Below are 57,671 nucleotides of genomic sequence, written 5' to 3'. Positions count from 1 at the left end.
CAGAATCCACGCTATCTTGGTGGCAGAGAAGTAGGGATCAATCAATAATCCGGTGCGGTCAACCACCAGGGATTCATGGCCATCCTGGCGCAACTTGGTACACCAGGACGCGGTACGGCGATCCTGCCAGACAATGGCGTGATGAATCGGCTGCCCCGTCGCCCTGTCCCAGATCACAGTGGTTTCCCGCTGGTTGGTAATGCCGATGCCTGCGAGGTCAGATGCCTTAATCTTGCCGTTGTTCAGGGCTGAACGACAGACCGCCAGCGTACTGTCCCATATTTCCATGGCATCGTGCTCGACCCAGCCATCTTTGGGGAAGTACTGGTGAAACTCCTGCTGGGCAACGGCCACCTGAGCGCCTTTGTCATCAAACACGATGGCGCGGGAACTGGTGGTACCCTGGTCTATGGCAAGCAGATATCGGGACATCAAAACCTCCTGTTGTTTTCAGGAGATTTTAACAGGACGGGGATCGAGCGGTGTGACGCGGCGCGGAAATAAAAAAAGGGCCGGAAAAACCGGCCCTCAAATGACGAATGAAACAAGGAAAGTTCGTAAGAACTACAACCTCAAAAGTCATCCCTTACGCTTTGAAGTATTACCCAGGGCTGCGGAGGGTTCAGTTGTGGTTGTGTAGAGCTTTGTTACATCAGGTGAGGTACAGAGCACTGGTTCACAAATCCGGGTCTGCGGGCTTCAGGCGCGGCCAGACCAGGCTGAACCGGGCTCCGCCCAAGACATCACTGCGGCCCACAAACGCCTGCCCACCGTGCCAGTACAGAATCCTGCGAACAATGGACAGGCCCAATCCGTAGCCGCCTGAGGTGCGGGTACGACTGTCATCAAGCCGGGCAAAGGCGGTGAACACCTTCTCCCAATCCTGTTCCGGAATGCCCGGACCATCGTCTTCCACATCAATCCGGCAATTATCTTCATCCAGATGGCAACTCACCCGCACACGGCCTGCGGCATAGCGCGCGGCATTGCCGACCAGGTTCTGAACCGCCCGGTGAATGTAACGAGGCTCCATATCGGCCTGTGCCCAGCGCTCCGAGGCTTCGTCAATCTGACACTCAATGTCGACTCCCTCCCGGATCAGCCGCTGTTCGGAGACAACCTGCCTGACTATATCCGTGACCGAGCCCTCCCGGAGACTGAACACCGGCCCGCCCTGCTCCAGCCGGGCATAGGTCAGGATCTCGTCAATCAGTTCGTCGAGCTCCTGGATGTCGCCATCAATGCCCTCGAGCTGCTTTTCGAGCACTTCCTGGGTACTACCAGATTCAATCATCTGGACGCCGAACCGGATACGGGCCACCGGCGTTCTCAGTTCGTGGGAAACCGCGTGAATCATTTCCCGCTGCACCTGCACCAGGCGCTGGATATGTTCCGCCATTCCATTGAACGAAGCCCCCAGCCGGGACACGAGCGTGCCCTGCTCGGATTCCACCCGGGCTCCCATCTCACCCCGGGCAATACGAATCGCTACCGACTCAACCTTGCGCAGATGACTCTCTACAAAACGCAACGCAAGAAACAGGGCCACTGCCAGCACGCCACCGACAACAGCGGTCAGCAGCAAGATAATCGGCCAGCCCCAGGGATTGAAGGGGGGAGGCAATGTCACCACAACCAACGCGCCTTCCGACAAACGAACCAGCGCCCTGGCACGGTTATCACCGTGTTCAAAAATCGCCAGCCCGGTGTCGCCAAGCCGCTCAAGCGCCTGCTGATCCGGCAGATCCTCGGCCTTCTGAACCAGACGGATATCGAGATTCAGAGACTCTGCCAATTGCTGCGCCACATCCGCACGCTGAGCCGCAGGGCTGGTATCCAGATGCCAACGCACCATCAACGAGATTGCCCGGGCCAGATCCCGGTAGGGTTGCTCCAGATGTATGCCGATCACCTCGCCCCCGAGACCAAGGACATAATAGCCATACCCGCTATCGGTTGACTGCGCCACCACCTGGCCATAGCCCAGGCGCTCAAGCGCAACCTGGGAAAGCCCGAAGTCGGCCGCAACGCCACTGTGCAGACCAAACATCGGGGCCATCCAGTGATACTGACTGAGCGGATCCGGGGCCGCTGCCAGCCAACGCATAACCGGTGTCATGGCCTGCTCATGCCAGTATTGTTCGCGAACGGAGTTGATGCCGTTAAACAGCAGGACGCACACCAGCACGACCGCCGCCGCAATGACAGCAATACGAGCGTAGGCTTTCAGGAAAAATTTCAGGGACATCGGGCCAACCCTGGTAACCGGCGTTGCCACCTTCGGGGCGGCAACGCCTCAGGCGCGATCAGGCTTCCTTGACGAACAGGTAACCCTTGCTGCGAACGGTTTTGATACGGCGCGGGTGGATGGGATCGTCACCGATTTTCGGGCGGATCCTGGACACGCGAACGTCAATGGAACGATCCTGCCCATCGTACTCGATGCCCCGGAGTGCGGTGAAAATCTCTTCCCTGCTTAGCACCCGCCCGGCATTACTGGCCAGCAGCCAGAGCAGGTCGAACTCAGCACTGGTGAGGTCGATACTTTCGTCACTTAACCAGGCTTCACGCATGGAACGATCGACCACGAGGTCGTTGAACTGCAAACGCACCGGCTCCTCCCCGGACGTCTCCTGCCCGCTAACGGGCGAGGTTTCTACCCGGCGCAGCATGGCACGGATGCGGGCGAGCAGAACGCGCGGTTGGACCGGTTTGCCAATGTAGTCATCCGCGCCCATTTCCAGGCCCAGGACCTGGTCCAGGTCGTCTGTCCGGGCGGTGAGCATAATAATGGGGCCATTGAAGAACGGCCGTACCCGCCGGCAGATGGACAAACCATCTTCGCCAGGCAGCATCAGATCCAGAACCACAAGATCAGGCTGCTCGTTGCGGATCCGCTCAACAGCGGCTCCCCCGTGGGTTTCCAACGACACTGTCAGGCCATTGTTCTCAAGGTACTCGCGGGTCAGATCCGCAAGCCGCTCATCGTCCTCTACGATCAGGATTCGCCAACTCTCGTTTGTTTGTTCCACGCCATCCATCTCTGATTATTTTATTCCGGTTTCAGGGTTGTACACCCGACGATACAGGCAACGTTCAGTTACAGCAATTATACATGCTATTCAGAAATATACATGGAACCGCCAAAGGGTTACAGCCTGTGACACATATCCGTTTTCCTGAAAACGGTCTCGCACTGTCACAGAGACGTCACCCCGGCGTCACCCATCTGTCATACCCGCTTCATAGCCTTGACCTGAAACAGAAACACAGAGGCCAAGCCATGACTGCAACCACCGCGAGCCTTCAACCCCGCCGGGGCCGTAACCTGAGCACCGAACTGACCCGTGACCCGGAGCTCATAGAAGCGGCGCAGCGCCTGCGTTACCGGGTATTCTCCGAGGAGTATGGCAGCGATCTCGGCGCCACAATCCCGGGCATTGATGCCGATGCCTACGATGCGGCATGCGATCACCTGATCGTCACCGACGCAGACACCGGTGAACTGGTGGCCACCACCCGCATACTTCACCAGAACGATACGGCTTCTGTTGGCGGCTTCTACTCCCGAGGCGAGTTTGATCTCGCGGCTCTGGAAGCCCTGCCCGGAACACTGGCTGAACTCGGCCGAACCTGCGTGCACCCGGACTACCGCAATGGCGGCACCATCACGCTGCTGTGGTCAGCGGTGGCGGAGTACCTGGTGCAGCGTAACGTTACCCATCTGATCGGCTGCGCCAGTATCAGCATGGCCGACGGCGGGGCGAAAGCCTGGCATGTGGCCCGGCTTCTGCAACAACAGCATCTGTCTGAGCCGCATTGCCGGGTAACGCCAAAGCGCCAACTGCCACATCTTGCCCATCCGGAATCAGAACGCTCTGTGGACATACCGCCCCTGATCAAGGCGTACATGCGCCTGGGCGCAAGGGTCTGTGGCGAGCCTTGCTGGGATCCTGAATTCCGATGTGCCGACATGCTGGTGCTGCTGGAGGTCAGTAACCTGGCCGGCCGCTACAGCCGGCACTTCCTGCGTCGCCCCGCCTGATTCGGAGGATTGCCGATGAGCTGGCTTCGACTGAGCTTTCGCTTAGCAATGTTTGCAGGCTTCCTTGTCGGAGCCTGCGCGCTGGCGGCTTTGCTCCGGATCTCCGATCTGGCCAGGACCAGACCGGTGGGCAGGAATCCCTGGGCCACAATCTGTTTTCGGAAGGCATGTCAGTGCCTGGGCTGGCAGGTTCAGGTTTATGGCCAGCCCTGCCCGGAAAACGCCCTTTTTGTCGCCAACCACATCAGCTGGTCAGACATCCCGGTTCTTGGCAGCATCACGCCCATGCGGTTTCTGTCAAAAGCGGAAGTAGGTCAATGGCCGGTGATCGGCTGGCTGGCCCGGCAGGCCGGCACGCTGTTCATCAAACGCGGCGGCGGTCAGGCCAGAGCTATCAAAGCCAGTATCGCGCAATGCCTGCAGGCTGGAGAATCGGTGATGGTCTATCCCGAGGGAACCACCAGCACCGGGCTAGCCGTGTTGCCCATGCACGGACTGTTGCTGAGCGCCGCCCGGGACAGCAACACGGCCATACAGCCAGTGTCCATCGGTTATCGGCGAGAACGGCGCCCTGACTCACTGGCGCCCTTTGTGGGCGATGACAGTTTCCACTGTCATCTGTTCAGGCTGCTGCGACAGCCACCGGGGCAGATCATCGTAATATTCCATCCGCCCCTTGGACCGGATCCGGATCTATCCCTGAATGAGCTGACCGGGTGCATACACCAGCAGATCAGCCAGGGCCTCGCCCGCATTCACTCGGGCGAGTTCGACCAGGTACCCGAACGCCCTCTCAGAACAGCGGGCGACCCTGAGCTACCTCGTCTTCAGTAGCCTCGCGACGACCCACGATTTCCAGATCAAAATAGAGGGTGAAGCCGGCCAAAGGGTGATTGGCATCCACTTTGACCAGGTTGCCGTCGATCGCCACCACCTGTACCACCTGGGCCTGATCACCGGAGTTAGTCTGGAATTTCATGCCCACATCCAGGTTTTCAACGCCCTCAAAGAGGGAACGGGGCACCTTGCGCACCAGGTCCTCGCGGTATTCGCCGTAGGCCATCTCCGGTGGCACGGTCACTTCCAGGCAATCACCTACGTTTCGGTCTTTCACCGCCTCCTGAATGCCGGCAATGATCTCGGGGCTGCCGTAGATAAAGTGCAGAGGCTCGCTGCCTTCAGACGTATCCACCAGCTCACCGATGCGGTTCTTGAGCACGTAATGGACGGTAAAAACATCCGGCCGGGTGTTCGGGTTATCGGCTTGCATCAGCTGTTTTCGCTTCCTGTCTTTGTCGCGGGTTCAAGTTGCTGCAGGCCATGTATCACCAGTTTGCGATCCAGCTTCTCCCGAATGCCTGAGGGGTTGTTCAACCCCATGCGTTCGAGCAGCACCGCGTACTGGCCAGTATCGTCTTCAGCCCGGATGGCCTGCCAAAGGGTCGCCAGTTTACCACGGGGAGTGGCGGTTGCGGCTTTCAGTCCTTTAAGGGCTTTCCCCAGGGTCAGCTCCTCATCGGTGAAATCCCGGCCGAACGGGAACGCCGGGAACCAGTCGCCCTTACCGGGTGCAGCCAAAGCCTGGCGAACCGACGCCGGCGTATTGTTCTGCCAGTCCGCAGGCAAGCGGAAATCGTCACGGACCTTGCCCGCCTTCTGGGCCTGTTTCAGCAAATCCGCCTGGAAACGGGAATCGGCAATACGGATCAGCGCCAGGAACACATCTTCGTCGGACCGCCCCCGCAAATCGGCAATGCCGTACTCCGTGATCACAATGTCCCTGAGATGTCTTGGAATGGTGCAATGGGCATAGTTGAATACAATGTTGGACACTACCTGCCCACCCGACATGCGGGTGGCTCTGAGAGCCAGGATGGAGCGCGCCCCGGGCAACTCATGGGCCATCGAAACAAAGTTGTACTGCCCCCCCACACCACTGACCACGCGACCATCATCCAGCCCATCTGACACTGCCGCTCCATTGAGGGTGTACATCATCGCAGAGTTGATAAACCGACCGTGCAAACGCTGGGCGGCTTTGAGCTTCTGATCTCCGAAACGGTGATCGTAAAGGTGGTTGATGAAATTGACACTGGTCATGCAGATCTTGTCACGCTGCTCTGGCGACAGATCTCTCAAAGCCTGGTAGAAGGCCTCCGGCCCCACGTAGAAGCCACCGTGCATGGCAATACCACCGGTGAGCCTTGAACCAAGACCCAGGGCAGCCAGCGCCTCACGGGTCTGATCCTGGCTGAGGTCTGCTTCTACAGCGTGATCTTCACTCAGGCGCAGGCGTCCGCCACGGAATTCCACTGTGTCCCGCAGAATGCCGTACTGAATCAGCCAGTTGACATCCCGCGCCCGCAATGGCGAGTCGATCAGCCCTTCCCGGACCAGCACATCCAGCATGTCGAGCGACGGCGTCAGGGTAATCTCGCCCCGGTTGATCAGAGTCTGCAAACCGGCATGATCAAATACTTCCCGCTTCAGGATGCCCTCCTGCATCAGATACAGGAAGCCATCCACCATCATTTCACTACAGCCATACAGGCCGGTCTCGAACGTACCGGTACCGCCGCAGCTGTCAACCACAGGGAACCTGGATCCCACATCCAGGTGGTCATAAACTGCGCGCCAGGCATCATTGTGCTTGTGGCGCAGAATGGCGTTGTGAACCAGCGAGGCTCCCAGTGAACCGATGCCAACCTGAAGGGTTCCGCCATCCTTCAACAGGCAGCTGGCGTAGAATCCGATGAGGTGATCAGACGGACTGATGGCCATCTGAGGAGCCGAGAATAACGGATAGTCTGTCGATGGATGACTGAAGAGAAGATCAAACTGCTGTTCCTCGACGGCTGCATGATGGCCAAACCAGGGCAGGTACTGATTGATTTCAGCCACCATGGCCACCGGTACGCCCTGCTGTTCACGCTCCCGCAGCAGCGGCAGGATATCGAGTGACAGGTCCGGGTTACAGCTAAAGCTCACCTGGCCCGGAAAGCCATTGGGCTCGCCTGGGGAAACCATCTGCCCCACCACATTCACACCCTGCGCCATCAGATCGCGAACGGCATGGGTGTAGTTGGTGCATACATAGTTTCGCTGCTGGTTGCGATTGTTCAGGTAGCTGCCAGCTTTGAAGAAAAATTCAGACACCTGGACATTGCTTGGCAAGCGGTTATTGGCGACATCACGGGCATAGGCCAGTTCCGGAATATCGCCAAACAGGCGCTTGGCGAAGGGCCCCATGAAACGTTTTTCCAGTGAAGAACTGCCCTCAGGCGCTAACAGGGAGAGCGCGGTCACAATATGCAGCTCAATGTCCGGATCATCCTTGGCACGCTGATAGAGCGCATTCACAAACCTCACCGGCTTGCCAAGACCAAGCGGCAAGCCCAGGGTAATGCGCTTGCCAACCCGTTCAATCACCCGATCAACACACCGTTCTGCGTCGTCGCAATAGACTCCGTTCTCTGCTGCCATTACCGGCTCCTCGTCGCTTGAGAATCTCAATTAAGGTGGATGATCACACGGCAGATTCAAGCTGACAATGCGTCAGGTCATGACATTTTGACAAAGCGGAAGGTCGGGAGAAAGATGGCGGGCACGCCAAGGAACAGCGGTCAGAACTTCCAGCGCAGGTTCAGGCAGGCACCTTCGTTCAACAGGGCGATGCCGTGGTCAGGCTGAGCCGGATCGGAAGCATAGGTCTTTTCAGCAGTGCGGGAGCGGCTGAGGCTCAGGCTGAGCAGACGGGAGCCGATAGCGGTAAGTGCATCGCTGCGGTCGTCTTCATAATCGCCGGACATCCATTCCTGAAGTTCGTAAACATCCTCCGCCGTCGTCATTTCGTCGCGCTCGGCCATCATGCGCTCGGAAAGCATCGGTTCCGACAACATGGGCTGCGCAGCGTCAGCCCGCATCGCAAAGGCGACGCTATTCAGGGCTAGAAGGACGACGAACAGGCGAAGAATCATGGCAACAGGAAATCCGGTATCGACATTGGCTTTATTTAATTCACAGTACCAAAGTCTAATGATTGCGACGAAGATTGGTGTGATTTTGCACACAATTTCGCCAGCGTTCCGTCGCCTGGCACCAGCTTTTTTGTCAATAAATGATCACTTATATTGCAGTATGTAACGATCCTGCCGCTGGTCGGAGCGGCAGGATCGCACCTGGCTACTGCAAGCCCTTATGCATACAGTCTTCAAGGGCAGGGATAGGTGAACTCGGCATGGATCGCCTCGATGGCGGACACGAGGTCGGGGCTCAGAGTCACACTGGCTGCCCCGATGTTCTCCCTGAGCTGCTCCATGGTGGTTGCGCCAATGATGTTACTGGTTACGAACTCCCGACTGTTCACCCAGGCCAGTGCCAGTTGGGCCGGCGTGAGACCATGCTGGTGAGCCAGCTCAACATAGGCCCTCGTGGCGTCCGCCGCACGGTCATTGGTATAGCGACTGAACCGCTCGTACAGAGTCAGCCGGGCCTTTTCCGGCCATTTTCCCCCCAGGTATTTGCCGGTCAGCATGCCAAAGGCCAGTGGTGAATAGGCCAGCAGGCCGGTGCCTTCACGATGGGCGAACTCCGCCAGGCCTGCTTCAAAGGAACGGTTCAACAGGTTGTAGGGGTTCTGGATAGAGACCACCCGGGGCCAGCCACGCTGCTCCGCCAGGCGCAGGTACTGCATCGTGCCCCACGGTGTCTCGTTGGAAAGCCCGATGTGTCTGACCTTTCCTTCACGCACCAGTTCATCCAGCGCTTCCAGTGTTTCCTCAATGGGCGTCATCTGCTCATCGGGATTGCGGTCATAACCAAGCTTGCCAAAAAAATTTGCGCTCCGGTCCGGCCAGTGCACCTGATAAAGATCGATGTAATCCGTCTGCAGGCGCTTAAGGCTGCCCTCACAGGCAGAGCGGATATGCTCCCGGGTCAGCCTCGGGCCACCGCGCAAATACCCGAGGCCATTACCCGGCCCGGCCACCTTGCTGGCGATCACCAGGTCATCACGCTGGCCACGGCGGGCCAACCAGTTGCCCAGATACTGCTCGGTCAGGCCCTGGGTTTCTGCCCTGGGTGGCACTGGATACATTTCAGCGGCGTCGATGAAATTGATGCCCTGCTCCATGGCATAGTCGAGCTGCTGAAAGGCTTCCTGCTCGCTGTTCTGCTCGCCCCAGGTCATGGTTCCCAGGCAGATCAGGCTGACCTCGATATCTGTAAAGCCAAGTTTTCGCGTTTGCATGGAATCTCCTTGCAATAGGTCGATAAGAGACGGGGTATAAACACGTAAACGGAATGTCACGGAGTTGTCGCATTTCTGTCATGGCGTCTTTCCATAGTAAAGGCATGACAGCAGAACCTTCAGGAACCCCCGTGACCGAAGCCCAGTTGACCGAACGGCGACCGCAACACATTACCATTGTTTCCGAGACGTTTCCGCCGGAAATCAATGGTGTTGCCAACACCATGCGGCACCTGTGTCAGGGGCTGATGCAACGGGGCCACCATGTAACCGTGGTGCGCCCCCGGCAGCCCCACGAACAGAAAGGACTGTTTGAGAGTACCGGGAGCGGGTTGTTTTCCACCGAACTGGTGGTTAATGGCTTGCCTCTTCCCGGCTACGCAGATCTGCGCTTCGGTACCGCCCGCCCCTCGAGCCTGAAAAAGCTCTGGCAGAAACAGCGGCCCGACGGCATCTATGTGGCAACCCAGGGGCCACTCGGCGTGGCGGCCGTGAACGCGGCTCGCAGCCTCGCCCTGCCTGTCAGTTCCGGGTTCCATACCAACTTCCATCAGTACTCTCGCTATTACGGAGCGGGCCTGCTCGAACGGTTACTGTGTGCCTACGGTCGCTGGTTCCATAACAGAACAGCCATCACCCTGGTGCCTACCGGTCGCATGCAGCGGGTGACCCGGGACATGGGGATCACCTGCACCGGCCTCTGGAGCCGGGGCGTGGATTGCCAGCGCTTCACCCCCCACAAACGCGACCAATCCCTGCGTCGGCAATGGGGGCTGCACGACAACGAACGTGCCGTACTCTATGTCGGGCGCCTGGCTGCGGAAAAAAACCTGCGCATGGCTGTTGCCTGCTTCGAGCGTATCCGCGGCCTGCATCCTAATGCCCGCTTCGTGCTGGTAGGGGATGGCCCCATGCGCCGCTCCCTGGAAGACCGGCACCCGGACTACATATTCTGTGGCACACGACGGGGCGAAGATCTGGCCCGGCACTATGCCTCCGGTGACCTGTTCCTGTTTCCCAGTAAAACCGACACCTTCGGCAACGTGGTGCTGGAAGCCATGGCCAGCGGACTGGGCATCGTCGCCTTCGACGATGCTGCAGCCGCAGAACATATCCGACATGACGAAAACGGCATGAAGGCTGAACTGACAGACGACGAAGCCTTCGTCAATCACGCCCTGAGACTGGCCGACCAGCCCTCACTGTTGAACCGAGTCCGCGCCCAGGCTCGCCTGGACGCTCTTGAATTGAATTGGAGCAGCCAGATCGACCAGTTTGAACAGCTGGTTTTAAACCAAACTGCACAGGCCCGATACCATGGCATTAACAAGCAAGGCATCTCGCTTCTTTGAGTTGGCAGACCAGCGAGAATTCGCGGTCTGCCAGGCCATTAATCGCAGCGTACGGTTCCGGCCGATTCTGGGGTATTTCCGAGTCGTCAGCCGACTTGGCGACGGTTGGTTCTGGTACGCACTGATTCTCTCACTGCCTTTCTACGCCGGGGACTCTGGCCCGGCCCTGGCACTTCAAATGGCGCTTACCGGGCTCACCTGCACGCTAACCTACAAGGCCCTCAAACGCTGGCTGATTCGCGAGCGGCCTTTTATTTCGTTTCCGGTTATCAACTGTGCAACGCCGCCACTGGACCGGTACAGCTTTCCGTCCGGCCACACCCTGCACGCGGTGTGTTTTCAGGCCATGCTGTTCGTTGCGCTCCCGGCCCTGGCCTGGTGTGTGCTTCCGTTCACCTTGTCAGTGGCGGCATCCCGGGTCATTCTCGGGCTCCACTACCCCAGCGATGTCCTGGCCGGCGCCTTGATTGGTGGCACCATGGGATGGGCCTCTATGCAGTGGCTGGCCGGCTGAGCCCAACCCAGGCAGTTGCCGCATTCTGGTCTACACTGATTCCGGAGAATCCTGCCGGAGTGAGTCATGAACACAAAGATCCTGCTGGTCACCGGGGCCGCAATTATTCTGGCGCTGGCGCTCCTGTGGCCGACCAATACCCCGCCACCCGAGTTACCGCCAGCCGGAAACGCTCCGGATACCGCTTCAGATCCGGCCGAGGCACCCCCGCCCTCTTCCGATACCCTGACACCTGAACAACAGGCACTGCTGGACAACCCCAAGGTCAAGGCTTACGCCCAGCGGCTTGAATTTGAAGATGACCTGCACGATTTCTTTGCCAACGCCCCATCTCTCCCCGAACAGAAGCGCCGGGCCCAGGCCGATGCCCTGCAAGAGCGTATGAACGAATACGAAGGATCTGCGCAGGTGAGCGCTCCGGAAGCCGCGTTGATTCAACTGGCGATGATCCAGATTCTGGAGCCGGATGAGGAGGCAGCAAAAGCCGCCGCACAGCAACTCATGGACAGGTACCGGGCTGAATCCGGAGCCAGACTGCAGGCCTGGCTGGATGAACCCAGGCCGGACTTCGAACGCTACAAGGCCCGGGAAAAGGCAATTGTGGGAGAAGTGATGGCCATGGATGATATTCCCGGCGGACTGACCCGGGACCAATACCTGCGTGAGCGCCTTCAGGAAGCTCGGGTAGAGGCCATGGGCCGGTCCGCCGGCAATAATCAGAGCAACTGATCCAGCGACCAGTACAACAGGTTGAACGGTTTGTTGTAATCGGCCACCGTATCGGTCTCCGAGGCCTGCATCACCGCACCGCTGCCATTCATCACGTTATTGACGAAATCCCCCAGTTCCAGGCCCAACTCCTGAATATCCGAATTGGCGAACTCGATAATGGACGTGCAGTGACTTTCATTCACGTCCCGAAACATGGGCAGGTAATAGCCGAAGTTATCCAGCCCGGCCAGCGTCTGCGTCAACCGTTCGGTATCCACGGCCCACTTCTGATGCAGCAAAGCCTCCTTGGTGGCCTGATCCGGCGCATTCTCGATCTCCGGGAAGAAGCGCTCATAGGAATAGGAGGAGTAGTTCAGGTCCCGCCAGAAATGCGTATGCCCCATACGGTCCTGTGGCAGCGCCGTCGCCAGCGCAGGATACAGGCTGCCGAGGTCATTCAGGTTCAGTGCCGGTAAACCGGACTTCAGGTAAGCCAGCGGGCCGCCCGGCTGGTCCAGCCCCCAGGATTGCCTGATGAAGCTCTGTAGCAGCACCGAAGGATACTGCTGAGGGTCGGCGCCAACCGGCGCACTGAAGGCAGGGCCTGAATCGTTGATCAGGAAACTTCGAGTCGGCGCCATGTCCCGCCGGGTTGGGTGATAGTTGGTCAAGCCACCAATGCCACCAGCACTGCAACCGGTCGCCAGCATCTGCCCGGGGCGTTGCAGGTTGTCCTTGAGCCAGCTGATCACCGCCCGGGTATTCCTCAGGCCGTTGTGATGCCAGACCAGAGGTTCCGCCTCGCCTTCAGGATCTTCATACACCGCCACCCGGTCACCGGAATAGATATCCCCCGTACAGTAGGGTACGTAGACCATGTTCCAGTTCTGGGTTTTTACCCGGGTCCAGGGATGCAGACGAACCACAAACGGGCTCACCAGGCTGGCTCCGGGATTCAACAGAGACATGTAATCATCCGGGATACCATCGGGATTACGAGCTCCCCGGATCCCGGTCTGGCCACTGCAACTCTCGTAATCCCAGCAGGCACCGCCACCTTCGAAATAAACCACGGTATTGGAAGTGTTCGGCACCCGGTTCACGAAGAACTTGTACTCCGAACCGTTACCGCATACAGCGCCGGTTTCCGGCGCCAGTGCGATGGTCTGCCACTGGTAGTAGGCCCCCGCCGAGAAATTCTCGTAGCCATCGGGATTGGCCAACAAAGGGTAGGCACCCTGGCGCTGATCCGATGTCACCGGATTATCGGCACCGGGCGGCGACGCCAGGTTACCCAGGGTTCGCCAGAATCCATAATCCCCCAGCTCCGCCGATGCCGGAGCCGACAGCAACAATAACAACAAGCCCGCCAGCGCACCGGAGCGCCAGGGGCCACAACAGCCAGCTTTGTTCATTCTTGTTCTCCTGCGATTGTCGTTTCGGGGCGGGCGTGGCCCGCAACGCTTACAGCAGGATAGCGTCACCTAAAAGCTAGAGGTGACACACTGTCACGTCAAAGCGGCAGCCATACCGTTTTAACCTAAAAAAATGGCGGATATGCCCGCGGGGACCGAAGTCAGTCAAACAGGCGCAACTGGGTGACCGGAGCATCGTCATTGCGGAACCGGACACCCACTCCCAGCAGGCGAACCGGGCGGTCTTTGGGCATCAGCTCTTCGAGCAGTGGTTGGAAATCCACCAGAGCCGGCTCGGTAACGGACTCCCGAACCCGCTCCAGCGTGTGGGTGGAAAAATCGCTGTAGCGGATTTTCACGAACAGCTTGTGTATCGGCTTGTGCTGCCCCTTGCGCGAGAGGCGAAGATTGAGGTCGGCCACCAGGGCCGGCATCACGGTATCGCAGGCGCTCCGGTCCGGGAGGTCCTGGGGAAAGGTGCGCTCGACGCTCACCGACTTGGCCACCCGCGACACCACAACGGCGCGATTGTCCCGGCCATGGGCCATTTCAAACAAACGATAGCCCTGTTTGCCAAACTTCTCGATCAACACGTCGGCACCCAGCGCCTGCATATCGCCACAGGTTTTCACACCCAGGGCGTGCAGCCGGGCCGCGGTCACCTGCCCTACACCGAAGAGCTTTTCCACCGGCAGCTCGCTTACAAAGTCGGCTACCTCCGGCGGCGTAATCACAAACAGACCATCGGGCTTGCGCCAGTCACTGGCAATTTTGGCAAGGAACTTGTTGGGGGCCACGCCGGCGGAAATGGTAATGCCGACTTCCCTGCTCACCCGCTCCCGCAGGTGCCGGGCCATCAGGGTGGCACTGCCCTTGAACGCGTCAACATCGGTCACATCCAGAAACGCTTCATCCAGGGACAAGGGCTCAACCAGATCGGTCATCTCCCGCAGTATCGCCATCACCTGCTGGGAAACTGCCCGGTAACGGCCCATGTCCGGCGGTACCGTAACCAGGCCGGGGCACAACCGCCGGGCTTCGCTGCCGGGCATGGCCGAACGCACACCAAAAGCCCGGGCCCGGTAGTTGCAGGTGGTCACCACGCCACGGCCGCCCTGGCCACCCACTGCCAGCGGAACATCCCGCAAGCTTGGGTCGTCACGCATCTCGACGGCGGCATAGAAGCAGTCGCAGTCCACATGAATGATCTTGCGCTGGGCCATAGGGGCGGGCTCACGTTAACAATCTGTACGTTTATACAGCCTTGTATCTTACGGTAACATGCCGAGAATGTCAGGAAATCCCGATAGTCCCGGCAAGCAACAGCGAGGCCCCATGAGCAACCCGATTCCCGAGTCTGAACGCACCGAAATCGAAGCCGCCGCCTTCCGGCGCCTGGTGCAGCACCTGCGTGAAAACAACGACGTCCAGAACATCGACCTGATGAATCTGGCGGGTTTCTGTCGCAACTGCCTGTCCAAATGGTATCGGGCCGAAGCGGGAGAGCGGGGGTTCGACATTTCAGATCCGGACGCCCGGGAAGAAATCTACGGCATGCCGTACGAAGAATGGAAAGCCAACTACCAGACCGGCCCCAAGCAGGATCACAAATAATGAATGTTAATGAAGCGGTTCGTATCCACCTGGCCTCAGTGCAGGCCGGTCATGCCGATTTCGACGACACCCTGAAACTGATCAATCAGTATTTCGAATTTCGGCCCACCGGTTTCAGCAACGGCCCGCTTCGCAACGAGACTGGCGAAAACGCTGGCTCCTGCCGGGTCTTCGGCCTGGGTCAGTACTGTAATCTGAGCGAGACCGACACCCTTCGCCTGTTCGCCCAACACTACGAGCAGGTGCTCGGCGACCCGGCCGGGGACAGCCATGGTAACATTCGCCAGTTTATCAGCACGGGCTGGTCCGGCATCCGTTTCGATGCCCCTCCGCTGCGCGCCCTCGGAGATGCCCATGCCTCAGACACCGGAGAACAGGTCCATCCATGAGCGATTCCGCAGCCACCGACACAAAACAGAGCTTTCAACTGAAGAGTGCCAGTGTTTCCCTGACCGCCCTTGAGCTTTACTACTTCGACAACGACGAATTTGAAGCCAATCTTCGGGACAAGATCAGCCAGGCGCCGGGCTTCTTCAAAGACATCCCGCTGATTATCAGCCTGGAGAAATATGAAGGCCTGGACAGCGAACTCGATTTTTTCAAGATGATCGGAACCTGCCGCCGTCACAACATTCACGTGATTGGCGTTCGTGCCGCCAACGACGATCAACGCCGGCTTGCCCGGGGAGCCTCCCTGGCACTGCTGCCCGGCGGCAGCCTGAAAGAAAGGCCGGCGCCGGAAGCCCCGGCAGAAGCAGAACCGGAAGCGGCCGCTGCACAGGAGCCTGCAAACGAACCGGCACCGGCAAAAATCATCAATCAACCGGTTCGATCGGGCCAGCAGGTATACGCGCCGGAAGGCGATCTGATCATCCTTGCGCCGGTGCAGGCCGGAGCCGAAGTTCTGGCTGCCGGCAATATTCATGTTTACGGCCCGTTACGCGGACGGGCGCTGGCCGGCATTCACGGTGCCGAGTCTGCCCGGGTGTTCTGCCAGTCACTTGAGGCGGAGCTTGTGTCCATCGCCGGACACTATAAAATCTCCGAAGATCTTCAGGACATTGGCTGGAAAAGCGCTGTGCAGATCCAGCTCAGGGACGATGTGCTGGTGGTGACGCCACTGGACAAGGCCTGATGTTGTGACAACCGATAACAACAGTTGAAACCATGACGAATCCACCGAGAAACAGGAACTGAACCTTGGCTAGAATCATTGTCGTTACCTCAGGAAAAGGCGGCGTGGGCAAAACCACCACTAGCGCCTCCATCAGCACTGGTCTGGCAAAGCGTGGCCACAAGACCGTCGTGATTGATTTCGACGTGGGTCTGCGCAACCTGGACCTGATCATGAACTGCGAACGCCGGGTGGTGTACGACTTCGTTAACGTCATTCAGGGCGAAGCGACTCTCAACCAGGCCCTGATCAAGGACAAGCGGGTAGAAACGCTCTACATCCTGCCTGCCTCCCAGACCCGCGAGAAGGAAGCTCTCACCAAAGATGGTGTGGAGAAGGTCATCAACGAACTGTCCGAAACCTTCGACTACATCGTGTGCGACTCCCCGGCCGGCATCGAACATGGCGCCCTGATGGCGCTCTACTATGCCGACGAGGCGATTGTCGTAACCAACCCGGAAGTCTCATCGGTACGGGATTCAGACCGCATCCTGGGCATACTGCAGAGCAAATCCCGGCGAGCGGAAATGGGGCAGGACCCAGTCAAGGAACACCTGCTACTGACCCGCTACAACCCGGACCGGGTAGAAAAAGGCGAGATGCTGTCGGTACAGGATGTTGAGGAAATCCTGGCCATTCCCCTGCTGGGCGTGATTCCCGAGAGCCAGATCGTACTGAATGCCTCCAACCAGGGCCTGCCGGTCATTCTGGAGGAGCAAAGCGATGCCGGCCAGGCCTATGAAGATGCCGTTGCGAGGCTGCTGGGCGAGGAACGGGAACACCGTTTCATGACGTCCCAGAAAAAAGGCTTCTTCTCACGGATGTTCAAAGGGGGCTAAGGGATGAGTTTTTTCGATTACTTCAGAAGCAAGAAAAACAGTACGGCCAGTGTCGCCAAGGAGCGACTGCAGATTATCGTGGCCCATGAGCGGGGCCAGCGTGAACAGCCGGACTACCTGCCCCAGCTGCAGCAGGAGCTGTTGCAGGTGATCCGCAAGTACGTTCAGATCAGCGACGACATGGTACAGGTGGAGGTGGATCGCAATGACCACTGCTCCGTGCTGGAATTGAACGTCACCCTGCCCGAAAAGTGATGGCTATGCCCGGTTTACCACCGGGCAAAGTGATCTTCCATCAATCCCCGTAACCCGTTTACGGGGATTATTCTGCCGCTTTCATCCGCAACCGTACCCTGGAAAGTGCCCACAAACTGACGGAAATTGGAGGCAATAACCCAGGCGTTGAGCTTTTCCCGGCGCGCGCCAGCGGGCACGAAACGGAGGTCAACGCGGCCATCGTCGGTGGTGACCCGCCAGTCTGCCCCGGGCTGATAGCGATTAAACTCGAATCGGGCCGGCCCCAGCAGAATGCGACGTCCGTTGAGCCACAGCGCGTTCTCGGTCATCCCGGTCTCGTTCACACCAGCGGCCAGGTTCAGCCCCACTGAAACACCATTGTCGGCAACCCCAGCCAGACTGGCCCAGTTCCAGGCAGTCTCCCGGCGCATGAAGCCGCAGCTCCAGTCGATGGACGCACGGGTAGACTCATCGCAACGCCAGACCACATCGCCCAGGCGCACTTCACCGTCCACCGTCAGCCCGGCCGATTTCCGGGTGAACACCCAGCCGTTGTATCCGGCCGGCGACACCAGCCGCAAGGGTTGTTCGGTGTCCCGCAACTCAAGATCCACCCGGATATTACCGGGCCCGCTCACTCTCACATTCCGACCGCCGGTGGCCGGTTCAATGGCCATGCTCAAGTCGCCTTTGCGGAACCGGGCGTGACCGCGTTCAGGATAGGGCTCTATGTTCGTGTTCCTGGCCAGAGGCTGCAAAAACGAATGCTCGAACATCTGTCCGCTCTCGAAATCAAACAGATAGAAAAAGCCATTACCCACCAGGTTCAGATCCACAATAGCCAGGCCAAACACCCAGCCCGGTGCCATCGCACTGACAAACTGGAACTGATTGAAACGCCAGTGTCTGGCCAGGCGGGTCCGAGGCTTGTCCATCACCGTGCGCAGGTCGTAGTCGAGATAGTTGATGGTGTCGACAGGATGCTCCATCAGCCCTGGCGTTATTCGTCCGCGGGCATCTACCAGTTTCTGTGTTGTCATAATGTTCGTCAGATCAGGCCAATCGTGGTGTGCGTTGTGTAACTAAGCTACTTGGTTCACAAACCCCCGCATTCACAGGCGGGGGCCATTGCGCCCCGTGGTAGACTCGGCTCACTCTTACAACGGAAGTTTAGCCTATGAACACAACCAGAGCCCACGGCGTTAGCCGCCTGATTTCCGGCATTATGGGCCTGTTGATGACCTTGTCTGTGTCCGCCAGTGAAACCGGGCCGTTGCCATCGGAAGATGCCGAGGCCTGGTCACTGCGCAAGGAAGTGGACAATGTGCGGATATACACCATGGCGCGGGAAGGCTCGGGGTTCGAGGCTTTCAAGGCAGTAGCGGAACTGGACGTTCCTATCGAGAACCTGATGGCCGTCATGGTCAATCCGGAATCCTGTGAGGAATGGGTACACAACTGCACCGAATCCCATGCCTTTGGCCAGGGGGACTTCCACGATCGCTATGCCTATTCGGTCAACGATATGCCGTGGCCGGTAGCCGACCGGGATTATGTACTGCGCATCCGTACCCGCGGCGACGCGTCCACCGGCGAGATTATCATGGACCTCAACGCCACTCCCAACATGCGGGCCGAGTTCAACAGTCGCGTGCGGGTGGACCGCTCCGACACACTCTACCGGTTTATCCCGGAGGGCGACCGAACCCGAATGGTCTGGGTGCAGCACACCGAACCCAACGGCGCATTGCCCGGCTGGCTGGTCAATAGCCTGATTGTCGATATACCGGTCAAATCCATCCTCGCACTGGAAGCCGTCGCCAAACAGGATCGCTATCAGGGTTACCAGTTGCAATGGGGCGAAGACGGCACATTGCAGGGCGTAAGCCCGGAAGCCCGTTAACCCGACCCACAATGCAGGGGTGACGGCAGGCCACGGAACGGCTAAGCTTCATCAAAAGCACAGCAAACGGAAGATGCCCGCACATGAGTGTTCTCGCCCATGAGATCATGACCCCGACCATCAAGGCTGTCCCCCACAACTGGACTATGGATCGCCTCGCCAGGTTCCTCACCGACAACGAAATCACCGGCAGCCCGGTTACCGACGACAACGGCGACATCATCGGCATAGCCACCCTCAAGGACATTACCGAATTCCGTTGGAATGCCTCCCGTTCCGGCGATCAGCCCAGGCTGACCGAAGAGGAGCAGGAAGAGGCCCGGCGTCTGCGTATGGTCATCTTCGAAGAGATGGGCAAGGTTCCGGTTGAGGTCCGGGACATCATGACGCCCATTGTTTTGTCGGTTGACGAAGACACGCCAGTGCGAGACATTGCCAATATCATGATGCGAGAGCACCTGCACCGGATCTTTGTCACCCGGGATTCAAAAATCACCGGTATCATAACCACTTATGACATGCTGAAACTGATCTCCGACAGAGACCTGACGCAACGCTGCGCCGAGACCGACTGAGCCACCAGAGAGGTAGCGCCCCCTATGCCAAGAGCACCGCAAGCTCGCCGGAAAATGTATGTCCTCGACACCAACGTCCTGATTCACGACCCGAATGCCCTCCTGAACTTTGAAGAACATGATGTCATCATTCCGATGACCGTCCTCGAAGAACTCGACAGCCTGAAATCCGGCAAACAGACGGTGGCCGCCGACTGCCGCCAGGCCATTCGCAACATCGACAAACTGCTGGGTGATGCCAGCCCCAAGGACATCGAGAAAGGCGTGCCGATTCTGCGCGGCAAGAAAGCGGACCCGCTGGGCGCTCTCTCCATCATCATGAGCACCGAAGGTGCCGGCAATCACTCACTGCCCGAACACCTGAACGACAACAAGATCATCAACACCCTCGCCGCCCTGCAGGCACGCCACAAGTCCCGGGATATCATCCTGGTCAGCAAAGACATCAACATGCGGTTGAAGGCCCGCGGGTTCGGTGTCGAGGCCCAGGACTATCACAACGACCAGTTGCTGGACGACATTGACCTGCTGCCCAAAGGCTACAAGGAGTTCCCCAACTCATTCTGGGACGGTATCGCCAAGGTGGAAACCATCCAGCGGGAGGGGGTGACCGAGCACCTGCTCAAACGCGAAGGGGAACTGGCGAAACTGAACATCAACGAGTTCGTGATTGACGAGCAGGGATTCGTTGGCAAGGTGGTCGATATCTCAGAGGATCAGTTGGTACTCAAGGACCTGCACCAGCATGACCTGATGAATGAAGAAGTCTGGGGCCTGGTACCCAGGGATATCTATCAGGCCATGGCCCTGAACCTGTTACTGGACCCCGACATCCACCTGGTGAACCTGACCGGCTCGGCCGGTTCCGGTAAAACCATTCTGGCCCTGGCCGCCTGTATTGAAATGACCGTGGCCAGCAAACTCTACAAACGCATCATCGCGACCCGCTCCACCCAGGGCCTGGATGAGGATATCGGTTTCCTGCCCGGTACCGAAGCCGAGAAAATGGAACCCTGGCTGGGTGCGATCGTGGACAACCTGGAAGCTTTGCACGAAGACGATGAGAACATGACCGCCAGTGTCGACTACATCCTCAGCAAAGTGCCCCTGCACTTCAAATCCATGAACTACATCCGGGGCCGCAGCTTCCAGCACAGCCTCATCATCATTGATGAATCACAGAACCTGACCCCGCACCAGATCAAGACCATCATCACCCGGGCCGGTAACGGCTCCAAGGTGATCTGCCTCGGCAACCTGGCACAGATAGACACCCCCTATCTGAGCCCACTGAGCTCCGGCCTGACCTACATGACTGAGCGCTTCAAGGGCTTCCGCCATGGCGGTCACATCCATCTGCAAGGCGTACCCCGTTCGGTACTGGCCGAGTTTGCCGAAGCCAATCTGTAGGCTTCAGTGCGCCCCCTGTTTGCGCCAGCGAGCCGGGGGCATGCCCGTCCAGCGATGGAATGCCCGGTAAAAGGTACTGGCCTCTGCAAATCCGAGCGATAAAGCGATCTCTGCCAGGGACAATCCCGATTCCCGCACCGCTGCCAGGGCGAGCTCCCGGCGCACCTCGTCCAACAAGCTGTTGAACGTATAGCCCTGCGCCTCCAGCCGACGGGCCAACGTGCGTTCGCTGAGGCCCAACATCCTGGCCGCTTCTGCCCGTCGTGGAAGGTTTGGCCCCATCCGGGCGACCAGCCATTGTCGCAGATCCTCTGCCGACACAGCGCCCTTTTCCAGCGCCGCCAGCCGCCCTGCATTGTACTGTTCATGTACACGGGCAAGGGCCGGATCTGCCTGTGGTAAAGGCCTGTCCAGCACCTCATTACCCACCAGCAAACCACTGAACGCCTGCTCGAACTCCACCGGGCAACCAAACAACTCCCGGTACCCTGACAGTGGCCCCAGACGGGCCTGACTGAATTGCACTCGCACAGGCCCAACCGCAGAACCGGCAATCCAGTCGGTCAGGCTGACCACGGCCGACAGCACGGCTTCAATCTGATGCGGACTGAACGCCAGACGCCCCTGCCGGGGGTGGTAGACAATCCAGGTGCCCCTGCTACCCGGTATCATCTGGAAGCGACCGCCATCAGAGATCAGCCGCTGGTATTTCTGGACCAGGGTGATGGCTTCGCGCAGCGTGGCGGCGCTCTGCATGGCGAAACTGACCGCATCAATACTGGCCGGCCGCACCCCGGCGCCAACTTTCAGACCAAACCCGGGATCCCGCGTGCACTGCTCAGCGGCGTGCCAGAGACGGGTAATGAAGTCGATGGGCCATCGTTCGAGAGACAGGGCCCCGGCCGGCAGACCAGCGGTTTCCAGCAACAGGTTCTCAGGAACGCCCAGATTCTTCGCGGCATCGATCACGGTATTGACCCAGCCCATGGATACGGTGGCTTCTAACGTCAATTATTATGGCCTCTGAAGTCAATTCAGAACCGATCATAGCGTTATATGGTCTGTAACAACAAAATCAAAAATACAATCCGGAAACGCACCATGGTGAAACCTGTTAGCTCAGACCTTTTGATTGCCGGCGGCGGACTGGCGGGCATTGTCACCGCCCTGGAAGCGCTGCGGGCTGGCAAGTCCGTAACCATTGTTGATCGTGACAGCCCCGAACGCTTCGGAGGTCTGGCGCTGTGGGCCTTTGGCGGCATGATGCTGATTGACACGCCGCTGCAGCGGCGCATGAGAATCGCCGATTCGCCGGAACTGGCGCTGAACGACTGGCTGCGTTTCGGCGAACTGGACCCAAACGATGAGTGGCCTGTGCAGTGGGCCCGCTATTACGTTGAGCATTCCCGTACCGAGGTGCACGACTGGCTCGCTGACGAGGGCATCAAATTCATGCCGGCGGTGAACTGGGTGGAGCGAGGCCGGTTTGGCGATGGCAACAGCGTGCCCCGGTACCACATCACCTGGGGCACCTCCCGGGAACTGGTGCGCTGCATGGTCAATGCCCTGCACGAAGCCAACACCAGTGGCAGACTGGCCATTCATCACCGGCACCGAATGACCGCACTCGACCATCAGGCCGGTGAGGTCTGCGGCGCCGTTGCCATCAACGAGGAAACCGGCGAAGAAGTGCGGTTTGAGGCTCCGAACGTGGTGCTGGCTATGGGCGGTATCAACGGCAGCCACGCCGAGTGCCGTACCAACTGGCCCAGACATCGTCCGCAACCGGACACCATGCTCAACGGTGCCCACCCGTTTGCCGATGGCAAACTGCACCACTGGGCCAAAGACCACCTGGGCGCGCGCATCACCCACGCAGGCGAAATGTGGAACTATGCCGCCGGCTTTCCCCATCCCTATCCGCATTTCCCGGGCCACGGTCTGTCTACCATACCGTGTAAATCCGCACTCTGGTTGAACCACCGGGGCGAGCGTATAGGGCCGGAGCCCCTGGTGACCGGCTTTGATACTCACTGGCTGTGCCAACGGGTAGCCGAACAGGAAAAACCCTGGACCTGGCACCTGCTGAACCGGCGCATCGCACTGAAAGAATTTGCCATCTCCGGCGCTGAACACAATGCCCGCATCCGGGACAAACAATTCCCGCTGTTCCTGAAAGAACTGCTGCTGGGCAACAAACCGTTGGTGAATCAGATGCAGAACGAAAGCCGTCACTTCCTGGTGGATGACACCCTGGAAGGGCTGGCGAAGAAAATGAACGCCCTGACCTGCTCTCTGGACATTGACGCCGCCACCCTGCAGGCCACTGCCGATGCTTTCGATGCCAATTTCAGCAAGGGCGATCAACTGAACAACGATGCCCAAATCCGCATGATCCGCCACGCCCGCCAGTGGGGCCCGGACCGGCTGCGCACCTGCAAACCGGCACCTCTTCAAAAACCAGGCGCCGGGCCGTTTATCGCCATTCACATGCAACTGACTACCCGCAAGAGCCTGGGTGGCCTACGCACCGACCTGCAAAGCCGGGTAATGGATGCCAGCGGGCAACCCATCCGCGGCCTGTACTGTGTCGGCGAAGCGGCCGGTTTTGGCGGCGGTGGAAGCAATGGCAAACGGTCACTCGAAGGCACCTTCCTGCCCGGTTGCATTCTGACGGCGCGGGCTGCCGCCCGCTCCATCACCAAGGGAAACTGAGACCATGCCCCTGAGTTATCCGGCCACCGCCGCCGATTACCAGCAACTCGCCCGCCGTAAACTGCCCCGGTTTCTGGCAGATTACCTGGACGGCGGCGCTACCGAAGAACACACCCTGCGGGCCAATGTCCGCGGCTGGCAGGATATCGCCCTGCGCCAGCGTGTGTTGATTGATGTCGATAACGTGGACACCCGCACCGAGCTGGCCGGGCAATCCTGCAGCATGCCTGTCGCCCTGGCGCCTCTGGGGCTGGCCGGCATGATGGCACAACGGGGAGAAGCCCAGGCTGTGAAGGCAGCCAACTCCGCCGAGGTGCCTTTCACCCTCTCCACCGTTGGCATATGCCCGTTGGCAGAAGTGAAAGCAGCCGCCACGGCGCCCTTCTGGTTCCAGTTGTACATGATTCGTGACCGGGACTACGTAGACACCCTGCTGAAAAAAGCCTGGGATGCCGGCTGCCAGACGCTGATATTTACCATCGACCTGCCCCTGCCCGGCCCCCGGCATCGGGATACCCGCAACGGCCTGAACAGCGCCGGCGCCCGTTCCGTTGCGCTCAAAGCGCAGCAGCTTCTATCGAGGCCCGGGTGGCTATGGCAGGTAGCGATAAAAGGTAAACCCCTCACCTTCGGCAATCTGAGCGACGCGGTGCCAGAGGCCAGTAACCTGGATTCCTTCAAGCAATGGGTCGATACCCAGTTCGACGCTTCCGTCACCTGGCAGGCCATCGAATGGCTGCGGGAACGCTGGCCAGGGAAACTGATCCTGAAAGGCATACTGGAAGTGGATGATGCCAAAGCAGCCGTCAACGTAGGCGCCGATGGCATCGTGGTCTCCAACCACGGCGGTCGTCAGTTGGATGGTGTGGCCGCCACCGCCCGCAAACTCCCGGATATCGTGGCCGCCGTCGGCAACGACACCGAGATCCTGGTGGATGGCGGCATCCGCAACGGCGTAGACGTTTTCCGCGCCCTCGCCCTGGGGGCCAACGGCGTGATGATTGGTCGCCCCTGGGCGTGGGCCCTGGCGGCAGAAGGTCAGGCCGGATTAACCCGACTCCTGAACACCTGGCAGCAGGAACTGAAACTGGCCATGACCCTGACCGGCGTCACCAGAATTGCCGATATCAACGAGACCCATCTCGACCGGACCAATACAAACGAATTGACCCAAGCTGGAGAACAACAATGACCAACGGCGCTCAGGCACTCATGAAAACCCTGGTGGATTCGGGTGTTGAAGTCTGTTTTACCAACCCGGGCACCAGCGAAATGCATTTTGTCGCCGCCCTGGACAGCGAACCCGGAATGCGGGCGGTACTGGCCCTGTTTGAAGGCGTCGCCACCGGTGCCGCCGACGGCTACGCCCGGATGGCGGACAAACCCGCTGCTACCCTGCTGCACCTGGGCTGTGGCCTGGGCAATGGCCTGGCCAACCTGCACAATGCACGCAAGGGTAAGGTACCGGTGGTCAACATTGTTGGCGACCATGCCACCTACCATGTGAAATACGACGCCCAGTTGCAGTCTGACATCGAAACGGTCGCTCGCAACATCTCCCCCAATTTTGTGCGCACGTCACAAAGCACAGAAGCCCTTTGCCAGGATGCCGCCGAAGCCATCATCGCCGCCCGGGGCCTGCCAGGGCAGGTAGCCACTCTGATTCTGCCAGCGGATGTGTCCTGGGGCGAAGGCGGCAAGCCTTGTGCCGCACCCACTCAACCGCAAGCGCCAGCAGCTGAAGATAGCGCTGTTAAAGCGGCCGCAGAAGCCATTAAGAGCGGTAAGAAAACCGCCCTGCTGCTGGGTGGCCGCGCCCTGCGTGAGCCCGCTCTGCTGGAGGCGGCACGCATTGCCGCCCACAACGGTGTCACCCTGTTTGCCGAAACCTTCCCAACCCGCATTGAACGGGGCGCCGGCCTGCCGCCGGTGGAGCGGATCGCTTACCTGGCGGAACTGGCCACTCTGCAGCTCTCCGAGTTTGACCACCTGATTCTGGTGGATGCCAAGGCCCCGGTATCCTTCTTCGCCTATCCGGGCAAACAAAGCTACCTGGTGCCAGACAACTGCACTGCTCACACCCTGAGCACGCCGGAGCAGGATGCCACCGCCAGCCTGAAAAAGCTGGCCGAAACTCTCGGTGCCAGCAATGCCCAACCCAAGCTGCAGGCGCCCGGCCGCCCCGGCCTGCCCAAAGGTAAACTCACCGCCGAAAAGGTTTGCCGGGCGGTGGGCGAACTGATGCCCGAGAACAGCATTATCGTGGATGAAGCCATCACCTCCGGCCTGATGCTGAACGCCATGACCGCAGGCTCGCCACGGCACGATCTGATCACCCTCACCGGCGGGGCCATCGGGCAAGGCATGCCCAACGCCGTCGGTGCAGCCATCGCCTGTCCGGATCGCCAGGTTTACGCACTGATCGGTGACGGCACCGCCATGTATACCAACCAGGCCCTGTGGACCATGGCGAGGGAAAATCTGAACGTGACCACCATCATCTTCAACAACGCTTCCTACTCGATCCTGAACGTAGAACTGGAACGGGTTGGCGCAGAAGAAGCCGGTGCCAAGGCGAAATCCCAACTCGACATCAGTGGCCCGGTCACCAACTACGCGTTGCTGGCCCAGAGCATGGGCGTGCACGGCACCCGGGTAACCACGGCGGAAGAGCTGATCAAAGCCATGGAATACGCCAAACACAACCCCGGCCCGCACCTGATTGAAGCGGTGGTGCCGGAATCCTTGAATGGCGTAAAAAGAAAGGTTCTGCCCTGGCTGCTGAAGTCGCTGCCGAGCCTGCCAAGGCCGCTGACCAAAGCCCTGAAAAAGAAAATCGCGCCCTGATCCGGGCAAAAAAGGCGCAGATCACTTTCGTGACTGCGCCTTTTCCTTCGACTGGATAGGTAACTCTGCTCAGACCCGGTAGCGGCTGACCTCGTCGGTCAACTCACCGGCCAGTGCCTTGAGGCGCTGGGTCGCTTCGCCGGCGCGACGGGTTCCCTGGGCAGTCTGTTCCGAGATTGCCACGATTTCGTGGACATTCTGGTTGATGGTTTCCGACACGCTGGTCTGCTCTTCCGCAGCACTGGCAATCTGGGTGTTCATATCGGTAATCGTGTTCACGGCCTGGGAAATACGCTGCAGCGCTTCGTTCACCTGGCGGGTTTCCTCCACGGTTTCCTCGCTGCGCTGGCTGATGGCGCCGATCAGCGTTACCGCCTGCTGGGCACCTTTCTGCAGCCGCTCGATGGTCGCCTGGATCTCCTGAGTGCTCTTCTGGGTCCTGCTTGCCAGCGTACGTACCTCGTCGGCAACCACGGCAAAGCCACGGCCGGCTTCTCCGGCGCGAGCCGCCTCGATGGCAGCATTCAGGGCCAACAGATTGGTCTGGTCGGCAATCTCCCGAATAACCTCCAGCACGCTGTCGATCTGGCGGGAGTCGGTGCCCAATTTTTCTATGACCTGAACACCCTCTTCCACCTGTTTGGAGAGCCCGCCAATCACCTCGATGGCCTGGTAGACCAGCCCCTGGGCATCGGTTACCTGAGCGGTAGCGTGGCCAGCCGAATCCGACGCTTCACTGGCATTACCGGCCACTTCCTGGGCTGCGGCAGTCATCTCGTTCATGGCGGTGGCTACCTGATCACTTTCCGATTTCTGGCGCTCAACGCCCTGCTCGGCTTCCACCATGACCTCGTTCAACTCGCCGGTGGTAACATTCAATGTCTCGGCCGACTGGCGGACCTGGCGGACCAGCCCATGCACCTGATCCGCAAAGCTGTTGAACGCCGTGGCCAACTGGGACAGCTCATCCCTGCCCGAGACGTCAAGCCGACGGGTAAGATCCCCGTCGCCACTGGCAATGCCATTCATCGCCGTCACCGCCGACTTCAATGGGCGGATAATGCCGCGAACCACGACAAGGGCCAGAAAGACGATAATCGCCAGGGCGATCAGGGAGGTGGTCACCGAACCAATGATCGCCTCACCCAGGGAATCGCCCACCCGCTGTTCCATGGAAGCAACCTGAGATTCCAGGCCGTCAATCCAGAATCCGGTGCCGATCATCACGCCCCATTTCGGCAGCATTTCGGCATAGCCTAACTTGGGGGCTACGTTACCGGTTTCCGGGTGTTTCCAGCCATAGGGTACATAGCCGCCACCATTGCGCGCAGCCTCGATCAGTTCGCGAATCAGGTAGGTGCCGTTCGGGTCCTGAAAGCCCCAGAGGTTACGGCCTTCCAAGGCGGAATTGACACCATGCATCACGGAAACACCTTCCGTGGTATAGGCGAACAGATAGCCCTCACTGCCGGAGTCGTCAAAACGCAGTTGCCGCAAGATGTCCCAGGCCTGCTGCTGGACCTCAGGATCATTGGCCGAGCCCGGCTGCTCATAAAGATGCTGGATGGACGTTTTTGCCAGCTCCAGATAGTTGCGCAGCTCCTGGCGCTTGCTGGCCTCCATGTCTTCCGAGAAGCTTGCAACCGCCTGCTCTCCGATCGAGCGGGCCTGATTCAGGTTGTAAGTGGTCAGCAATGCAGTCAGAACAATAACCGGCACCAGTGCCAGCAACAGCACCCTCGCCTGGATGGTCAGATTCTTCATGTGGCGTGTTTTCCGTGGTTGGAATGACTGTCGGAGAAGTCCGCTAAAAAAAGATTAGCAATCCTACAGAAAAACACACGACAGATTTATCGAGGAAACCTCGTAGTTTGTAAAACCAGTGCAACCAGGGCGTTATCTTTTGTAACGGTCAGTCCTTGAACTCGGCTTTGTCCAGCCCGTGTTTCTTCATTTTGTCATACAGCGTCTTGCGGGCAATCCCGAGCTGAACCATGGTGTCCTTGATGCTACCGTGGCAGGCGTTCAGAGCACTGACAATAGCCGAGCGTTCAAAGCCATCCATCATTTCCGACAACGTCTGCCGGCTGGCAATGTTCGGTCCGCTGGCGGAATCCCCTTCGGCCAGGGCTGCCGGGCCCAGCAAGACATATCGCTCAGCCAGGTTACGCAGTTCCCGAACGTTGCCGGGCCAGGAATGCTGCATCAGCCGGGCAGCCTGACGTGCGTCCAAAGGCACACTCTCGCGGTCATAGCGAGCGGCAGCAATCAGCACAAAGTGATGGAACAGTTTGGGGATGTCTTCCTTTCGCTCCCGCAACGGCGGAATATCCACTTTCACCACATTCAGTCGGTAATAAAGGTCGGACCGGAATTCTCCCTTGTCACTCAGTTCCTTCAGATCGGATTTGGTGGCGGCGATAATACGTACGTCCACGTCAACGACCTGGTTGCTGCCAAGCCGCTCAACCCGTTGCTCCTCAAGAACCCGGAGCAGTTTTATCTGCAACGGCATGGGCATACTTTCCAGCTCATCCAGGAACAGGGTTCCCCGATGAGCGTGTTCTATCTTGCCAACACGTCGTTTGTCAGCACCTGTGAAGGCACCGGCCTCGTGCCCGAACAGCTCGCTTTCGATCAGATTCTCGGGTACAGCGCCGCAATTGATCGCAACAAAATTGTGGCTGCTGCGTGGACTGTTTTCATGGATATATCTGGCCAGCGCGTCCTTACCGGACCCCGTCTCACCATGAAGGAGCACGTTTGCGGAGATATCCAATACCGGATCAATGGTCGCCATCACCCGTTGCATAGCCGGCGAATCGCCCAGCATCCGGGGGCCGGGGCGGGCAAGGTGTCGGAGCTGAGCTTTCAGCCGCCGGTTCTCAAGCGCCAGATGCCGTTTCTCAAGGGCATGCCGCAGAAGTTCAATCAACTCCTCGTGATCAAACGGTTTCTCGATGAAATCGTAGGCACCCTGCTGCATGGCCGATACCGCCGTGCTGATATCGCCCTGACCAGTCAGCAGAATGACCGGAATATCTTCATCAATCTGCCGGATGCGCTGCAACACATCCAGGCCGTCCATGCCCGGCATGTTGTAATCACACAGGACGATGCCCTCGAAATCCGGATGAACCTCCTGCAAGGCTGACGCACCATCCGCAAAACAGGCCACCGGGATATCCTCCAGCTCCAGGGTCTGTTCCATCAGTGGCCGGATATCCGGGTCGTCATCGACAAAAATGACTGAAGCGGTTGTCATTCCTCTGCCCTACGCTGTTTCAATTTGAGAACGAACTCGGCACCCGGACCATCGTCACGATTGTGGCCGACCAGGTTTCCGCCCAGAGCTTCAACGATCTGACGGGAAATGGAAAGCCCCAGGCCCAACCCCTGTTTGACGGAGCGGGTGGTAAAAAACGGTTCGAACACCTTCTCTGTGTTACCGGGAAGGCCATGCCCATTGTCTCGAACCCGGCAACGCCAGTTCCCCTCTTCTTCATCAATCATGATCTCGATCAACGGCTCGTCACGGCCTTCAACCGCCTGAACCGCGTTCGCCACCAGATTGACCATCACCTGCTCGATCCGGATCAGATCGCCGTGGCACATGACCGGCTGCTCCGGGCGATGCCAATCGATGCCAATGCCGCTACTGCTGTGCTGGGCACGAATGATCTTGAGGGCTCCATCCACCGCCAATCTGAGATCAACCACCGACGGAGGGCCCTCGGATTTTCTCGCGAACACCTTAAACTGTCGGATGAGCTCCGCCATCTTGTCGCACAGGGCAACAATTTCCCCCAGGTTGGCATCCACCATATCGGTGGCCCCTCGCTCCAGAAACTTCCGACTGTTGCGGGCATAACCCTGGATAGCGGTCAGGGGCTGATTGATCTCGTGGTTCAGACCCGCCGACATTTGCCCGAGCACCGCTAGCTTGGCAGCCTGGATGAGCTCTTGCTGGGTTTCACGCAACTCGGTCTGGGCTCTCTCCCGCTCCTGTATCTCTTCCAGCAGTTGGTCATTGGAACGTTTAAGATCGGCTGTCCGCTGAGCAACGCGACGCTCCAACTGCTCTCCCCTCAAGGCCAGTTCACGTTCCCGCCGGTATCGTTCGCGGAGATACAACCAGGTAAGGAACCCGGCCAGGAACAAGGCCAGCCCGCTGACCAGGAAACCGGCGCGGGTCCAGAGTACTGATCGCGTCTCGGACAGTACCATCAGGCTCCAGTCCAGCCTGGGCAAGTCCACCTCGACGGTCAGGTACGTGCCGGCACTGTTGCTGTCCCGTAACTGAATCCGTGTGGAATAATCCGCCAGCCCCCACGGCTTGCCAGTGACCGAGAAGTCAACAGGCGCTAAATCCCGTTCGGGGTAACGCTGCCGCACGCGGGCGGTTTTTTCGGCCTTGTCACCTGGCCGAAAGTCCCGATACAACCACTGGCTGCGACTGGACAGAAAACTGATGCCGTCGCCGTCCAGCACCACCATTTGCGCCTGCTGGGTCGATTCTGGCCGGTGCCACTGCGACTCCAGCTCATGGACCAATATCTTGATGGCTACGACCCCGAGCATCTTGCCCCGCTGATCGCGCACCGGATGAGTGAAGTACAGACCACGCTCCAGGGACCGTAAACCCAGGGCAAAATAGGCCACGGAATCTCCGGTTTGCACGGCTTCAGAAAAGTAGGGGCGAAACGCGTAATTATTGCCGACGAAGGTGTCCGGCTGGCCGAAATTGTTGGCCGCAATCGTCAAACCAGACAAATCCATCAGGTAGATATCTGAGCCGCCGACAATGTTCGCCATTCTTTGCATCTGCTCGTTGGCCCGAAGCAGGGTCACAGCATCATTCGGTTGCTTGAGTGCGTCGGCTAACAGGGGGTGTTCGGCGATAAGAGCCGGAACCGGCAGATACCGGTTCAGCTCGTTCGCAACCAGTTGTCGGTACCGGAAAGCCTCTTGCAGGGCCTCCTGCTCCAGCTGGCGATAACCGTACCAACCGCCCAGAAGCCAGGACAGCAGCATGATGACAACCAGAATCACAACGACGCTGAAGCGCTGGAGCATGGAATTCAGTTCCGAAACATCAAAGAGGGGCTTCGGCCAAGCCTAGCGCCCCCGGACCGGCAGGACAACCCGCTCAGCGGCAGGTTGTCCTCCGGGTACTGGCCATATCAGGCTGCGGCCAGAGCCGGCGCACGCTTGCGCTGGATGAGCATGGCGATTACCGCCAGCGCGATACCCGCCAGATCCGTCCACAAACCACCCTCGATGGTCAGCAGGGCTGCGGCCACCAGTAACAGCCGTACCAGAACCGGGGCGGACGACCGTGCGAACCAGCCCAGCACACCGGCAGACAGCAGGTACACGCCAAAGGTAGCGGTAATCAGTGCCCGTCCGATTTCGAACCACCCTCCTTCCATCAACAGGGCACTGTTGTAGAAGAACATGAAGGGCACGATGAACGCCGCAATGCCGATCCGGAATGACGCTACCGATGTGGACATGGCGTTGGCACCGGAAATACCCGCCGCCGCATAGGACGCCAGTGCCACAGGCGGCGTGATGGCCGAGACCACGGCAAAGTAGAAGACAAAGAAGTGCGCCGTCAGCGGTTCAATCCCCAACTGCACCAGACCCGGGGCCACGACCGAAGCTGCAACGGCATAAGCTGCGGTGGTCGGCATGCCCATGCCTAGCAGAATGGAAATAAACATGGCAAACACCAGAGCCAGCAGATGGCTGTGGGCCGCCACATCCAGCAACAGCACCGAGAACCGCGCGCCGACGCCGGTGAGTGAGATCACACCCACAATGACACCGGCGGCCGCACAGACCACGATGATCTGAATCGACATATAGGCCGCTATCTCAAACGCATGCAGAATCTGCCGCATGCCCATCTTGTTGGGGGAAATCCAGCTGACCACCGCCGCGGAAATCGTGGCCAGAGTACCTGCACGAATCACCGAGTAGCCCTGGAACAACACCACGATCAGAATGATGATGGGCACAAACAGGTATACCTGGCGCAGCATCAGGCGCAAATTGGGCAGCTCGTCTTCGCGCATGCCGCGCATTCCGAGCTTCTTGGCCTCGAAATCGACCATGAAGTAGACCGAGGCGAAGTACAGAATCGCCGGAATGATCGCCGCAATGGCAATTTCGGTATAGGGAATACCGGTAATCTCCGCCATGATGAAGGCACCCGCACCCATGATCGGCGGCATGATCTGCCCGCCCGTAGACGCTGCTGCTTCAACCGCGCCGGCGGATTCCTTGCTGTAGCCAACCCGCTTCATCAAGGGGATGGTCAGGGAACCAGTGGATACCACGTTCCCGGCACTGGTGCCGTTGATCATACCCATCAGGCCAGAGGCGAAAATGGAGACTTTGGCGGGACCACCCCGGGACCGGCCAGCCGCTGCAAAGGCGAAATTCACAAAGTAGTCACCTACCTTCGACGCCTGCAGAAACGCGGCAAAGATAATGAACAGGATAATGTAGGTCGAAGACACCGCCGTGGTCGGCCCGAGGATACCGGCATCGGTATACACCTGGCTGAAGAAGCGCTGCACCGACAGCCCGGGATACCCCAGAAAGCCCGGAAGGTAGGGGCCGGCGAAGACGTAGGCAAGAAACACCAGCGCAATCACCACCAGAGCCATACCGGCTACCCGGCGGGTAAGCTCCATAATCAGCGCGGTACCGGCCACGGCGGCGAAAGAAATGCCCACGGGGGCGAAGGCGGTGCCGGTGGTCATCCGCATAGAGGTGTTGAACACCACCAGTAGGTAGGCGGCAACCGCCACAGAGCAGACGATCAGAACCAGATCCGGCACGCTGAACCGGGCACGGTCGCGCTGGTGGAACCAGCTCATGACAATACCCACACCGGAAGCCGCCAGCAGCGGCCAGCCAAAGTGCCAGGTTTCCAGCTCGGCGGGAATCCGCAGGGTACCGCCCAGAATCATCTGGTGAAAGGCGTAAGTCTGGTACAGCGCATAGAGCGCTGGAATCAGTGCGACTGCTGCAAACCAGGTGGTCCAGCGATGCCGCGCAGCACCTTCTTCACCGGAAACGAAGCGGGCACCGGCAAACAGTATAAAGCCCAACACCAGGGCACCGGCCACGTGCACAATACGGAACGACCAGGTTTCCATGGGCGACACGTTCAGGGTGTAGAGGTGAAACGCCGAATAGGCAATGGCCAGCAACACCACGAACTTCAGCAAAATACCGGTGTACAGGCGACGGTTCGCCTCCACCGGTTCTTCATCCACATTGTGGGCCAATACATGGTCTTCATTGACCGTCAGGTTTTCTGCCAGCTGCGTTTCGCCACCGGCATGGGATTGTTCTTTGGTCATGATAAGTCCTGCCTGTCTGAGAGGCGGTGAATCGGTATCGACCGGATGCCGAAGGGTCGTCAGGCGACCCTCCGGCCAGGTTCATTACTGCTTGATGGCCGCGTCTTCGATGGGATAGCCGTTCTCGTTGAACCAGCGTGCCGCACCCGGATGCCAGGGCAGTACCTTGTTCTTGGTGTAGTTCTCGGGAACGGAGTGGCGCGCCGCCTTGTGGATCGACACCATCTTGTCGTTGTTCTCCATGGTCAGCTTGGTGATTTCATACACAAAGCTTTCCGGCATGTCGCAGTTCACCATGGCGAAGTTCCACATGGAGACCACACGGGACGGGGCGTCCAGGGACTGGTAAGTGCTGGCCGGAATCACGAACTCAGACACCGGGAAGTTGTCGACGATCTTCTTGGCTTCATCGTCGTTCATGCCGATCACGTTAACGTCGGTCTGAACTTCCAACTGGCTGACCGCCGGAATGGGAATACCGGCCGCAAAGGCCACCACATCAATCAGACCGTCCTGAAGCTGGCCACCCAGATCGGACCAGCTGCCGTTACGACGCTCGAACTTGACGCCCAGCGTTTCCATCATGCGCGGGAAATAGGTATCCGAGGTGGAGCCGGCCGGCCCGAAACCAATGGTGGCGCCGTCCGGAATCTCGGAGATGCTGGTAATACCGGAGCTGGACAGCGTGGCAATGGAGAACGGGGTTTCATACATCGGGAACATGGCACAGACGTTGTCCATCTTCATGCCCGGTGCCAGCGGGCTCTGCCCGTCCACGGACTCACGGGCGGGGCCCATGGTGGTCAGGCCAAACTTCAGGTCTCCGGTGTGGACCAGCGCCATGTTCTGAACCGGTCCGCCGGTGATCTCAGCGCCACCAGACACCCCCAGATTCTCCGCCACAAAGTTCGCCCAGCCGGAGCCATAGGCAAAGTAGGTGCCGCCCTGGCTTGCCGTGCCAACGGTAAAGCTCTCAGGCCAGCCGGCACGATCCTGGGCAATCACAGGGCCAGCAACAACGGAGGAGGCGATCGCAGCCGCCAGAATGGTTTGAAGTTTCATAAGAAATGCTCCCGATTCATCTTGTTGGTTGGGTGCTGATGAGACCTGCCCGGCCTCGCTGGGGGAGCATTCAGCAAGGGCCAGGCCAGTTCGGGAAACTACTTATAAAACAGATTTCTAAGCCGGATTGGCCGGAAGGACATGCAATTAATGGGTGGATTTCCACCCAGAGAAGAATCGCCTATGGGTGGAAACCCACCCCTATGGGGAGCGCCTGAACGCTTACCAACGACCCTGCAAAGTCGCCACAATTTTTCGACCACCGGCATGATTCCGGTGTTCGCAAAGGTAGATGCCCTGCCAGGTACCGAGAGCCAGATGGCCATGGCTGATGGGGATGGTCAGCGACGGCCCGATAATCACGCTTTTGATGTGGGAGGTGGTGTCATCCGGGCCTTCCAGGGTGTGCTCGTAATAGTCGGCGTGTTCCGGCACCATCACATTGAAGTGACGCTCCAGATCGCCACGCACGTCCGGGTCGGCGTTTTCATTGATGGAAAGAGAAGCGGAGGTGTGCTGTATGAACAGGTTCAGCAACCCCACTTCGCAGTTAGTCAGTTCCGGCGCCTGGGCCAGGATTTCGTTGGTCACCAGGTTAAATCCCCTGGGCAGCGGGGCCAGCTCAATAGTGTTCTGGTGCCAGATCATACGTGCTCCAACAGTCGGTTATTTCTGAAGTTCATCCCAGGGGTGTACCGGCACCACCGCTTCTTCCGACATCTCGCTCTCGAAGGAACTGCGGAAGTAATCCATGGCCTTCTCGGCCTCACCCAACTCATCAAACCGCGCCACGTGGTAGATGGCCTCACCTTCGTTCACCAAGGGCAGGTTGTTCACACAGATGACGATCCCGGAACAGGGTGAAGTAATAGCCACTTCAGTCTCGCCAAAGGGGTCGGCTACCATGGCCAGCCGCTGCCCCTTGCGGACCTTCTGGCCCAGCCTGGCCACCGGCCGCATGATGCCGTCGATATCTGCCCGCACCCACTGCGAATTGGCCGCCGTTTCCGAACGCTTTTTCGGCGCCTTGGGGCCTTTCTTGGCCGGCACCATTTCCAGTTCCCGCATTACCCGGATAATGCCCTTCACGCCGCTGGCAATGACGACATCGTCAAAGCGCAGGGCTTCGCCGCCTTCAAAAGTAATGACCGGAATATCCAGTGAATCGGCGTAGGCACGCAGGCTACCTTCGCGCAAACCGGCATTGATGATAATCGGTGCACCGAAAGCCTCAGCCATTCGAGAGGTTTCGGGATTTTTCAGTTCCGCACGGATCTGCGGCAGATTGAACCGGTGAATGGCGCCGGTATGCAGATCGATAATGTGGGTGACGCTTTCCATGATCTGGGTGCGCAACAGATAGGCAATACGCCCACCCAGAGAACCACTCTCTGAGCCCGGGAAACACCGGTTCAAATCCCGCCGGTCGGGCAGGTAGCGGGTACGCTGTACAAACCCGAAGATATTGACAATGGGAACCGCCACCAGGGTGCCCCGAAGGTGCCGGAGCGCGGAGTTCTTCAACACCCGGCGGATGATTTCAACACCGTTGATCTCATCGCCGTGAATGGCACCACACACCATCAACACCGGGCCGTCCCGGCGACCGTGCACCACTTCCACCGGAATATGCAGCGGGGTATGGGTGTAGAGTTTTGCCACCGGGACTTCCACGGTCTCCCGGGTACCGGCTTTCACCTGTACGCCGGCAATCTCAAACGGTGCTCTGGCCATGCCTGCTTATCCCCTGCCCCGGGTTTTGGTTTTCCAGGGTTTATAGTTCTTTTCGGTCCAGTTAATGATCATGCCGGCCACGTTCTTGCCGGTGGCATTTTCAATACCCTCCAGGCCCGGCGAAGAGTTTACCTCCATCACCAGCGGGCCACGGCTGGAACGCAGCAGGTCAACACCGGCCACATTCAGGCCCATGGCCTTTGCGGCGGTGATAGCGGTGCGGCGTTCTTCCGGGGTAATCCGCACCAGCGAGGCGGTGCCGCCGCGGTGCAGGTTGGAGCGGAATTCGCCTTCGGCGCCCTGGCGCTTCATGGCGGCAATGACCTTGTCACCGATCACGAAACAGCGAATATCGGCACCGCCCGCTTCCTTGATGAACTCCTGCACCAGAATATCGGCTTTCAGGCCCATAAAGGCTTCAATAACACTTTCTGCCGCCTTACGGGTTTCCGCCAGCACCACACCGATACCCTGGGTGCCCTGCAGCAGCTTGATGACCACCGGAGCCCCTCCCACCATTTTCAGCAGTTCCGGTACGTTGTCCGGTTTGTTGGCAAAGCCGGTCACTGGCATACCTACACCCTTACGGGCCAGCAGCTGCAAAGAGCGCAGCTTGTCCCGGGAACGGGTGATGGCGACCGATTCGTTCACCGGGAACACACCCATCATTTCAAACTGCCTGAGTACCGCGGTGCCGTAAAAGGTGACTGAGGCACCAATACGGGGGATCACCACATCAAAATCCTCCAGCACCTCTTCGTGGTAGTGGATTTTCGGGTCAGCAGAGGTGATGTTCATGGAGCAGTGCAGGCAGTCGATGACCTTCACTTCGTGGCCACGGTTAATGCCTTCCTCCACCAGACGCCGGGTCGAATACAGGTGACGGTTTCGGGACAGTACCGCAATTTTCATAGTCAGGTCCTTGGTGCCGGCTCACCGGCAAGATAAGAAGCTTCGGGGTAAATCGTTGAGCGTCCCGCCATGGCGGTGCGCCCAAGTAACATCCGGAACCGCATGGAGTCCCGGTTGGTCAGTGTCATTTCAATGGGCCAGCTCTGGTCGCCCAGGACCAGCGTGGTTTCAATCACCAGGCGTTGTTCCTTGTGGCCACCGGAATCCGATACCGTGCGCTCGTCCAGCACCCGGGCATCGCATTCCACCACATGGTGCAGATCGTTCTGAACCGGGTGCACCCAGAACTTCACACGACGTTCGCCGTTTTCGGTATAGGGCTCGGTTCGGAACGTGTGCAGACAGGATGTCCTGGCGCCAGTATCCACCTTGGCCTTGATACGCTGGATATCAAGATCCGGCAGCGCCACCCATTCCCGCCACCCCAGACTAACCTTGTTCTCCGCGGCTTTCGGGGGAGTGGTTTTGATGGCTTCAGGTTTTATTGTCGACATCCGGTAATTCCTTTTCTTGCTGTTGTTCCGACCCGACCAGCTGTATGCGGAAAGGTTCGGAATGACTGCCGGCGTAGACACTGGTGTGGGGAAACGGTATTTCAATACCGGCCCCGTCCAGTGCCTTCTTGATGGCGACCATCATGCCGCCTTTACCTTCCAGGAAATCCTCCCGTGCCACCCAGAAGGAAAACTGGAGATCCACAGACGAAGGCCCGAAACCGGTAACCAGCACAAATGGCCGGGGCTCTTCCAGGCAATGCGGATTGGTCTCCGCCAGCCCGAGCAACAGATCCCGCACCCGCTCCACATCTTCAGCGTAGGCGATACCGATCACCAAATCGATCCGCCGGATCGGAAACCGGGACCGGTTCACCACCCGGGTTTTGATCAGGGTTTCATTGGGGATACGCACATACAGGTTGTCCGGTGTTCTCAGCTTTACACTGAGCAGATCAATCGCCACCACCTCACCAATGGTGGCATCCGCTTCGATGACATCGCCTATCTCAAACGGGCGCTCCATCACCAGAAACAGGCCACTGATGATGTTGGAGGCCGATGTCTGCGAAGCAAAGCCAATGGCTACCGTAAGAATACCGGCCGCCCCCAGCACCACTTCCAGTGAAAACCCGGCTTCCCGCAGTGCTGCGATAGCAAACAGCACGAAAATCACATAGAACACCAGGCGCCGGATGAGCACCTGGTGGTGCCGTGAAGTGCGGCTTTCGACCAGCCGCCCGACGCTCCGGGCCAGCATGGTACCCAGGAAGATACCCAGCACCAGCAAAAAGCCCGCCGCCAGCCACTGCCCCCAGGCAATGCCACTGATCAATTGAATAAACGTAGCCTCAATAGCCTCAATCAACAGAGTTGCTCCTGATTCTGTCAGCCAAACATCCGGTCAAACGCCCGCACCAGGCGGCGCCCTTTGGCCAGCTTTTCCCGGGGCGGCGCCACCAGTTGGCATTGACCGGCACAGGCGGGTACTGACTGTTCAATATTCAGGCTGGCGGAGTTCATATCGGTTTCACACTCTACCGTGACTCCCGGCGTCCACAGCTGTCCACGCTCGTTACGATAAAGGGCCAGCAATGGCGTGGGCAGGCTGAACCTCTCCAGCAGCAGTGACTGCTCACGGCGATTGATGATGGTCACCGGAGTAACGGCCCGCCAGGGCCGTTTCGGCACCGCCTCAAGTGCCAGACGACCAAACGTGGAGGAAGCGTAGCAAAGCTCTCCCTCCATGGTGTTACGGCCAAGCCAGGTCATGGAGGGCACGGCCAGCGGGATCTCGGTCAGCTCCGTTTGCCCATCACCTACACACACTTTCATCCACAAGGATGTTCCCACGTAAAGCAAACAGCGCCCACCGGCAGGAATGGTTAAAGGCTGGAACGGCCGTATAACCGTGGGACGACAGCCCATAGCGGGGTTGAAGCGGACGATACCGTTATCATCCATACGCACAAAACGCTGCACTGGGATATCAGCGGATGGCACGGTATGGCCCAGGGTTTCCTGCCAATGGAGGGGATCGGAATGAATATCCAGCTTCTCCTCACGCACCTGCCACTCAAGGTCCAGCAGGGTAATCCAGACCCGGGTATGTCCAAGCTGATGTTGCTGTGTCTGGCCGGATGCCAGTTGATAGGGGTGCGCCCAGACACCTTCGCGCTGGCTTTCGGTTTGCTCGGTCATGCCTGCGAAACGGCTCCTTGTTGTCAGCGTGATTCGGTGGCGGCTGGTTTTAACTATAATCCAATCCGGTAGTTGCAGCGAATATACAAGCCTATGATTTTTTGGGTTGTATTTACCCTTATATGCACCCGTCAACGACCTGGATGACCCGATGACACAACTGGTGTGGTTCCGTAACGACCTTCGGCTTGCCGACAACCCTGCCCTGACGGCCGCGTGCCGGTCCGGAGACCCGGTGCGCGCGTGTTTTGTAGTTACCCCTCAGCAATGGCAGGAACACGACTGGTCTGCCGCCCGGGTACGCTTTGTTCTTGAACACGCCAACGCCCTGGCCCGGGAACTGGCTGAGCTTGGCGTTCCACTGACATTCCTGAACGCCGAGCGTTTTTCGGATGGCAGCGATGCGCTGCTGCAGTTCTGCACGGACAGTGACATTGCCGAGGTCCATTTCAACGAGGAGTACGGCATTAATGAACGCCGCAGGGATAAAGCACTGCGCGATCGCCTGGTGGACTTCGGCATCCGGGTGAGCAAGTACCGGGATCAGACAGTCGCCCCGGTCGGCCAGATTCTGACCCAGCAGAACGAACCCTATTCAGTGTTTACCCCCTTCTCCCGGCGCTGGCGCAGCTGGATAGAGGAAACACGGCCCACTCTGCACCCCAGGCCCGCCGCGGTCGGCAACGCGGTCAAACCCGAAAAGACCGACACCCTGCCTGCGCCGTTCAGAGAGACACCGGAGCCCCTGGTACCAACGGGAGAGGATGCCGCTCACGAGCAGCTGGAAGCGTTTCTGGCGGAGCGCGCCAAGGACTACAAAGATAACCGGGACTTCCCGGCGCTGGATGGCACCAGCCAGCTCTCCCCCTACCTGGCCAATGGCGTGCTCTCCGGGCGCCAGTGCCTGATTGCGGCAAAGCAATCCGGCCTTTCCGGGGAAGGCGTGGAAACCTGGATCAATGAAATCGCCTGGCGGGATTTCTACATCCATATCCTTTATCACTACCCGCGAGTGGGTATGGGACGTGCGTTCAAGGAGGAAACCGAGGCTCTGGCCTGGAATACGCCGGGCGAGCATTTCGAAGCCTGGAAGGAAGGCCGCACGGGCATCCCTATTGTGGATGCAGCCATGCGCCAGTTGAAAGCCACCGGCTGGATGCACAATCGCCTGCGGATGATCACTGCCATGTTCCTCACCAAGAACCTGTTTATCGACTGGCGGCTTGGTGAAGCCTGGTTTATGCAGAATCTGGTGGATGGCTTTCTGGCGTCTAACAACGGTGGCTGGCAGTGGAGTGCCTCAACGGGTACCGATGCTGCGCCCTACTTTCGGGTGTTCAATCCGGTGACCCAGAGTGAGCGGTTTGATCCTAAGGGGGAGTTTATTCGGAACTGGGTGCCGGAGCTGGCAAAGCTCGACAACAAGCGGATTCATGACCCTTCCAGGGGTGGTGTTATCCCAAAAGGCTATCCCAAACCCATTGTGGACCTGAAAGAGTCCCGCAAAGAAGCCATCGCCAGGTTTCAGGCGCTGAAGGATTGAGACTTTGGAGTCTCGTTGCCGGTCAGGGTTGGGGGAGGTCTTTCCAAAACACGCCGTAAATACATCCATGTAGGCTCCGTTCCGCCATCCATGGCTCCACAGGGTTTTGGAAAGACCTCCCCCAACCCTGACCTATCCTGGAGTTAACTTGCGCAGACTGGGCACTCGGGATCTCTTGCCAGCTTCATCTCCCGCCATTCCATCTGCCAGGCATCCAGAATTAGCAGACTGCCTACCAATGGTTTACCAACCTCTGAGATGACCTTTACAGCTTCCATCGCCTGAGCCGAGCCGATCATACCGACGAGCGGAGCAATGACACCAGCTTCCGAGCAGGTCAGGTCTTCGTTGCCCTGTTCAGGATACAGGCAATGGTAACAAGGGCTTTCCGACTGGCGAGGATCGTAAACGGAAAGCTGGCCTTCACCTCTTATTGCAGCCCCCGAAACCAGGGGCACTTTCGAAGAAACCGAAGCCCGGTTCAGGGCGAACCGGGTATTGAAGTTGTCCGTGCAGTCCAGCACCAGTGTGGATTCGCTCACCAGATGGCGCAAATCATCACCATCCACCCGGCGATTCACCGCATTAACGGTAATCTCCGGATTGATCGCCCTCACCCGCTCGGCCAGACGCTCGGCTTTTGAATTGCCCAGCCAGCTTTGCTCAAAGGCTATCTGGCGCTGCAGATTTGCCAGCTCGATCTGGTCATCGTCAACCAGAGTCAGGTGGCCAATACCTGCGGCGCCCAGGTAGAGGGCCACAGGACAACCCAGGCCGCCAGCGCCAATAACCAGTACGTGGGCGGCTTTGAGTTTTTCCTGGCCGGCGATGTCGAACCGGGGCATCAGGATTTGCCGGCTGTAGCGGAGGAGTTCTTCGTCGCTGAGCATAGTTGTTCTCGCTATTGGTCGCTGGCCGGTTTCCTGGCCAGGGTCATGCGATCATTGCCGCCGTAATCTTTGCGGGTTTCCATGTTGCGCCATCCGGCTTTTGCAAACAAATCCCGTACAGCGCTGCCCTGGTCGTAGCCATGCTCCAGCAGCATCCAGCCATTGGGGTTGAGCCAGTTCAGTCCTTCGGTCACCAGCAGACGAATATCGTCCAGACCGTCGTCTCCGGCCACAAGGGCAGATTCAGGCTCGAAGCGCACATCGCCTTCCCTTAAATGACGGTCGCTGGCCGGTATATACGGTGGATTGGAAATCAGAAGGTCGAAAGTACCGGCGGGAATCTGGTCGAACCAGTGGCTCTTTACCACGGTAACAGGCAATCCCAGGCGCTGGCTGTTTTCCCGGGCCAGCTCGACCGCGTCTTCCACACGGTCACTGGCCATAATCTGCCAGCCAGGCTGTTCACTGGCCAGAGCCAGCGCGATAGCACCGGTGCCGGTGCCGAGGTCCAGCACGCTTGCGCTGGCAGGTAATTCCAGCGACAGCGCGGCCTCTACCACGCACTCCGTATCTGGCCGGGGGATCAGGGTGGACGGACTGACTTTCAGAGGGAGAGACCAGAACTCCTGCTCCCCCAGCAGATAGGCAACGGGTTGGCCGCTGGCACGCTCGCCCACCAACGCGAAGAACCGCTCTGCCTGCTCCACCGGCACGTCCCGCCCCGGCCACGCCCGGAAACTGGTGCGGGTCAGGCCGGTGATATGGCTCAACAGGAGTTCGGCATCCAGCCTGGGAGACTCACCACCAATCCGGCCTGCCGCTTCTCTCAGCAGGGCCTCACAGGTAAGCGAACATTCACTGCTGCTCATTGGCCATATCTGCCAGCAGTTCGGCCTGGTGTTCCTGCTGCAAGGGAACCACCACGGCGTCCAGGTCTCCGGCAATCACTTCGTCGAGCTTGTACAGAGTCAGGTTGATACGATGATCCGTTACCCGGCCCTGGGGGAAGTTGTAGGTGCGGATACGTTCGGAACGATCACCGCTGCCCACCAGGCTCTTGCGGGTTTCCGCCATGCTCTTCTGCTGCTTTTCCAGCTCGGCATTCTGAAGGCGGGAGGCCAGCAGGCTCAGGGCCTTGGCGCGGTTCTTGTGCTGGGAACGTTCTTCCTGGCATTCCACCACAATGCCCGTGGGCAGGTGGGTGATGCGGATGGCCGAGTCGGTTTTGTTCACGTGCTGACCACCGGCACCGGAGGAGCGGAAGGTATCCACCCGCAGATCGGCTTTGTTGATCTCGACCGCTTCGGCTTCGTCGGCCTCCGGCATCACGGCAACTGTGCAGGCCGAGGTGTGAATGCGGCCCTGGGATTCGGTTTCCGGCACTCTCTGCACCCGGTGCGCACCGGATTCAAATTTCAGCGTGCCATAAACACCATCGCCAGAGAGGCGGGCGATGATTTCCTTGAAACCGCCGTGCTCCCCTTCATTTTCGCTGAGCACTTCGACCTGCCACCGGCGTTTCTCTGCATAGCGGGAATACATGCGAAACAGGTCGCCGGCAAAGATAGCGGCTTCATCGCCCCCGGTGCCGGCACGGATTTCCAGGAACACATTCTTGGTGTCATTGGGGTCTTTGGGCAGCATTAAACGCTGCAATTCTTCGTCCAGCTCTTCACTGCGAGCCCGGGCACTGGCCAGCTCCTCTTCGGCCATTTCCCGCATGTCTGCATCGCCGTCTTTGGCCAGTTCCGTGGCCGCATCGATGTCCTCCAGAGACTGTCGCCAAGCCTGAAAACACTTGACCACCGGTTCAATCTCGGCGAACTCGCGGGACAGGTCCCGGAATTTATCCTGATTGGCAATCACCGATGCATCACTCAGCAACGCGTTCACCTCCTCGAACCTTTCAACAAGCTGTTCGAGGCGGGACTGGATGGATGGTTTCATAGTTTTTCCGTGGTGGTGGGCTCGTCAGCTTCCAGTGCGTCCAGCTGGTAAAGCTCCCTCAGGCATTCGGTCACTTCGGTACGGCCTTCGGCCATCGCCTTGCGTACCTGAACCGAGGGTTGGTGCAGAAGTTTGTTGGTCAGGCCCCGTGCCAGTGAGCGCAGGGCCGTCTCCGGATCGGTGCCGTTGCGCAGGGCGCGCAAGGCTTTTTCGGTTTCGACATCGCGCAGCAATTCTGCACGCTGACGGAACACCTTGAGAGTGGAAACCGCATCCAGGGCACGCAGCTGATCCAGAAAATCCTGAACGCCACTGCTGATCAGGTTTTCCGCCTCCCGGGCCGCGCCTTCCCGGGAGCGAATATTCTCTTCAATCACCTGGCGCAGGTCGTCTACGGTATAGAGGTAGACGTCGGCCAGTGACGCCACTTCCGGTTCAATATCCCGGGGCACGGCAATGTCGACCATGAAATAGGGCCGGTGTTTGCGCTTCTTCAACGCCCTTTCCACCGCGCCTTTGCCCAGAATCGGCAAGGGGCTGGCGGTGGAGGAAATCACGATATCCACGTCGGAAAGATGATCCGGAATTTCCGACAGCAGAATGCCTTTACCACCGTGGGCTTCTGCCAGCGCCTGGGCCTTCTCCAGCGTACGGTTAGCCACCAGAAAACTACGCACACCGGCTTCTGCCAGGTGTCGTGCGACCAGTTCAATGGTTTTCCCGGCACCAATCAGCAGCGCCTTGTTGCGGGACATGTCCGCAAAAATGTGGTGCGCCATGCTGACCGAGGCATAGGCAACCGACACCGGGTTTTCACCAATGGCCGTCTGGGTGCGTACCCGCTTGGCTACTGAAAAGGTCTGCTCGAACAACCGGGATAGAAAGGAACCGGTGGCGCTGTGTTCCCGCGCCAGCGCATAGGCATCCTTGAGCTGGCCCAGAATCTGCGGCTCGCCCAACACCATGGAGTCCAGGCCGGCGGCCACCCGCATCATATGACGAACCGCGTCGGAATCCCGATGCACATAGAGTACGTTTTCAAGATCGGCCACATCCAGCTCGTGGAAACCGGCCAGCCAGCGCAGCACCGAGGGGGCACAGTCGTCATCGCCGGCCAGATAGAGTTCCGTCCGGTTGCAGGTGGACAGGATAGCCGCCTCGCTGGCACCGGAGGCAGCACGGAGTTCTGAAAAGGCCTCGGCCATTCGCTCCGGCGTGAACGCCACACGCTCGCGGATCTCCACGGGTGCGGTGCGATGGTTAATTCCCAGCGTTACTAGTGCCATTTGGAGTACAGAAAACCCTGCCCTGATTATGGATAATCACTCGCCATTCTACCGGGGCAACTGCTCAGTCGCCACCCGAAAACCCGTCGCCTTCGGCAAGTGCGGACAGGTTGGGCAAGTTCAGACGCTTATGCCATTATAGGGCCTTGGCCGTGGCCGCAACCCGATCTGCCTCAATTACCGGGCAGAAAACGGTTTTCACTGACCTATCGCCGATAGCACACAGGAAGTTGCATGCAAAAATCCGCACCGTATCTGGTTACCTGCCTGTTGGGACTCACTCTCGTCACACTTCCGGGCTGCGCCGTATTTTCCGGTACCCCGGAACCCGCCGATGAGGTAACCGGGACCGATACCCCCGCAGCTACCCCGCCTGCCACGCCCATCAACTATGCCGAATTCGAACCGGAAGTGCTTTACCAGCTTCTGTCGGCTGAAGTGGCAGGCCAGCGTGGCCGTTACGATGTCACCCTGGTCAATTACCTCCAGGCTGCGAAAACCTCACGGGACACCGGCGTGATTGAGCGGGCCATGCGGATCGCCCAGTCTCTGAATGCAGACAATGCCCAGCAACAACTGGCTACACTCTGGCTGGACGTGGACCCCGACAATCTGGAAGCACATCGGATATCGGCCATTCAGGCGGTCAAGCGCCAGAAACTGGAAAACGCCCTGTTCCATATGGAGCAGATCATGGACCAGGGAGAAGACGCGGATTTTGACAGCCTCGCTGCCATGGCCGCGGGACTGCCGCCCGCGCAGCAACAGGAGCTGTTGACGCTATACAGTCAACTGGCAGTCAAGCACCCGGATAACCCCGAACTGCAGTACAGCATTGCCCTGCTGCAGAAAATAACTGGCACCCCGACCGTCGCCCTCCGGCAGATCAACCAATTGCTTGAGCAAGAGCCTAGCTTTCAGCCGGCCATCATCCTCAAGGGCGACCTGCTCTACCAGACCGGGCAGAAACGTGAGGCACTGAATTACCTGACCACCAACACCCGGCGCTTCCCGGCCAACCGCCAGATGGGCACCCTCTATGGCCGCATGCTGATTAACGAGGGAGAGCTGCAGGCGGCCCAGGACGAATTTGAACGGCTGGTAAAACGCTATCCGGACACCCCGGGACTGAGACTCTCACACGCCCTGGTCGCCCTGGAAAACCAGCAACCCGCACTGGCCCGGGAGGAACTGACCCGCCTGATCGAGCAGGGCCATCATGAAGATGAAGCCAGCTACTACCTGGGACGCATTGAGGAAGATGCCGGCAATACCGACCAGGCGATCGAGTACTACCAGAGCGTGCAACGGGGAAACTATTTCTTCCCGTCGCTGGCCCGTGCCAGCGAACTGCAGGCCCAGGCCGGCGAACTGGACCAGGCCATTGCCCATATCCAGAACCTGCGCGAGCGAGCCCCTGATCACGCCGAGAAATTCTGGCTGCTGGAGGTGAATCTGCTGATCGATCAGGAGCGGAATGAGCAAGCCCTTGCCGCAGCCGATGCTGCACTGGAAAGCTACCCGAACAACGTTGAACTTCGCTATGCGCGGGCCATGCTACAGGACACCATGGGAGAACCGGCTGGCGCAGAGCAGGATTTGAAAACCATCCTCGAACTGCAACCGGACAATGCCGTTGCCCTGAACGCCCTGGGCTACATTCTGACGGTACGTACTGATCGCCTGGATGAAGCCCGCGGTTATATTGAGAAAGCCCTTGAGCTGGACCCGGAAAACCCGGCTATTCTCGACAGCATGGGATGGATACTGTTCCGCCAGGGCGAAACGAATCAGGCCCTCGACTTTCTGGCCCGCGCCTGGGAAGCCTACCCGGACCCGGAAGTAGCGGCACACTATGGCGAAGTCCTGTGGGTAACCGGTAATGAAGAACAGGCACGCATCATCTGGGAAGAAGGACTGGACCAGAGCCCGGACCATGAAATTCTTCGGGAAACCATCGACCGGCTGACCAGTGATGGGGCCGACCAATGATCCGAAGACTACTCGGCGTGGCACTGCTAACCGGTGCCATGACCGGCTGTACCACCATCCAGCTGGAACCCTTGCCCGAGGGCATGACCAACCAGCCGCCCGCCGACTGGGCCGAGCGCAGCAACCACCTGAGCCGCTTTGACCAATGGCAACTGAGAGGAAAGCTGGCGGTAAAACAACCCTCAGACAGCGGCACTGCCATTATCAACGGCTGGCGCCAGCAGGGTGAACGCTACGACCTCTCGCTGTCATCCTCATTCCTGGGCATGGGCACAACACGACTCACGGGCGTTCCGGGCTTCATAGAATTAACCCTGGCCAATGGTGAGACCTACCAGTCCTCAGACCCGGAAACCCTGGTGGCCGCCGCTACAGGGTGGAACCTGCCCATCGACAACCTCGCCTGGTGGGTTCGGGGACTGCCGGCGCCGGAGGGTGATTTCCGCCTGCTGTTCGACGAACAGCACCAACTGGCCATCCTGCGGCAGGATGGCTGGGAAATTCGCTATGACCGCTGGCAGCCATTCATTGACAGCCTGCCCGCGCTTCCTGCCCGGATCACAGCCCTGAACGGCGACAAACGGGTACGCGTGGTCATCAGCGAATGGCAACAAGAGGACTGAGTATTGTTAACCCGGATTACCCTGCCCTCGCCCGCCAAACTCAACCTGTTCCTGCATATCGTTGGCCGGCGCCCGGACGGATACCACGAGCTCCAGACCCTGTTCCAGTTTCTGGACTATGGCGACGAACTCACGTTCACACTGACTCCGGAGCAGCCCGGCATACGACTGGCAGAACCCGTATCAGGCGTTCCGGACAATGACAACCTGGTGATCAGGGCAGCCAAAGCCCTGACCGAAACCACCGAGAACACGCTCCCCGGCGTTACCATTCACATCCACAAGCGCTTGCCCATGGGCGGCGGCCTGGGTGGCGGCAGCTCCAACGCCGCAACCACCCTGCTTGCAATGAACCGCCTCTGGGAACTGAATCTGGGCGAAGACCAGCTTGCAGAAATCGGGCTGCGCCTGGGCGCCGATGTGCCGGTATTTGTGCGTGGCCATGCAGCCTTTGGCGAGGGTGTCGGCGAAAAGCTGACCCCCACAAACCCGCCGGAAGACTGGTTTGTGGTGCTCAAACCCGAGTGCAACATCAGCACCGGAAAGATTTTTTCAGCCGAAGGGTTGACAAGGGACACACCAAAAATCAAAATACGCCCCGCTTTTGAGGGAGACGCCTCGAGGTACCGAAACGACTGTGAGGATGTAGTTCGAAAACTGTATCCTGAGGTTAACCAGAGCCTGGAGTGGCTTTCACAATTCGGACCTGCAAGATTAACCGGAACCGGGGCTTGCATTTTTGGACGTTTCCCGACAGAATCCGCAGCCCGGATTATCTGGGAAAGCAAACCCTCCGGCATCACGGGGTTCGTAGCTAAAGGGGTGAACCAGTCACCTCTGCACAAAAAGCTGACAGAGCTGAAATGATGCCAAAAAAGCACGATGATATTGGGGTGTCGCCAAGTGGTAAGGCAACGGGTTTTGATCCCGTCATGCGCAGGTTCGAATCCTGCCACCCCAGCCACCTTTCTCCCGCTTCTTCTGAATCAAACGCCGATACTGAGAAGGATGCTGTCGTGTCCAAATTGATGATTTTCGCTGGCAATGCCAACCCCGAACTTGCGCGTGATATTGCCAGAAAACTCCATATTCCCATGGGCCAGGCCACTGTAGGCCGCTTCAGCGATGGCGAGACCACCGTTGAAATCAATGAGAATGTTCGTGGTCACGACGTTTTCATTATCCAGCCCACCTGCTACCCCACCAACGACAACCTGATGGAACTGATCGTGATGGCTGACGCCCTGCGTCGTGCATCCGCCACACGAATCACTGCCGTTATTCCTTACTACGGCTATGCCCGTCAGGATCGTCGCGTTCGCTCTACCCGGGTAGCCATCAGCGCCAAAGTGGTCGCCGACATGATTTCCAGCATTGGCGTGGATCGTGTGCTGACCGTAGACCTGCACGCCGACCAGATTCAGGGCTTCTTCGATATCCCGGTGGACAACATCTACGCCACCCCGGTACTGCTTGAAGACATTGAAAAACAGCGGTTCGAGAACTTTGTCGTCGTATCTCCGGACGTAGGCGGCGTTGTCCGCGCCCGTGCTGTTGCCAAGCGCCTGGATGATGCCGACCTGGCCATTATCGACAAGCGTCGCCCCAAGGCCAACGTTTCCCAGGTAATGCACATCATCGGTGACGTCCGCGACAAGACCTGCATCCTGGTGGATGACATCGTCGACACCGCCGGCACACTGTGCAAAGCCGCCAACGCGCTCAAAGAGCACGGCGCCTCCCGCGTGGTTGCCTACATTACTCACCCGGTACTTTCCGGCCCGGCCATCGAGAACATCAACAACTCGGAGCTGGACGAACTGGTGGTGTGCGACACCATCCCGCTGGGTGACAAAGCCAAAAATTGTGATAGAATCCGCCCCCTCAGCATGGCTGGGCTGCTCGCCGAATCCATTCGCCGCGTGAGCAACGAAGAGTCCATCAGTGCCATGTTCGAGAACGTCTGAACAGACTTATCGCTGTAACCCTCAGACTTAAAGGCAGTTTCCGGGTCGGGAGTCCAACAGGGCTCCCGACTCTTTTAGTCGATCGGAAAACTCCGGTCTTTTTGAAATGCTCATCTGTTCAGAGCCTGGTCGCGGGCCGCTCAGATGACCAACGAGGTAATTACCATGTCTCAGGATTTTGTTATTGAAGCATTTCCTCGTGACGATCAGGGGAAAGGTGCGAGCCGCCGCCTGCGTCGCGAAGAGCGTAAGATTCCGGCCATCATCTACGGTGGCGGCAAAGACGCAACTCCGGTCGCCATCTGGCACAATGAGCTGAAAAAGGCCATCGAAAACGAAGCCTTCTTCTCTCACATCCTGACCGTCGACATTCAGGGCAAAAAAGAGAGCGTGATCCTGAAGGATCTGCAGCGTCATCCGTACAAGCCCATCCTGACTCACGCCGACTTCCTGCGCGTTGACAAGGACCACGAGATTCACGTTAACGTACCGCTGCACTTCATCAACGAAGACACAGCTCCGGCCGTGAAACTCCAGGGTGGCATTGTTTCCCACACCATGACCGAAGTTGAAGTGATCTGTCTGCCGCAGAACCTGCCCGAGTTCATTGAAGTCGACCTGAACGAAGTCGAGATGGACCAGGTAGTTCACCTGAGCGACCTGAAACTGCCGAAAGGCGTTAAAGTTGCCGCTCTGCAGCAGGGCGAAGACCACGACCTGCCAGTTGCCTCTATCCACAAGCCGAAAGGCGCCAAGGCGGACGACGCTGAAGGCGAGGAAGGCGAAGAAGGCGGCGAGGAGTAATAACTCCGGGGGCAACGGCGAATGGCACAGGATATTGTCATGGTGGTTGGACTGGGAAATCCCGGTTCCGACTACGAGAATACCCGCCACAACGCCGGCGCCCTGTTCGTCGAAGCGCTGGCCCGCGAAGCGGGTCAGACGCTCCGTCCCGAAAAGAAGTACCACGGGCTATACGCCCGCATTCAGTGGCAGGGCCTGGACCTGCACTTACTGAACCCCAGCACCTTTATGAACCGCAGCGGCACTGCCATCAAGGCCCTGGCGGACTTCTTCAAGATCTCCCCTGAACAGATTCTGGTTGCCCACGACGAGCTTGACCTGCCTCCCGGCACGGCCAAACTCAAGAAAGGCGGCGGCCACGGCGGCCACAACGGGCTGCGCGACACCATCGCCCATCTGGGCACCAACGATTTCCAGCGCCTGCGCCTTGGCATAGGCCACCCCGGCGACAGCCGCAAAGTCACCGGTTTTGTACTGGGCCGACTGGGCAAACAGGAAACCGAACAATTGACCGCCATGTTTGACGAAGTCATGCGGGTATTACCGGATGCCGCCAACGGCAAACTGGCTGCCGCCATGAACCGTTTGCACAGCTTCAAACCAACGCCCTGAACAAGGCACATCCCCTTACTCGCACCCTTACCGATACACCGGTATAATCCGCCCAAATTTTTCAGTTCCAGCAGAGGCATTCCATGGGATTTAACTGCGGCATCGTCGGCCTTCCCAACGTCGGCAAATCCACCCTGTTCAACGCACTGACCAAAGCCGGCATCGGCGCGGAAAACTTCCCGTTCTGCACCATCGAGCCGAACGCCGGCGTGGTGGCCATGCCCGACCCGCGCCTCACCAAACTGGCGGAGATCGTCAAGCCGGAGCGGGTGGTGCCCACCACCATGGAGTTCGTCGACATCGCCGGCCTGGTCGCCGGCGCCTCCAAGGGCGAAGGCCTGGGCAACCAGTTCCTGGCCAACATCCGCCAGACCGATGCCATTGCTCACGTGGTGCGCTGTTTTGAAGACGGCAACGTCATCCACGTGGCCAACAAGGTAGATCCCGCTTCCGACATCGAAGTGATCAACACCGAGCTGGCCCTGGCTGACCTGGATACCGTCGAGAAAGCTATCAAGCGAGTACAGCGCGTAGCCAAGAGCGGTGACAAGGAAGCCAAGGCCCAGCTGGAGATGTTTGAAAAGCTGCTGCCGGTGCTGAACGAGGGCAACCCCGTGCGCGGCATGGGCCTGGACAAAGACCAGATGGCACTGATCCGTGAACTGTGCCTGCTTACCGTCAAGCCCACCATGTACATCGCCAACGTGAACGAAGACGGCTTCGAGAACAATCCCCACCTGGACAAGGTGCGTGAGATTGCCGCTTCTGAAAACGCAGTCGTGGTACCCATCTGCAACAAGCTTGAAGCCGAGATCTCTGAACTGGAAGACGAAGAGAAATCCATGTTCCTGGACGAAATGGGCATGGAAGAACCTGGGCTGGACCGTGTGATCCGCGCCGGTTACGGCCTGCTTGGCTTGCAAACGTACTTTACCGCCGGCGTGAAGGAAGTGCGTGCCTGGACCGTCAGAATCGGCGCCACAGCCCCTCAGGCGGCTAGCGTTATCCACACCGACTTCGAACGCGGCTTCATCCGGGCTGAGGTGGTGAGCTACGACGATTTCGTACAGTACAACGGCGAAGCCGGCGCCAAAGATGCCGGCAAATGGCGCCTGGAGGGCAAGGATTACATCGTCAAAGACGGCGATGTTATTCACTTCCGGTTCAACGTGTAATTTTCGGTATTTTTTGGCCGTAAAGCCTTGACAGGATGAGCCCAAATACCGAAAATACGCGCCTCGTTTGGGGCGTGTCCCAAAGCGAAATGGCAAGGTAGCTCAGTTGGTTAGAGCACAGCACTCATAATGCTGGGGTCGGCGGTTCGACTCCGCCCCTTGCTACCAGAATTCAAAGGGTTACAGCTCACGCTGTAGCCCTTTTTTTATGGTTGTCCCCTTTTTGTCCCCCGAGTGTCCCCACAACCTCTTTTAGAAGAATACATCCGACCGACATTGAGCAAAACCAAGATCCTCACCTGGGGAACACGGTGATTCGAATCGACATCGCTCAACCGATTTCAAAATCTGGTACTTCAATTCCGCACTCTTGTGTTTAGGCGAGAGGTAGAGTGACGCTGGGAGAATCCCGGCGGGCCTGACGTAGGCATCCATTAGACGTTCACCCAATATCTCCTTTACGAGAAGAGTGGGAACAACTGCAACATCAACCCGATCCCGCAGGAGCATATTAAGCACCTGACTCCTATTATTCACTTGATAGACTTGATCAGCAGTTTCAGGCAGGAACACTTTGCCTGCAGCACCTCTCAGAAGCACGAATTTCGAACGGGAAAAGTCTGACTCTTCGGAAAAGGGTTTAAAGGACACGTAAGAGTATTCAGCGCTATCTAATCGCCCACCAAAAATTAATGCGTGGTCTCGCTCGGGTGTCTTCGCTAGTGGCAGGAAAACATCAAGCTCTCCGGTCTCGAGATAATAAAGCCCTCGTTTCAGTGGCAGGACGAAAAGCTGAACAGAATAACGAGCGTCTTCAAATATACAGTTATAGGGCTCGGCCATTAGGCCAGCCAAGTTCCCATCAGCAGCTTCAAGCATTCCCACCATAGCCTCACTAACTCCAACACGAAGCACATGATCGGCAAACAGTTGTCCAGGGACACCAATAAAAAGTATTGGAAATAAACAAACTCGCCAAATTAGCATCAATCGAAAACCTTTCTAAACCATTGCGGAAATTGGTCTTTGGAACGCAGAAAAATGCATCACCCACTCTGTAACATAGGTGAAATATTTGATTGGTGGAATCCGATACTCAGTTATTACACTTTCTTTTACATTGACTTTAATGAAGGCTGGAGTTCAGCAACGGGACAGAGCCTGATAGCCGATTCAAGGTGATCCGGTGAGAGGTGGGCATAGCGCATGGTCATGGTGATGTTGCCGTGTCCGAGGATGCGCTGGAGCGTGAGTATGTCGCCCCCGTTCATCATGTAGTGACTGGCGAAGGTGTGGCGCAGGATGTGGGTCAGTTGTTGCGGCGTTGAGAATCCACACCGTTCATACGCTGACCTGAACGCTGATCGGCAAGGGCCAAACAATCGTCCTGGGCCAGGGAGCGCGTTTTCGAGCACTTGCTCCTGGATGCTGGGAGTAATCGGTACTGCCCTGCTCTTTCCGTTCTTCGTATCCCTGAAAATGACCTTACCCGAGACAATGCACGACTGCGTTAGTGTCTCCGCTTCTGCCCATCGGGAGCCGGTAGCCAGGCGGATCATGGCGACTGACCACACAAAGTGGTTGGTGCTATTGCGGCATTCGTCCAGGAGCTGCTTGCACTGCTCGATAGTGAGGAAGGACATTTCCCGTTCTTTCACTCTCACCTGGCGAACCGGAGCAATGGGGCTTGTCTTCAGGTGGCCAATACGCACCATTTCCGAGAAGACAGACGACAGGTAACGCTGCTCATGGTTGCAGGTGCCGGCGCTGACTTGCTGTCCTACCCCCTTATTTTGGCAGCTCACGAAGATAGTTTAGTTCAGCAACCGGGTGACGATCAGTTTCTGGTTACGGCGACGATGGCTAGAACAGGTTAGAGCTGTCTCATAAAACCCAAGACTTTGTTTATTTTTTGACCAACCCGGTGTATAACTAGAAATACAGGAAGGGAACCCAACCATATTCAAAAGGATTTGTCATGGAACCGCGCCTCACATCCAAACTCGCTCTCATCCTCGTAGCACTATCTTTTGTTGCCTTGCCAGCCTTCTCAAGTGTGCAAGCTACTGACCAGTTTTCCAGCACTATCATCAAAGGCTTCGCTCAATGGAACGCGTCAAGAATTGAGAACATAGTGTTAAGCAATGGTCTAAAACAAGCAGCCAATATCAATGAGGTGGAGCGTTTTTTCCCACTTACCTCAAATAGCATCAAGACATATAAATTTTTGAGCGCCAAAGCATTACTACCCTTGGTACAAGATTCTATTCAAACGGATATACAAGCGTTTTCGAAATTCTTTGGTGAATGCGTACCGGAAGAAATCAAGACAATCGCCAACATAGATGATGATAAAGATAGTAAATGGAAGGACCTCAGAGCCAAGCTGACGAGCTTTATCAACGGGAAAAATCCAGAAAATCTCCTTTTGAAAACAACAGATTCGACCTGCCCTAACTTAGTTGTTTCGTCAAAAGAAAAGAAAGCCGTCGTAAAAATGGAACAAACGTACCTTAGTACCCCTCCTGATCCTGAAATGCTTCCCAAAGGTACAGACACGAACTTCAGAACAACCTCAATAGCCCTTAGAGATTTCAGAGAGTACCTGAAGGTCCCTGACGACATGCAGATTACTAAACCAAAAGATCTAACGTCGGAAGTGAATTTTGCTCTCATACTAGATCAGCTCCTTTTCCTAGAAACTCTCAAAGATCAATCTCTCTCATATACGACACGAGTTCACCACTTACTTTCGGGTATCGATCGAATTGCCGAATTTTCAACAAAGAAGGACTACCCTGCATATGCTAAGTTTCAGCGTATAGGCCTTTTTTTTGCGGCGCTAGCAGATGCAGGCGAGGCGAAAAGCCCGGAAGCTGTGGTTAGTGCATTGGACACTTATGTTGATGCACAAGGAGCCTATAATGACAAACGACTTCCTGGTGGTGTGTACGCAAATTACTACGTTCCGATTTCTACAGCGCCGAGTGAACCCGTTGAGAGCTTACCTTTCGAAAACTGGACGGTTGGATGGGATCTGTACATTTCATCATACTACGGACCAAGTGCTCACCGTTTGATAGCTGAGGAAACCGATATCAGGTTTTTTGGGCCGGTGGGTCTTGAGCTGAAGCTAGCAAAATTCCGAACACCCCGAAACTGGGCTGTACATACGGGAGGGGCATTGGGCTTTAATTACGCACCAGTCGATATAGGGTCTTACATAACTAACGAATTATCAGACGACGATTACAACGCCAGTTTCGATGATATTCTTGCGCCGAGTTATTTTTTATCCTATTCCTTTGATAATGCACCAGTAGCTTTGCTCTCAGGATACCAAACGAACATAACTATTTCAGAGAACAAAGAAACGAATGGGTGGTTTTTCGCCATCACCTTTGATCTACCAGTCTTGAAGATTTTTTAATAATTTAAGAGGAGCGCGTATCGCTTGGTGTCTATAAAAATGACGATGGGAAACGTATTTCCAAGAGCGGAGTTGATATCCTGTAACCAACCTAGGCGGCTACCCATTAGATCTGATCAATACCAAAATAGAAAAAAACGAACTAGAGATAGTTCACCGAATACACGCGATTGCCCACTTGCCCCCTAGAGTGTACTTTACTGTCCGCCAGTAGCCGACTGGAATTCGTAAGCAGCTGTTTCTGAACATTTTTGCACACGAGTGTACGCCTCACACAGGTCTTATAATGCTGGGGTCGTCGGTTCGACTCCGCCCCTTGCTACCAGAATTCAAAGGGTTACAGATCACGCTGTAGCCCTTTTTTTGTGGGTTGACTACAAGTTGACTACACCGTAGACAAACCGCCCTCCTCTAGCTGATAAGATCCCCTCATCAATACAAAAAAGCTCCTGCCAAGACGATGGCCAATCAATGTGAGCGGCCAGGGCCGGCTTTGTCTATGCGCTTAATAGGAATATCGCTTTGAAGAAGCTCATCATCCTCGTAGCCATCGCCTTTACTGGATGGAAGATCTACCAGCAGTACGCACCAACTCCCGTTGTAGAGTGGTCAAATTCTGAGACCCAAAACTTCATCCAGTACCAAACGCCGGAAGCAATGACTCGTGAGGCAACCAATGCTATGCGCTTCACCTGCGACGGTCGGGAATATTGCAGCGAAATGACATCCCGCGCGGAGGCGGAGTACTTCAATCGGTATTGCCCAAATACAAAGATGGACGGCGACAATGACGGCATCCCATGTGAAAACGACTCCCGATTCTAACAACTACAGGGCTCCGCTTTTCACAAAGAGTGACGACCGCACCGCCTGACGCCAGGTAATCCGATGGCGAATGGACATGGCCGCACAAAAGTGCGGTTTAGAAGCAGCCCCAGGCTTCCTGAGGCTTGCCCGCATTGCCTATGCGCTTGTTTTGAAAGATGAGACTCTATCTTTCATTTCTGCCGCCAATCGCGCCAACTCGTGACTGGCTTCTGATGATTGCTTGGCACCGTCGAGGTTCTGACTGGAGAGATCGACAATATGAGTAAGATTTCCACTCACTTGCTCCGCAGCAACTGACTGTTCTTCCGCCGCACTCGCGATCTGTTCGCCCATTTGAACAATGTGATCAATGGCGTCCCCGATCGAATTCAGAGTTTCGGCCACATCGTCGATCAACATGCGGTTTTCTTCCACTTGCTCTAGCCCGGACTGCATTACCGCAACGGTTGCTTTGCTTTCCTCAGTCAGGCCTTTAATCACACCGGCAATTTCCGCCGTTGATGTCTGCGTGCGTTTAGCAAGGGAGCGGACTTCATCAGCTACAACAGAGAAACCACGTCCATGCTCTCCAGCTCTTGCTGCTTCAATTGCCGCGTTCAGTGCCAAAAGATTCGTCTGATCAGCAATGTCATTGATGACCTCCGTGACCTTCTGTATTTCCAAACTCCTGTTCTCCAGGGAGCTGATCTGTTT

55 protein-coding genes and 2 tRNA genes (2 of these 57 cut by a window edge) are annotated in these 57,671 nt (G+C 58.0%); 28 read left to right on the top strand and 29 right to left on the bottom strand.

Features of this window, described 5'->3' with window-relative positions; translation table 11 throughout:
• From glpK to C7436_RS15780, 3 genes are all read right to left on the bottom strand, one after another.
• A protein-coding gene (gene glpK / locus C7436_RS15790; RefSeq protein WP_121208415.1) for a glycerol kinase GlpK crosses the window boundary here: on the bottom strand, positions 1–432 show its 5' end (the start). 1,050 nt of this gene lie to the left of the window's left edge; 432 of the gene's 1,482 nt are visible here — the first part of the coding sequence; the start codon lies at positions 430–432; its stop codon lies off the left edge, out of view.
• 244 nt (positions 433–676) lie between these two features.
• Positions 677–2,248, bottom strand: a complete 1,572-nt coding sequence (locus C7436_RS15785; protein ID WP_121208414.1) for an ATP-binding protein — start codon at positions 2,246–2,248, stop codon at positions 677–679.
• A 58-nt stretch (positions 2,249–2,306) separates the two neighbouring features.
• Entirely contained in the window at positions 2,307–3,041 is a 735-nt protein-coding gene (locus C7436_RS15780) for a response regulator (protein ID WP_011785784.1), read from the bottom strand.
• A 242-nt stretch (positions 3,042–3,283) separates the two neighbouring features.
• Between C7436_RS15780 and C7436_RS15775 the strand changes: the two genes are divergently transcribed.
• Both C7436_RS15775 and C7436_RS15770 read left to right on the top strand, forming a co-directional pair.
• Entirely contained in the window at positions 3,284–4,045 is a 762-nt protein-coding gene (locus C7436_RS15775; RefSeq protein ID WP_023011508.1) for a GNAT family N-acetyltransferase, read from the top strand.
• Between the two features lie 15 nt (positions 4,046–4,060).
• On the top strand, positions 4,061–4,879 hold the full coding sequence (locus tag C7436_RS15770) for a lysophospholipid acyltransferase family protein (RefSeq protein WP_121208413.1): 819 nt from the start codon (positions 4,061–4,063) through the stop codon (positions 4,877–4,879).
• Here C7436_RS15770 and C7436_RS15765 read toward each other — a convergent pair.
• The 4 genes from C7436_RS15765 to C7436_RS15750 form a co-directional block, all read right to left on the bottom strand.
• Entirely contained in the window at positions 4,839–5,315 is a 477-nt protein-coding gene (locus tag C7436_RS15765; RefSeq protein WP_011785787.1) for an FKBP-type peptidyl-prolyl cis-trans isomerase, read from the bottom strand. The genes C7436_RS15770 and C7436_RS15765 overlap by 41 nt on opposite strands.
• Entirely contained in the window at positions 5,315–7,528 is a 2,214-nt protein-coding gene (locus C7436_RS15760; RefSeq protein WP_121208412.1) for an acetyl-CoA hydrolase/transferase C-terminal domain-containing protein, read from the bottom strand. The genes C7436_RS15765 and C7436_RS15760 overlap by 1 nt, the downstream gene beginning before the upstream one ends.
• Positions 7,529–7,668: 140 nt before the next feature.
• Positions 7,669–8,022: a hypothetical protein gene (locus C7436_RS15755; protein WP_011785789.1), complete on the bottom strand. Its 354-nt coding sequence runs from the start codon at positions 8,020–8,022 to the stop codon at positions 7,669–7,671.
• A gap of 233 nt (positions 8,023–8,255) precedes the next feature.
• Complete coding sequence (locus C7436_RS15750) at positions 8,256–9,293, bottom strand: NADP(H)-dependent aldo-keto reductase (RefSeq protein ID WP_023011505.1); 1,038 nt, start codon at positions 9,291–9,293, stop codon at positions 8,256–8,258.
• A 104-nt stretch (positions 9,294–9,397) separates the two neighbouring features.
• Between C7436_RS15750 and C7436_RS15745 the strand changes: the two genes are divergently transcribed.
• From C7436_RS15745 to C7436_RS15735, 3 genes are all read left to right on the top strand, one after another.
• Complete coding sequence (locus tag C7436_RS15745; RefSeq protein ID WP_081432101.1) at positions 9,398–10,645, top strand: glycosyltransferase family 4 protein; 1,248 nt, start codon at positions 9,398–9,400, stop codon at positions 10,643–10,645.
• Positions 10,611–11,159 (top strand): phosphatase PAP2 family protein, encoded by a 549-nt coding sequence (locus C7436_RS15740; RefSeq protein ID WP_011785792.1) that lies wholly within the window; start codon positions 10,611–10,613, stop codon positions 11,157–11,159. The genes C7436_RS15745 and C7436_RS15740 overlap by 35 nt, the downstream gene beginning before the upstream one ends.
• A 66-nt stretch (positions 11,160–11,225) precedes the next feature.
• Complete coding sequence (locus tag C7436_RS15735; RefSeq protein ID WP_121208411.1) at positions 11,226–11,888, top strand: hypothetical protein; 663 nt, start codon at positions 11,226–11,228, stop codon at positions 11,886–11,888.
• On the opposite strand, the gene C7436_RS15730 is transcribed toward C7436_RS15735, so the two are convergent.
• On the bottom strand, positions 11,876–13,285 hold the full coding sequence (locus C7436_RS15730) for a pectin acetylesterase-family hydrolase (RefSeq protein WP_121208410.1): 1,410 nt from the start codon (positions 13,283–13,285) through the stop codon (positions 11,876–11,878). The genes C7436_RS15735 and C7436_RS15730 overlap by 13 nt on opposite strands.
• A 161-nt stretch (positions 13,286–13,446) precedes the next feature.
• Positions 13,447–14,508, bottom strand: coding sequence for a DNA polymerase IV (dinB, locus tag C7436_RS15725; protein WP_121208409.1), 1,062 nt, complete (start codon positions 14,506–14,508; stop codon positions 13,447–13,449).
• A 112-nt stretch (positions 14,509–14,620) separates the two neighbouring features.
• Here dinB and C7436_RS15720 point away from each other — a divergent pair, with 112 nt between their 5' ends.
• The 5 genes from C7436_RS15720 to minE all read left to right on the top strand — a co-directional run bounded on the left by C7436_RS15720 (position 14,621) and on the right by minE (position 17,167).
• On the top strand, positions 14,621–14,899 hold the full coding sequence (locus tag C7436_RS15720) for a DUF1244 domain-containing protein (RefSeq protein WP_011785796.1): 279 nt from the start codon (positions 14,621–14,623) through the stop codon (positions 14,897–14,899).
• Complete coding sequence (locus tag C7436_RS15715; protein ID WP_011785797.1) at positions 14,899–15,288, top strand: HopJ type III effector protein; 390 nt, start codon at positions 14,899–14,901, stop codon at positions 15,286–15,288. Before C7436_RS15720 ends, C7436_RS15715 begins: the two co-directional genes overlap by 1 nt.
• Positions 15,285–16,034: a septum site-determining protein MinC gene (gene minC, locus C7436_RS15710; protein ID WP_121208408.1), complete on the top strand. Its 750-nt coding sequence runs from the start codon at positions 15,285–15,287 to the stop codon at positions 16,032–16,034. Before C7436_RS15715 ends, minC begins: the two co-directional genes overlap by 4 nt.
• Positions 16,035–16,099: 65 nt before the next feature.
• Complete coding sequence (gene minD, locus C7436_RS15705) at positions 16,100–16,912, top strand: septum site-determining protein MinD (protein WP_011785799.1); 813 nt, start codon at positions 16,100–16,102, stop codon at positions 16,910–16,912.
• A gap of 3 nt (positions 16,913–16,915) precedes the next feature.
• On the top strand, positions 16,916–17,167 hold the full coding sequence (minE, locus tag C7436_RS15700) for a cell division topological specificity factor MinE (protein WP_011785800.1): 252 nt from the start codon (positions 16,916–16,918) through the stop codon (positions 17,165–17,167).
• Between the two features lie 14 nt (positions 17,168–17,181).
• On the opposite strand, the gene C7436_RS15695 is transcribed toward minE, so the two are convergent.
• Entirely contained in the window at positions 17,182–18,189 is a 1,008-nt protein-coding gene (locus tag C7436_RS15695; protein ID WP_121208407.1) for a DUF2804 domain-containing protein, read from the bottom strand.
• A 137-nt stretch (positions 18,190–18,326) separates the two neighbouring features.
• Between C7436_RS15695 and C7436_RS15690 the strand changes: the two genes are divergently transcribed.
• From C7436_RS15690 to C7436_RS15680, 3 genes are all read left to right on the top strand, one after another.
• Positions 18,327–19,052 carry an START domain-containing protein gene (locus C7436_RS15690; protein WP_121208406.1) on the top strand — a complete coding sequence of 242 codons (726 nt, stop codon included), beginning with the start codon at positions 18,327–18,329 and terminating at the stop codon, positions 19,050–19,052.
• An 83-nt stretch (positions 19,053–19,135) separates the two neighbouring features.
• Positions 19,136–19,627 (top strand): CBS domain-containing protein, encoded by a 492-nt coding sequence (locus tag C7436_RS15685; protein WP_014420722.1) that lies wholly within the window; start codon positions 19,136–19,138, stop codon positions 19,625–19,627.
• A 24-nt stretch (positions 19,628–19,651) separates the two neighbouring features.
• Positions 19,652–21,037, top strand: a complete 1,386-nt coding sequence (locus C7436_RS15680; RefSeq protein ID WP_036148393.1) for a PhoH family protein — start codon at positions 19,652–19,654, stop codon at positions 21,035–21,037.
• A gap of 3 nt (positions 21,038–21,040) precedes the next feature.
• Here C7436_RS15680 and C7436_RS15675 read toward each other — a convergent pair whose 3' ends face one another.
• Positions 21,041–22,048 (bottom strand): AraC family transcriptional regulator, encoded by a 1,008-nt coding sequence (locus tag C7436_RS15675; RefSeq protein ID WP_121208405.1) that lies wholly within the window; start codon positions 22,046–22,048, stop codon positions 21,041–21,043.
• A 90-nt stretch (positions 22,049–22,138) separates the two neighbouring features.
• Here C7436_RS15675 and C7436_RS15670 point away from each other — a divergent pair, with 90 nt between their 5' ends.
• The 3 genes from C7436_RS15670 to C7436_RS15660 are packed head-to-tail and all read left to right on the top strand — an operon-like array spanning position 22,139 to position 26,599.
• Complete coding sequence (locus tag C7436_RS15670) at positions 22,139–23,752, top strand: FAD-binding dehydrogenase (RefSeq protein WP_121208490.1); 1,614 nt, start codon at positions 22,139–22,141, stop codon at positions 23,750–23,752.
• Between the two features lie 4 nt (positions 23,753–23,756).
• Entirely contained in the window at positions 23,757–24,944 is a 1,188-nt protein-coding gene (locus C7436_RS15665; RefSeq protein WP_023011497.1) for an L-lactate dehydrogenase, read from the top strand.
• Positions 24,941–26,599, top strand: a complete 1,659-nt coding sequence (locus C7436_RS15660; RefSeq protein ID WP_121208404.1) for an acetolactate synthase large subunit — start codon at positions 24,941–24,943, stop codon at positions 26,597–26,599. The genes C7436_RS15665 and C7436_RS15660 overlap by 4 nt, the downstream gene beginning before the upstream one ends.
• Before the next feature lie 69 nt (positions 26,600–26,668).
• On the opposite strand, the gene C7436_RS15655 is transcribed toward C7436_RS15660, so the two are convergent.
• The 11 genes from C7436_RS15655 to C7436_RS15605 form a co-directional block, all read right to left on the bottom strand.
• Positions 26,669–28,363 carry a methyl-accepting chemotaxis protein gene (locus tag C7436_RS15655; protein ID WP_121208403.1) on the bottom strand — a complete coding sequence of 565 codons (1,695 nt, stop codon included), beginning with the start codon at positions 28,361–28,363 and terminating at the stop codon, positions 26,669–26,671.
• Positions 28,364–28,511: 148 nt separating this feature from the next.
• Positions 28,512–29,864 carry a sigma-54-dependent transcriptional regulator gene (locus C7436_RS15650; RefSeq protein WP_011785810.1) on the bottom strand — a complete coding sequence of 451 codons (1,353 nt, stop codon included), beginning with the start codon at positions 29,862–29,864 and terminating at the stop codon, positions 28,512–28,514.
• Positions 29,861–31,675: a sensor histidine kinase gene (locus C7436_RS15645; RefSeq protein ID WP_121208402.1), complete on the bottom strand. Its 1,815-nt coding sequence runs from the start codon at positions 31,673–31,675 to the stop codon at positions 29,861–29,863. Before C7436_RS15645 ends, C7436_RS15650 begins: the two co-directional genes overlap by 4 nt.
• Positions 31,676–31,782: 107 nt before the next feature.
• Positions 31,783–33,978 (bottom strand): TRAP transporter permease, encoded by a 2,196-nt coding sequence (locus C7436_RS15640; RefSeq protein ID WP_121208401.1) that lies wholly within the window; start codon positions 33,976–33,978, stop codon positions 31,783–31,785.
• A gap of 84 nt (positions 33,979–34,062) precedes the next feature.
• Positions 34,063–35,040 (bottom strand): TAXI family TRAP transporter solute-binding subunit, encoded by a 978-nt coding sequence (locus C7436_RS15635; RefSeq protein ID WP_011785813.1) that lies wholly within the window; start codon positions 35,038–35,040, stop codon positions 34,063–34,065.
• A gap of 222 nt (positions 35,041–35,262) precedes the next feature.
• Positions 35,263–35,688 (bottom strand): secondary thiamine-phosphate synthase enzyme YjbQ, encoded by a 426-nt coding sequence (locus C7436_RS15630; RefSeq protein ID WP_121208400.1) that lies wholly within the window; start codon positions 35,686–35,688, stop codon positions 35,263–35,265.
• Between the two features lie 18 nt (positions 35,689–35,706).
• Positions 35,707–36,774: a succinylglutamate desuccinylase/aspartoacylase family protein gene (locus C7436_RS15625; RefSeq protein ID WP_121208399.1), complete on the bottom strand. Its 1,068-nt coding sequence runs from the start codon at positions 36,772–36,774 to the stop codon at positions 35,707–35,709.
• Between the two features lie 6 nt (positions 36,775–36,780).
• Complete coding sequence (gene rimK, locus C7436_RS15620; protein ID WP_011785816.1) at positions 36,781–37,686, bottom strand: 30S ribosomal protein S6--L-glutamate ligase; 906 nt, start codon at positions 37,684–37,686, stop codon at positions 36,781–36,783.
• Between the two features lie 2 nt (positions 37,687–37,688).
• Positions 37,689–38,180: an ATP-dependent zinc protease family protein gene (locus tag C7436_RS15615; protein WP_011785817.1), complete on the bottom strand. Its 492-nt coding sequence runs from the start codon at positions 38,178–38,180 to the stop codon at positions 37,689–37,691.
• On the bottom strand, positions 38,161–39,048 hold the full coding sequence (locus C7436_RS15610) for a mechanosensitive ion channel family protein (protein WP_023008868.1): 888 nt from the start codon (positions 39,046–39,048) through the stop codon (positions 38,161–38,163). Before C7436_RS15610 ends, C7436_RS15615 begins: the two co-directional genes overlap by 20 nt.
• Positions 39,049–39,068: 20 nt before the next feature.
• The gene (locus tag C7436_RS15605) at positions 39,069–39,881 is read right to left on the bottom strand and encodes a hypothetical protein (protein ID WP_121208398.1); all 813 of its coding nucleotides are present in this window, start codon (positions 39,879–39,881) and stop codon (positions 39,069–39,071) included.
• Positions 39,882–40,032: 151 nt separating this feature from the next.
• Here C7436_RS15605 and phrB point away from each other — a divergent pair, with 151 nt between their 5' ends.
• Complete coding sequence (gene phrB / locus C7436_RS15600) at positions 40,033–41,424, top strand: deoxyribodipyrimidine photo-lyase (protein WP_121208397.1); 1,392 nt, start codon at positions 40,033–40,035, stop codon at positions 41,422–41,424.
• Between the two features lie 143 nt (positions 41,425–41,567).
• Here the strand turns inward: phrB and C7436_RS15595 are convergent, their stop codons facing one another.
• The 4 genes from C7436_RS15595 to hemA are packed head-to-tail and all read right to left on the bottom strand — an operon-like array spanning position 41,568 to position 45,547.
• The gene (locus C7436_RS15595; protein WP_121208396.1) at positions 41,568–42,314 is read right to left on the bottom strand and encodes a HesA/MoeB/ThiF family protein; all 747 of its coding nucleotides are present in this window, start codon (positions 42,312–42,314) and stop codon (positions 41,568–41,570) included.
• A gap of 11 nt (positions 42,315–42,325) precedes the next feature.
• Complete coding sequence (prmC, locus tag C7436_RS15590) at positions 42,326–43,183, bottom strand: peptide chain release factor N(5)-glutamine methyltransferase (protein ID WP_121208395.1); 858 nt, start codon at positions 43,181–43,183, stop codon at positions 42,326–42,328.
• Complete coding sequence (gene prfA / locus C7436_RS15585; protein ID WP_011785823.1) at positions 43,170–44,261, bottom strand: peptide chain release factor 1; 1,092 nt, start codon at positions 44,259–44,261, stop codon at positions 43,170–43,172. Before prfA ends, prmC begins: the two co-directional genes overlap by 14 nt.
• The gene (hemA, locus tag C7436_RS15580) at positions 44,258–45,547 is read right to left on the bottom strand and encodes a glutamyl-tRNA reductase (protein ID WP_011785824.1); all 1,290 of its coding nucleotides are present in this window, start codon (positions 45,545–45,547) and stop codon (positions 44,258–44,260) included. Before hemA ends, prfA begins: the two co-directional genes overlap by 4 nt.
• Before the next feature lie 234 nt (positions 45,548–45,781).
• On the opposite strand from hemA, the gene C7436_RS15575 reads away from it, so the two are divergent.
• From C7436_RS15575 to C7436_RS15535, 9 genes are all read left to right on the top strand, one after another.
• Positions 45,782–47,539 carry a tetratricopeptide repeat protein gene (locus C7436_RS15575; RefSeq protein ID WP_121208394.1) on the top strand — a complete coding sequence of 586 codons (1,758 nt, stop codon included), beginning with the start codon at positions 45,782–45,784 and terminating at the stop codon, positions 47,537–47,539.
• Complete coding sequence (gene lolB, locus C7436_RS15570) at positions 47,536–48,162, top strand: lipoprotein insertase outer membrane protein LolB (protein WP_113879845.1); 627 nt, start codon at positions 47,536–47,538, stop codon at positions 48,160–48,162. Before C7436_RS15575 ends, lolB begins: the two co-directional genes overlap by 4 nt.
• A gap of 3 nt (positions 48,163–48,165) precedes the next feature.
• Complete coding sequence (ispE, locus tag C7436_RS15565) at positions 48,166–49,029, top strand: 4-(cytidine 5'-diphospho)-2-C-methyl-D-erythritol kinase (RefSeq protein ID WP_121208393.1); 864 nt, start codon at positions 48,166–48,168, stop codon at positions 49,027–49,029.
• A gap of 22 nt (positions 49,030–49,051) precedes the next feature.
• Positions 49,052–49,126 (top strand) — tRNA-Gln (locus C7436_RS15560).
• A 52-nt stretch (positions 49,127–49,178) separates the two neighbouring features.
• Positions 49,179–50,129, top strand: coding sequence for a ribose-phosphate diphosphokinase (locus C7436_RS15555; RefSeq protein WP_011785828.1), 951 nt, complete (start codon positions 49,179–49,181; stop codon positions 50,127–50,129).
• Positions 50,130–50,294: 165 nt separating this feature from the next.
• On the top strand, positions 50,295–50,933 hold the full coding sequence (locus C7436_RS15550; RefSeq protein WP_011785829.1) for a 50S ribosomal protein L25/general stress protein Ctc: 639 nt from the start codon (positions 50,295–50,297) through the stop codon (positions 50,931–50,933).
• 21 nt (positions 50,934–50,954) lie between these two features.
• Positions 50,955–51,545: an aminoacyl-tRNA hydrolase gene (gene pth / locus C7436_RS15545; protein ID WP_121208392.1), complete on the top strand. Its 591-nt coding sequence runs from the start codon at positions 50,955–50,957 to the stop codon at positions 51,543–51,545.
• 83 nt (positions 51,546–51,628) lie between these two features.
• Positions 51,629–52,720: a redox-regulated ATPase YchF gene (ychF, locus tag C7436_RS15540; RefSeq protein WP_121208391.1), complete on the top strand. Its 1,092-nt coding sequence runs from the start codon at positions 51,629–51,631 to the stop codon at positions 52,718–52,720.
• A gap of 91 nt (positions 52,721–52,811) precedes the next feature.
• Positions 52,812–52,888, top strand: a tRNA-Met gene (locus tag C7436_RS15535).
• An 84-nt stretch (positions 52,889–52,972) separates the two neighbouring features.
• Here the strand turns inward: C7436_RS15535 and C7436_RS15530 are convergent.
• Together C7436_RS15530 and C7436_RS15525 are read right to left on the bottom strand one after the other, a co-directional pair.
• Complete coding sequence (locus C7436_RS15530; protein WP_121208390.1) at positions 52,973–53,707, bottom strand: type 2 periplasmic-binding domain-containing protein; 735 nt, start codon at positions 53,705–53,707, stop codon at positions 52,973–52,975.
• Positions 53,708–53,835: 128 nt separating this feature from the next.
• A complete protein-coding gene (locus tag C7436_RS15525) occupies positions 53,836–54,525 on the bottom strand; it encodes a tyrosine-type recombinase/integrase (protein ID WP_211329880.1) in 690 nt (229 codons plus the stop codon).
• A 173-nt stretch (positions 54,526–54,698) separates the two neighbouring features.
• On the opposite strand from C7436_RS15525, the gene C7436_RS15520 reads away from it, so the two are divergent.
• Both C7436_RS15520 and C7436_RS18955 read left to right on the top strand, forming a co-directional pair.
• On the top strand, positions 54,699–56,150 hold the full coding sequence (locus tag C7436_RS15520; RefSeq protein WP_121208388.1) for a hypothetical protein: 1,452 nt from the start codon (positions 54,699–54,701) through the stop codon (positions 56,148–56,150).
• 522 nt (positions 56,151–56,672) lie between these two features.
• Positions 56,673–56,975 carry an excalibur calcium-binding domain-containing protein gene (locus tag C7436_RS18955; protein ID WP_228198161.1) on the top strand — a complete coding sequence of 101 codons (303 nt, stop codon included), beginning with the start codon at positions 56,673–56,675 and terminating at the stop codon, positions 56,973–56,975.
• A 138-nt stretch (positions 56,976–57,113) separates the two neighbouring features.
• On the opposite strand, the gene C7436_RS15510 is transcribed toward C7436_RS18955, so the two are convergent.
• A protein-coding gene (locus tag C7436_RS15510) for a methyl-accepting chemotaxis protein (RefSeq protein ID WP_121208387.1) crosses the window boundary here: on the bottom strand, positions 57,114–57,671 show its 3' portion. Its footprint extends 1,083 nt past the window's final position; 558 of the gene's 1,641 nt are visible here — the last part of the coding sequence; its start codon lies off the right edge, out of view; it ends in the stop codon at positions 57,114–57,116.

It is taken from the genome of Marinobacter nauticus (assembly GCF_003634635.1).
GTDB lineage: Bacteria > Pseudomonadota > Gammaproteobacteria > Pseudomonadales > Oleiphilaceae > Marinobacter > Marinobacter nauticus.
Note: the sequence above shows the minus strand (reverse complement) of the source record. Positions and strands in the feature narration are given on the sequence as shown.

Coding starts and splice junctions, on each gene's coding strand:
- C7436_RS15785 (WP_121208414.1), bottom strand. CDS start 2,248: ATGTCCCTGAAATTTTTCCTGAAAGCCTACGCTCGTATTGCTGTCATT.
- C7436_RS15780 (WP_011785784.1), bottom strand. CDS start 3,041: ATGGATGGCGTGGAACAAACAAACGAGAGTTGGCGAATCCTGATCGTA.
- C7436_RS15775 (WP_023011508.1), top strand. CDS start 3,284: ATGACTGCAACCACCGCGAGCCTTCAACCCCGCCGGGGCCGTAACCTG.
- C7436_RS15770 (WP_121208413.1), top strand. CDS start 4,061: ATGAGCTGGCTTCGACTGAGCTTTCGCTTAGCAATGTTTGCAGGCTTC.
- C7436_RS15765 (WP_011785787.1), bottom strand. CDS start 5,315: ATGCAAGCCGATAACCCGAACACCCGGCCGGATGTTTTTACCGTCCAT.
- C7436_RS15760 (WP_121208412.1), bottom strand. CDS start 7,528: ATGGCAGCAGAGAACGGAGTCTATTGCGACGACGCAGAACGGTGTGTT.
- C7436_RS15755 (WP_011785789.1), bottom strand. CDS start 8,022: ATGATTCTTCGCCTGTTCGTCGTCCTTCTAGCCCTGAATAGCGTCGCC.
- C7436_RS15750 (WP_023011505.1), bottom strand. CDS start 9,293: ATGCAAACGCGAAAACTTGGCTTTACAGATATCGAGGTCAGCCTGATC.
- C7436_RS15745 (WP_081432101.1), top strand. CDS start 9,398: ATGACAGCAGAACCTTCAGGAACCCCCGTGACCGAAGCCCAGTTGACC.
- C7436_RS15740 (WP_011785792.1), top strand. CDS start 10,611: ATGGCATTAACAAGCAAGGCATCTCGCTTCTTTGAGTTGGCAGACCAG.
- C7436_RS15735 (WP_121208411.1), top strand. CDS start 11,226: ATGAACACAAAGATCCTGCTGGTCACCGGGGCCGCAATTATTCTGGCG.
- C7436_RS15730 (WP_121208410.1), bottom strand. CDS start 13,285: ATGAACAAAGCTGGCTGTTGTGGCCCCTGGCGCTCCGGTGCGCTGGCG.
- dinB (WP_121208409.1), bottom strand. CDS start 14,508: ATGGCCCAGCGCAAGATCATTCATGTGGACTGCGACTGCTTCTATGCC.
- C7436_RS15720 (WP_011785796.1), top strand. CDS start 14,621: ATGAGCAACCCGATTCCCGAGTCTGAACGCACCGAAATCGAAGCCGCC.
- C7436_RS15715 (WP_011785797.1), top strand. CDS start 14,899: ATGAATGTTAATGAAGCGGTTCGTATCCACCTGGCCTCAGTGCAGGCC.
- minC (WP_121208408.1), top strand. CDS start 15,285: ATGAGCGATTCCGCAGCCACCGACACAAAACAGAGCTTTCAACTGAAG.
- minE (WP_011785800.1), top strand. CDS start 16,916: ATGAGTTTTTTCGATTACTTCAGAAGCAAGAAAAACAGTACGGCCAGT.
- C7436_RS15695 (WP_121208407.1), bottom strand. CDS start 18,189: ATGACAACACAGAAACTGGTAGATGCCCGCGGACGAATAACGCCAGGG.
- C7436_RS15690 (WP_121208406.1), top strand. CDS start 18,327: ATGAACACAACCAGAGCCCACGGCGTTAGCCGCCTGATTTCCGGCATT.
- C7436_RS15685 (WP_014420722.1), top strand. CDS start 19,136: ATGAGTGTTCTCGCCCATGAGATCATGACCCCGACCATCAAGGCTGTC.
- C7436_RS15680 (WP_036148393.1), top strand. CDS start 19,652: ATGCCAAGAGCACCGCAAGCTCGCCGGAAAATGTATGTCCTCGACACC.
- C7436_RS15670 (WP_121208490.1), top strand. CDS start 22,139: ATGGTGAAACCTGTTAGCTCAGACCTTTTGATTGCCGGCGGCGGACTG.
- C7436_RS15665 (WP_023011497.1), top strand. CDS start 23,757: ATGCCCCTGAGTTATCCGGCCACCGCCGCCGATTACCAGCAACTCGCC.
- C7436_RS15660 (WP_121208404.1), top strand. CDS start 24,941: ATGACCAACGGCGCTCAGGCACTCATGAAAACCCTGGTGGATTCGGGT.
- C7436_RS15655 (WP_121208403.1), bottom strand. CDS start 28,363: ATGAAGAATCTGACCATCCAGGCGAGGGTGCTGTTGCTGGCACTGGTG.
- C7436_RS15650 (WP_011785810.1), bottom strand. CDS start 29,864: ATGACAACCGCTTCAGTCATTTTTGTCGATGACGACCCGGATATCCGG.
- C7436_RS15645 (WP_121208402.1), bottom strand. CDS start 31,675: ATGCTCCAGCGCTTCAGCGTCGTTGTGATTCTGGTTGTCATCATGCTG.
- C7436_RS15640 (WP_121208401.1), bottom strand. CDS start 33,978: ATGACCAAAGAACAATCCCATGCCGGTGGCGAAACGCAGCTGGCAGAA.
- C7436_RS15635 (WP_011785813.1), bottom strand. CDS start 35,040: ATGAAACTTCAAACCATTCTGGCGGCTGCGATCGCCTCCTCCGTTGTT.
- C7436_RS15630 (WP_121208400.1), bottom strand. CDS start 35,688: ATGATCTGGCACCAGAACACTATTGAGCTGGCCCCGCTGCCCAGGGGA.
- C7436_RS15625 (WP_121208399.1), bottom strand. CDS start 36,774: ATGGCCAGAGCACCGTTTGAGATTGCCGGCGTACAGGTGAAAGCCGGT.
- rimK (WP_011785816.1), bottom strand. CDS start 37,686: ATGAAAATTGCGGTACTGTCCCGAAACCGTCACCTGTATTCGACCCGG.
- C7436_RS15615 (WP_011785817.1), bottom strand. CDS start 38,180: ATGTCGACAATAAAACCTGAAGCCATCAAAACCACTCCCCCGAAAGCC.
- C7436_RS15605 (WP_121208398.1), bottom strand. CDS start 39,881: ATGACCGAGCAAACCGAAAGCCAGCGCGAAGGTGTCTGGGCGCACCCC.
- phrB (WP_121208397.1), top strand. CDS start 40,033: ATGACACAACTGGTGTGGTTCCGTAACGACCTTCGGCTTGCCGACAAC.
- C7436_RS15595 (WP_121208396.1), bottom strand. CDS start 42,314: ATGCTCAGCGACGAAGAACTCCTCCGCTACAGCCGGCAAATCCTGATG.
- prmC (WP_121208395.1), bottom strand. CDS start 43,183: ATGAGCAGCAGTGAATGTTCGCTTACCTGTGAGGCCCTGCTGAGAGAA.
- prfA (WP_011785823.1), bottom strand. CDS start 44,261: ATGAAACCATCCATCCAGTCCCGCCTCGAACAGCTTGTTGAAAGGTTC.
- hemA (WP_011785824.1), bottom strand. CDS start 45,547: ATGGCACTAGTAACGCTGGGAATTAACCATCGCACCGCACCCGTGGAG.
- C7436_RS15575 (WP_121208394.1), top strand. CDS start 45,782: ATGCAAAAATCCGCACCGTATCTGGTTACCTGCCTGTTGGGACTCACT.
- lolB (WP_113879845.1), top strand. CDS start 47,536: ATGATCCGAAGACTACTCGGCGTGGCACTGCTAACCGGTGCCATGACC.
- C7436_RS15550 (WP_011785829.1), top strand. CDS start 50,295: ATGTCTCAGGATTTTGTTATTGAAGCATTTCCTCGTGACGATCAGGGG.
- pth (WP_121208392.1), top strand. CDS start 50,955: ATGGCACAGGATATTGTCATGGTGGTTGGACTGGGAAATCCCGGTTCC.
- ychF (WP_121208391.1), top strand. CDS start 51,629: ATGGGATTTAACTGCGGCATCGTCGGCCTTCCCAACGTCGGCAAATCC.
- C7436_RS15530 (WP_121208390.1), bottom strand. CDS start 53,707: ATGCTAATTTGGCGAGTTTGTTTATTTCCAATACTTTTTATTGGTGTC.
- C7436_RS15520 (WP_121208388.1), top strand. CDS start 54,699: ATGGAACCGCGCCTCACATCCAAACTCGCTCTCATCCTCGTAGCACTA.